This is a genomic window from Micromonospora sp. WMMC264 (assembly GCF_027497275.1).
Classification (GTDB): Bacteria; Actinomycetota; Actinomycetes; order Mycobacteriales; family Micromonosporaceae; genus Micromonospora; species Micromonospora chalcea.
This window is the reverse complement of sequence record NZ_CP114907.1, coordinates 6,065,001-6,122,046: the sequence shown is the minus strand read 5'-3', so window position 1 is coordinate 6,122,046 and position 57,046 is coordinate 6,065,001. Positions and strand designations below refer to the sequence as shown.

The window sequence follows — 57,046 nt, the reverse complement described above, 5'->3', positions numbered from 1 at the left end:
CGCACGGTGGCGGTGACCAGCGCCAACGACGGCAGCTGGCGGGTCGACGTGCCCGGCTGGGGGCGGGACGGGACGGTGGACGTCTCGCTCGCCGCCACCTCCGACGGGCTGTTCCAGTGCGCGCTGCCCTCGGCCGGCTGGACGCAGGCGGCCAGCTGTGTCCGGCTCGGCGACGCCGACGACGCGGTGCCCCGCCGGCTCGACCCCCGGGTGCAGCACCCGTTCACCGACTGGCTGGAGGTGCTGACCGACAGGCGCGCGCCGCTCGCTGTCTCCCCCGCCGCGCCACTGCCCGGCGTCGCCGGCCGGTGCTACTCGGTCGACACGACCTCCGCCTCGCTGAACGCGCCATTGGACGTGGGCATCTACTGCTTCCGGGAGGACGGCACACCGGCGGCGGTCCGGGCCGGCTTCGGCACGCTGACGCTGACCGGCGAGCCCGGCGCCGCGCCGGGCACCGTCGAGCTGGCCGGCGCGGTGACCGACGGCGAGCCGGTGAGCCGGGACGCCCCGAGCCCGGGAGCGCCGTGACGCGTTCCGCTCAGCCGCCACGCGCGGCGCGGAGCAGCGCGGCACCGACCTCGGTGTTGCGGTAGAGCACGTGCCGCCCGGCGCGGGACCGGGTGACGAGACCGGCGGCGTGCAGCGCGGAGAGGTGCTGGGACACGTTCCCGGCGGACAGCCCGGTGAGCCGGGCGAGGTCCGTGGTGGTCGTCGCCGCGTCGAGCAGGTTCAGCAGGGCGGCCCGACCGCCGCCGACCACCCGGGCGAGCGCGTCGCCGGCCGGTTCAGGTCCGCGTTCCCACAGCGTCCCGACCGCCCGAACCGGGTACGCCGCGGCCGGCAACGAGTCCTCCAGCAGGTTCCACAGCACCCGCTGGCGGCTGAACACGCTCGGGTTCAACGCCAGCCCTCGCCCCCGCAGGTCGAAGTCCCGCTCGAACGGGTCGTCGCTGACCACCCGGTCGCCGAGCCACCGCAGGCCAGGGTGGAGCCGCTCGAACAGATTCCCCGTCCCGCCCTCGGCGAGCTGGGCCGCCCGGTACGCGACGTCGGCGTCGAGCACCGCTCGCATCCGCGGCCAGTCCGCGGCGATCGCCTCGTCGTACCAGACCCGCATCGCCTCGACGAGCGGCGGCAACAGCTCGGTCGGGTCGGCGAGCAACGCCCGCCCGAACGGGCGTAGTGGTCCGCTCGGCGTGGTCGCCAGCAGGTCCCGGACCACCACGTCGGGCGGCGTCGCGGCGATCTGGTCGAGCTGGCCGTCCATCTCCACCCCGGGGCGGGCCGCCGGGGTGAGGAAGTCGGGCAGCCAGCGGCGCGGCAGGGTGAGGTGCACCAGCGGAGCGACGCGCTCGGCCACCTCCGGGCGGCGCAGCGTCGCCCGGGCCCGGTCGATCCACTGCAGGTGCACCGGATAGCGGGCCGGATCGGCGAGCGCCCACAGGCTCATGACCGTCTCGTTGGCCGGCGACACACCGAACCGCACGCCCGCGACGTCGGCCAGCGTGAACCGCAACTCGGACATGCGCACCCCCCGATTCGCCTCAGCCTAAAAGGCTCGACCGGCACGTGGGGGGCACGATCTGCTCATCGGTCATGGGGGCCAGAGAGAGCATCCGCACCGCCGTCCGCGACGTCGTACCACCGGCCGGGCTGACCCGCGCCCTGGCCGTGCAGGCGATGGTCTACGCCGTCGGCACCGGCCTGTTCCAGGCGGGCAGCGCCGTGTTCTTCACCCGGGCGCTCGGGCTGAGTCCGGCCCAGGTGGGTCTCGGCCTCTCCCTCGCCGCCGGCGCGTCCCTGCTCGGCACCGTGCCGCTGGGCGGGCTCACCGACCGGTACGGGCCGCAGCGGGTGTGGATCGTCTGCCTGTTGCTGGACGCGGCGCTGTTCGCGGCGTACCCGTTCGTCGGCGGCTTCGCCGGGTTCCTCGCGGTGGTGATCGCGCTGGCCGTGACGGGCGCGGCGACCGGCGTGGCCCGCCAGGTCTACTCGATCAACGTGCTGCGCCCGGAGGAACGGGTCACCGCCATGGCCTACCAGCGCTCCTCGCTGAACGTCGGCTTCGGGATCGGCGCGCTGATCAGCGGCCTGGTGCTGGCCGTCGACACGATCTGGGCGTACCGCCTGATGGTCTGGTTCATCGCCGTGGTCTTCCTGGTGACCGCCGGTTTCGTCCGCCGGCTGCCCCGGCTGCCGGAGGTGACCCGCACGGCCGAGCCGATGAGCCGGCTGGCGGTGCTGCGGGACCGGCCGTTCATGACCGTCGCGCTGCTCTCCGGGCTGCTCACCGCGCACCAGACGCTCTACCTGACGGTGATGCCGCTGTGGATCCTCACCCACACCGACGCGCCGAAGACGATCATCGCCGGGCTGGTGCTGCTCAACACCGTGCTGATCGTGCTGTTCCAGGTACGCGCCAGCCGGGGCGCGGACGACGCGCCGGGCGCGGCCCGGGCGTCCCGTCGGGGCGCGGTTTTGATCGCCCTGTTCTGCCTGGTCCTGCCGATTTCCGGCGCGACCCGGGGAGCGCTCACCGTGGTCGCGCTGGTGGCCGCCGCGACACTGCTCATCCTGGCGGAGCTGATCGAGTCGGCGGGCGCCTGGGGACTCACCGCCACGCTGCCACCCGCCGCCCAGCGCGGCGCGTACGTCGGCGCGTTCGGGCTCGGCTCCCAGTTGCAGTTCCTGATCGCTCCGGCCGGGCTGACCGCGCTCGGCGTGAGCACCGGCGGCTGGGGCTGGTACCCGGCCGCGGCGATCTTCATCCTCGTCGGACTGGCGATCGTGCCCGCGGTGACCCGGGCGGAACGGACACCTCGGCTACCGGACGTGGCGAAGCCCTCCGGCTCCGTGACTCTGGTCCCATAGTCCGGACCAGCCTTCCCACCGCACGTCCCACCACGTAGGGTGACCTTGTCATGTGGCGCGCGTACCTTCTCCTTGGCTGCCGCGACGAGGCCTGACCGGCCGGCACCTCGTCGCGGAGTCGCTACGCGCCGTCCAGCACATCCGATCTTCTTCTCGGCACCGCCGCGCACCGTCGCCCGGCATTCCGCCGACACCTTTCCGATCTGCTGACGCCACATGTTCCAGGGAGCACTCCGAGATGGCTCAACCTGTCACCGCCACCGATCCGTTCGCCAGCCAGCGCCCCAGCCGGATGCCGGTCCACCGCTACGTCCCGTACGACAGGGAGTTCGGCGTCGACCTGCCGGACCGCTCCTGGCCCACCCGCCGCGTCGAGGCCGCGCCCCGCTGGTGCGCAGTCGACCTCCGCGACGGCAACCAGGCGCTGATCGACCCGATGTCGCCCGAGCGCAAGCGGCGGATGTTCCAGCTCCTGGTGCAGATGGGCTACAAGGAGATCGAGGTCGGCTTCCCGTCGGCCAGCCAGACCGACTACGACTTCGTACGGCAGCTGATCGAGCAGGACCTGATCCCGGAGGACGTCACCATCCAGGTGCTGACCCAGTGCCGGGAGCACCTGATCGAGCGGACCTTCGAGTCGCTGCGCGGCGCCCGCCGGGCCATCGTGCACTTCTACAACTCCACCTCGACGCTGCAGCGCCGGGTGGTCTTCGGCCTGGACCGCGACGGCATCACCGACATCGCCACCCAGGGCGCGCGGCTGTGCCAGAAGTACGCGGAGATCCACACCCCCGACACCGACATCCACTACGAGTACTCGCCGGAGTCGTACACGGGCACCGAGCTGGAGTACGCGCTGGAGGTCTGCTCGGCGGTGATCGACGTGATCGACCCGACGCCGGACCGGAAGCTGATCATCAACCTGCCGGCCACGGTCGAGATGGCCATGCCGAACGTCTACGCCGACTCGATCGAGTGGATGCACCGGCGCCTGCCCCGGCGGGACAGCCTGGTGCTGAGCCTGCACCCGCACAACGACCGGGGCACCGGCGTGGCCGCCGCCGAGCTGGGCCTGCTGGCCGGCGCGGACCGGATCGAGGGCTGCCTGTTCGGCAACGGTGAGCGCACCGGCAACGTCGACCTGGTGACGCTGGGCCTGAACATGTTCTCCCAGGGCATCGACCCGATGATCGACTTCTCGAACATCGACGAGATCAAGCGCGCCGTCGAGTACTGCAACCAGCTGCCGGTGCACGAGCGCCACCCGTACGCGGGCGACCTGGTCTACACCGCGTTCTCCGGCTCCCACCAGGACGCGATCAACAAGGGCTTCGCCGCGCTGAACGCCGACGCGGCGGCGGCCGGGGTGCCGGTCGACGACTTCACCTGGGCGGTCCCCTACCTGCCGATCGACCCGAAGGACCTGGGCCGCACCTACGAGGCGGTCATCCGGGTCAACTCGCAGTCCGGCAAGGGCGGCGTCGCGTACATCATGAAGACCGAGCACCAGCTCGACCTGCCGCGCCGCCTCCAGATCGAGTTCTCCGGCGTGGTGCAGCAGGTCACCGACCACGACGGCGGCGAGGTCGAGCCGGGCGCCATGTGGGAGATCTTCGCCCGCAACTACCTGGTCGACCACCAGGTCGACCCGGCCGTGAAGCTGGCCGAGTACACCATCGGCACCGTCGACGGCAAGGTCGAGATCGACGCCCGCGTCGGCTTCGGCGGGGAGACCCGCGCGCTCACCTCCGTCGGTAACGGCCCGATCGACGCGTACGTCAACGCGCTGCAGTCCCTGGGCGTGGCGGTACGGGTGCTCGACTACCACGAGCACGCGCTGTCCTCCGGTGGGGACGCGCAGGCCGCCGCGTACGTGGAGTGCGAGGTGGACGGCCGTACGGTGTGGGGCGTCGGGGTGGACGCGAACATCGTCACCGCCTCGATCAAGGCGGTCACGAGCGCGGTGAACCGCACCCGCGCCTGAGGTGTAAGGAAGGGCCCCTTCTTAACGCATTCTGCATAGGAGGGGGCCCTTCTTAACGCTTCCGCCCGGGGCGGTGGATCAGCACGGCGGCTAGCACCGCGCCGGCGAGCAGCAGCCCCGCGCACCACGCCAACGCCCCCCGGTACGCGCCTGCCAGCGCGCCCTTCTGCTCGTACCCGGTGCCGGACAGCCCGACCAGCAGCGGCAGCGCGGCCACCGCGAGCAGGCCGCCGGCCCGGGAGGCGGCGTTGTTGAAGCCGCTCGCCACCCCGGCGAACCGGTCCGAGACCGCGCCGAGCACCGACGTGGTCAGCGGCGCGACCACGAGCGTGAGCCCGGCGCCGAACAGCGCCACGCCCGGCAGCACGTCCACCCAGTACGACGCACCAGGCCCGACCCGGCGCAGCAGCAGCAGACCCACGGCGGCGATCACCGGGCCGACGGTGAGCGGCAGCCGGGGTCCGATGCGGGCCGACAGCGCGCCCGCGCGCGGCGAGCCGACCAGCAGCAGCACCGTCATCGGCACTGTGGCCAGGCCGGTGAGCAGCGCCGACCAGCCGACCACGTTCTGCAGGTAGACGGCGAGGAAGAAGGTGAACCCGCCGAGCGCGGCGTACACCACGACGGTGAAGACGTTCAGCACGGAGAACAGCCGGCTGGAGAACAGCCCGGTGGGCAGCATCGCGGTGTCGCCGCGCCGCCGCTCGACCAGCACGAACACCACCACGGCGACCACCCCGAGCACTGCCGCGACCAGCACCGCCGGGGAGGCGCCGCGCGCCGGGGCGTCGATCAGCGCGTACGTGACTCCGCCGAGCGCGAGCGCGCCGAGCAGCGCACCGGCCACGTCGAACCGCCGCCCCTCTCCGGTACGAGACGCCGCCTCGTCGCGGCTCTCCGGCACCCAGCGCAGCGCGGCGAACACCACGCCCACGGCCAACGGCAGGTTGACGAAGAAGATCCACCGCCAGGAGAGCGTGTCGATGAGCCAGCCGCCGAGCAGCGGGCCGAGCGCTGTGGACACGCCGGACAGTCCGGACCAGGTGCCGATGGCCCGGCCCCTGTCGTCCGGGTGGAAGCTGGCCTGGAGCACCGACAGCGACCCGGGGGTGAGCAGCGCCCCGCCGGCGCCCTGGAGGAACCGGGCGGCGATGAGCCAGCCGGTGTCCTGGGCGAGCCCGCAGAGCACCGACGCCACCGCGAACCAGACCACGCCGAGCAGGAATATGCGCCGCCGCCCGAACCGGTCCCCGAGCGCGCCGCCGAGCAGCACGAACGCGGCAAGCATGAGCAGGTAGCCGTTCACGGTCCACTGCAGACCGGCGACGGTGGCGTCCAGCTCCGCGCCGAGGCGCGGCAGCGCGACGTTGACGACAGTGCTGTCGAGGAACACCATGCCGGAGGCGAGGATCGCGGCGAGCAGCGTGCCGCGTCCGGCGGCGGAGCCGGTACGCAGCGCGGGAGCGGGTGCGGGTGCGGTCACGTCTCACCACTCTGCCCGCCGCCCATCCTCGACGCCACGAATCGCAGAAACCGTCGCCGGGTACTGTGCGGACTCGCCCGGAGCACGCAAGCTGGAGAGGTGTCGTCTGTGCGTACGAGATCAGGAGCCCGAGCCGGGCTGGCGGCCGCGCTGAGCGCGGTGCTCGCCCTCGGCGTGGCCGGCTGCGAGGTGTCGGTCACCGAGCCGGAGGCGCCGCCGAGCGCCGCCGGGAACGTCAACAAGCAGCTCGGTGAGCTGACAGTGGCCACCGCCGGGTCGATGAAGGGCTACAGCCGTTCCCGCTTCCCGCACTGGCGGGGCACCGGCAAGAACTGCGACGTACGCGACAGCGTGCTGCAGCGCGACGGCGAGGACATCAAGCTGTCCGGCTGCAACGTGGTGGGTGGCCGGTGGGAGAGCGTCTACGACGGGGTGGTGCTGACCGATCCGTCGGGCGTGGACATCGACCACACGGTGCCGCTGGCCGCCGCGTGGCGGTCGGGCGCGGACGAGTGGGACGACTCGAAGCGCGGCGACTTCGCCAACGACCTGACCCGGCCGCAGCTCATCGCGGTTTCGGCGCGGTCCAACCGGGCAAAGGGTGACCAGGATCCGTCCCAGTGGAAGCCGCCGAACCGGTCGTCCTGGTGTCAGTACGCGGCGGACTGGGTGACGGTCAAGCACTACTGGCGGCTGACTGTGACAAGTGCCGAGAAGGCCGCTCTCACCGACATGCTGGAGGGCTGCACATGGGCGAGCAAACCGTGACCGGGCCGGACGCCACACCGGCCCCGGCGGGCACGCCGGAGACAGACGCCGCACCCGCCGGTCCGGCCTCGGCCGGGATGACGGCGGACGGCCGGCAGCCGGAGTCGGCGGACGTCGCCGGGGCGGGCATGACCGCCGACGCGGTGCCGGGGGCGCCGGCCGGGGGCGCGCCGGCCGGACCGGCGGACCGGACCACCGACATCGTCCCCGGTCCGGGCGGGGTCATGACCGACGAGGTGGGCGTGGTGACCGGCGAGCTGACGCTGCGCACCGAGCACGCCGACGGCCGGGTGACGCTGCGGGTGCAGTACAAGGACGCCGACGAGTGGTACGCGGTCACCGGCGGTTCCGCGCCGCTGGCCGACCCGGCGGCGCTGGACGCCGTGCACACGATCGCGGTGGGGCTGCTCAACCGCCCCGAGGGCTGACCGACAGACAAAGGCGCGTCCCCACCCGGCCCGGTGGGGACGCGCCTTTGTCTGATCAGACGTACGAGCCGGGCTCGCTGGGCGCGGAGACCACGCCCGGCTCCTCACCCTCGCCCTCCGGCCGGGTGATCTTCGCGGTCACCTCGTGCGGGCGCAGCTCACCGGCGGCGATCTGCTCGGCCCAGTGGCAGGCCACCCGGCTGGCGCCGATCTGGCGCAGCTCCGGCCGCTCGTCGGCGCAGCGGGTCGGCTGCGCCCACGGGCAGCGGGTGTGGAACCGGCAACCCGACGGCGGGTTGGCCGGCGACGGCAGGTCCCCGGCGAGCAGGATGCGCTCGCGCCGGTCCTCCACGTCCGGGTCCGGCACCGGCACCGCCGACATCAGCGCCCGGGTGTACGGGTGCAGCGGCTCGGTGTAGAGCCGGTCGCTCGGCGCCTCCTCGACCAGCGCGCCCAGGTACATCACGCCGACGATGTCAGAGATGTGCCGCACCACCGCCAGGTCGTGCGCGATGACCAGGTAGGTCAGGCCGAGGCTGTCCTGGAGTTCGTCCAGCAGGTTCACCACCTGCGCCTGGATCGACACGTCGAGCGCGGAGACCGGCTCGTCGGCGACGATCAGCTCCGGGCCGAGGACGAGCGCGCGGGCGATGCCGATGCGCTGACGCTGGCCGCCGGAGAACTCGTGCGGGTAGCGGGACAGCGCCCACTTGGGCAGTCCCACCGCGTCCAGCGTCTCACCGATGATCCGCCGCCGGTCGTTGCGGTCGGTGCCGATGCCGTGGGTCTGGAGGCCCTCGGTGAGGATCGACTCGACGTTCTGCCGGGGGTCCAGGCTGGACATCGGGTCCTGGAAGATCATCTGCATCCGGCGGCGCATCGTCCGCAGCTTGCCGGCCGGCAGCGTGGTCAGCTCGACGCCGTCGAACTGCACCTCGCCGGCGGTCGGCGGGGTGAGCTGCAGCAGCGCCCGGCCGAGCGTGGACTTGCCGCAGCCCGACTCGCCCACCAGCCCGTACGTCTTGCCGCGCGGGATGCTCAGGTCGACCCCGTCGACGGCTTTGACGTGCCCGACGGTCCGGTCGAAGAGCACGCCCCGCCGGATCGGGAAGTGCACCTTCAGGTCGCGGACCTCGACGAGGATGTCGTTGTCGCTCATGGGGTCTCCTCCTCGCGCGGCGCCGGTCCGAAACCGGGCGCCGCGGGCGGGTCGGCCGGCTCGGCCTGGGCCGGCACCGTACCCGGCTCGGCGGTCGTCGGCGCGGTGGCCCGGACCTCCGCCTCCGGGGTCAGGCCGGGGATCGGCACCGGGTTGACGCAGCGGTAGCTGCGCGCGTCGTGGGTGAGCACCAGCTCCGGCGGCTCGCCCACACACTCGTCGACACGGCGGGCGCAGCGCGGGGCGAACGCGCAGCCGTCCGGCCAGGGCAGCACGTCGCGCACCGAGCCGGGGATGGGGTTGAGCCGTTCGCCACGGCCGGCGTCCAGGCGGGGCACCGAAGCGAGCAACCCCTCGGTGTACGGGTGCCGGGGCTGGCGGAAGAGCGGACGGCGGGTGGCCGTCTCCACCACCCGGCCGGCGTAGAGCACGTTGATGGTGTCGCACATGCCGGCCACCACGCCGAGGTCGTGGGTGATCATCACCAGCGCGGTGCCGGAGTCGCGGACCAGGTCCTTCAGCAACTCCAGGATCTGCGCCTGGATGGTGACGTCGAGCGCGGTGGTCGGCTCGTCGGCGATCAGCAGCCGGGGCTGGCAGGCGACCGCCATGGCGATCAGCGCCCGCTGCCGCATGCCGCCGGAGAGCTGGTGCGGGTACTCCTTGAGCCGGCGGCGCGGGTCCGGGATGCCCACCCGGTCGAGCAGCTCGGCGGCCTCCTTGGCGGCCGCCTCGCCCTTCATCCCCCGGTGGCGGGTCAGCACCTCGGTCACCTGCAGCCCGATCGGGATGACCGGGTTCAGCGAGGAGAGCGGATCCTGGAAGATCATCGCCACGTCCCGGCCGCGAATGTCGCGGCGGGACCTGTCGTCGAGCTGGAGCAGGTCGGTGCCGTCGAAGACCGCCTTGCCGCCGACCCGCAGGCCCGGCTGCTTGGGCAGCAGCCCCATGATCGCCAGCGACGTGACGCTCTTGCCGCAGCCGGACTCGCCGACCAGGCCGACCACCTCGCCGGTGTCGACCGAGAAGGACACCCCGTCCACCGCGCGCACGGTGCGCTGCCCACGCCGGGCGAACGTGACGGAGAGGTCGTCCACTTCGAGCAGTGCCATGAGAGAGACCTACTTCCGCAACTTCGGGTCGAGGGCCTCGCGCATCGCCTCGCCGAGCAGGGTGAAGCCGAGCGCGGTGATGATGATGCCGAGCGCCGGGTAGATCGCCAGGCCCGGCCGGATGCCCAGGTACGGCTGCGCGTCGGCGAGCATGACGCCCCACTCCGGGATGGCCGAGTCGGGGTTGCCGAGGCCGAGGAAGGAGAGCGCGGCGGCCTCGATGATCGCGGTCGCCAGCGTCAGCGTGGCCTGGACGATGACCGGGGCGATCGAGTTCGGCACCACGTGGGTGAGGGCGATCTTCGACCGCTTCACGCCGAGCGCCGTCGCCGCCAGCACGTAGTCGCTGTTGGACTGGGCGATCATCGAGCCGCGCAGCAGCCGGGCGAAGATCGGCACGGAGACCACACCGACGGCGATCATCACGGTGGTGAGGCTGGCGCCGAGCAGCGCCGCGATGCTCACCGCGAGCAGCAGGCTCGGCATGGCCAGCAGCATGTCGATGAAGCGCATCAGGGTGCTGTCGATCCAGCGGCCCCAGCGTCCGCCCAGCCCGGCCGCCGCGCCGGCGACGCCGCCGATCAGCGCGCCGACCGCGAGACCGATCAGGGTGGAGACCACGCCGACGAGCAGCGTCTGCCGGGCCCCGACGACCAGCCGGCTGAACTCGTCCCGGCCCTGGTGGTCGAAGCCCAGCCAGTGGTCGGCGGAGGCGCCCGGGATGATGCCCTGGCCGGATTTGACCAGCCCTTCCCGGATGCCGATCGAGTCCGTCGGGCTGTACGGGACGAAGAACGGCCCGATCACCGCGACCAGGACGAAGACGGCCAGGATGACGACGCCGATGATGGCCGCCGGGTTGCGCCGCAGGCGGCGGAACGCCTCCTTCCAGAGGCTCACCCCCTGCTCGTCCTCGCGGGCGGACAGTTCGGCGAGCCGGTCGATCTTCTCGCGCTTCTTGCCTCCGGTGATGGTCATCGCACCCTCACCCTCGGGTCGATCACGCTGTAGGAGAGGTCGACCAGGAGATTCACCAGCACGTACACCACCGCAATGATCATGATGAAGCCCATCAGCACCGGATAGTCGCGCTGGCTGATCGACTCGGCGACGAACGCGCCGATGCCGCTGAAGGCGAACACGGTCTCGGTGAGCACCGCGCCGGAGAGCAGGAGACCGGTCTGCAGACCGATCGAGGTGGCCACCGGCAGCATCGCGTTACGCAGCACGTGCCGGCGACGGACGGTCCGCTCGGTCAGGCCCTTGGCCTCGGCGGTCCGGACGAAGTCCTCGTTGAGCACCTCCAGGACGCTGGCCCGGGTGATCCGGACGATGATCGCGAGCGGGATGCTCGCCAGCGCGATGCCCGGCAGCACGAGGTGCCAGAGCGCGTCGGCGGCGGCGTCCCACTCGCGGGTCATGATCCCGTCGAGGACGAAGAAGTTGGTGACCCGGGTCGCCCCGATGGTCGGGTCCTGCCGGCCACTGGAGGGGAACCAGCCCAGGTTCTCGGCGAAGATCGCCTTGAGCACGTACGCCAGGAAGAAGACCGGGATGCAGATGCCGATGAGCGATCCGCCGACCGAGGCGTGGTCGAGGAACCGGCCGCGGCGGCGGGCGGCGAGGTAGCCGAGCGGGATCCCGATGCCGACCGCGAGGATCATGGCCATGACGGTCAGCTCGACGGTGCCGGGGAACCGCTCCAGGAACTCCGTGGTGACGGCCCGCTTCGTGCCGGTCGACGTGCCCAGGTCGAGCCGGATCATCCGCCGCAGGAAACGGGCGTACTGAACCAGGATCGGCTCGTCGAGACCGAGGTTGCGCCGGATCGCGGCGCGGGACTCGGGCGTGCCCCGTTCACCGAGGATCGCGGTCTCGGGACCGCCGGGAAGTCGGCGGAGCCAGATGAACAGCAAAACGGAGAGCCCGAACAGCGTGGGTATCAGCTGTAGCAGGCGTCTGACGATGAACCGGAACACGGGCGCCTCGGAGGGTGTGCGGAGGGGTGCGGGCGGGCGCTGTGGTCACAGCGCCCGCCCGCGTACGGTGCGTTCAGATCACTTGAACTCTGCGCTCGAGTACCGCTCGTCGGTGAGCGGGCTCGCCTTGACCCCGGTCACGTCCTTGCCGAACACGATCGCCGGCGGGGAGTGCGAGATCGGCACACCCGGCAGGAAGTCCATGATCGTCTTGTTCAGCGCCTTGTACTTCTCCGTCCGGGCCGCCACGTCGGCGGTGGTGTCGGCGTCCTTGAACTGCGCGAAGAGCGCGGGGTTGTTGAAGCCCCACTCGTCCTTCTGGCGGTCGAAGAAGGTGCCGATGAAGTTGTACGCGTCGCCGTAGTCACCGGTCCAGCCGAGGAAGTGCAGGTCGTGCTTGTTGCCGGAGGTGGTGGCGTTCAGGTAGTCCGGGCTCCACTTGAGCGGGATCGCCTGGACGTTGATGCCGACCGCCTTGAGGTCCGCCGAGAGCAGCTCGAAGATGTCCTTCGGGTTCGGCATGTACGGCCGGGTGACCTCGGTCGGGTAGTGGAACCGCAGCGTCAGGTTCGACGCGCCCGCCTCGGCCAGCAGAGCCTTGGCCTTGGCCGGGTCGTAGTCGTACTTGGTGACGTCGCCGTTCCAGCCCTCGACCGTGTCCGGGAAGAAGTTCATCGCGACCTTGGCGCCCGGGGGGAGCTTCGAGTCGACCAGGGCCTGCCGGTTCAGCGCGTGCGCGATGGCCTGCCGGACCTTCAGGTCGGCCAGCTTCGGGTTCCCCTTCTGGTTGATCGCCAGGTAGAGGATGTTGAAGGCGGGCCGGGTGAGGACGTTGAAGCCCTCCTTCTTCAGCGGCTCCACGTCCGCCGGGCCGACGAGGTCGTAGCCCTGGATGTCACCCGAGCGGAGCGCCTGCTTGCGGGCGTTCTCGTCCGAGATCGTCTTGAAGATGATGGTCTTCAGCTTGGCCTTTTCGCCGTGGTAGTCGTCGTTGCGCTCGATGGTGAGCGTCTTGTTCGCGATGTCCCACGCCTTGAACTTGAACGGGCCGGTGCCGGTCGGGTGCTCCATCGCGTACGCCGGGTACTTGATGTCCTCGGCGGTGCCGGTCACGTTGCTGGCGTCGTACTGCTCCATCGCCTTGGGGCTCTGCATCGAGAACGACGGCAGCATCAGCGCGGCCGGGATCTTGCTGGAGACCCGCGTGAACGTGAGGTCCACAGTGGTGGCGTCCTTGGCGGTGCAGGACTTGAAGAGGCTCGGCCCCAGCTCCGGGTCCTCGTTCTTGGCGAACCCGCCCATGACGTCCTGCCAGTACGCGGTCACGTCCGGGCTCTGCATGAGGCCCTTGGCGTTGTACCAGCGGTCGAAGTTGGCGCAGACGGCCTCGGCGTTGAAGTCGGTGCCGTCGTGGAACTTCACGCCCGAGCGGAGCTTGAAGGTCCAGGTGGTGCCCGCCGCGTCCGGCGTCCAGGACTCCGCGAGGCCCGGCGTCACCTTGGTGCCGCCCTCCTCCGGACGGACCAGCGTCTCGAAGACCTGGCGCGCCACGCGCAGCGACTCACCGTCGCTGGCGAAGCTGGGGTCGAGCACCTTCGGGTCTCCGGCGACGCCGAAGACGAGGGTGTCCTTCTTGCTATTTCCTCCGGAGCCGCTCTCACGGTCGCTCTCGGCGCAGCCTGCAACCGCGAGGGCCGCGACCGCGACGGCCGCGATTGCGACCTTCGGCCTGGATGCACGCATGGTGCTTCACCTCGTCCTTGGGGGTACGGACAACGTGGTGACAGGGTCACCGATGTGCGCAGACCTTAGCCCTCGGGTGGACGGCGCGGAAACGGGCGGGGGGCGGGTTGGTATCGAATCGTGTCTGTTCTGGATCGAGGCATTCGATTCGAAGGAGAACACTGCCTAGCGCCGAATTTTCGTCGGTTTGAAGGCCGAATTTATTACGTCGATCCGGTCCCGGACGCACGTTCGTGTCAGATCGGCGCGCGCCGGGTTCCAGCCCGCGAACACGTCCGGCGGGCACCCCGCAGGGCACCCGCCGGTAGCGACGCGGCACAACTCAGACGGCTCGGCGCCCCTCGAACGCGCGGCCCAGCGTGATCTCGTCGGCGTACTCCAGATCGCCGCCGACCGGCAACCCACTCGCCAGCCGGGTCACCGCGATCCCCATCGGCTTGACCATCAGCGCCAGATAGGTGGCGGTCGCCTCGCCCTCGGTGTTCGGGTCGGTGGCCAGGATCAGCTCACGTACCGAACCACTGCCGAGGCGCGTCATCAGCTCACGGATCCGCAGGTTGTCCGGACCGATGCCCTCCAGCGGATTGATCGCGCCACCGAGCACGTGGTAGCGCCCGCGGAACTCCCCGGTCCGCTCGATCGCCACCACGTCCTTGGGCTCCTCGACCACGCAGAGCACCTCGTCGGTACGCCGGGGATCGCGGCAGATCCGGCACTGCTCCGACTCGGCCACGTTGTAGCAGGTCGTGCAGAACCGGACCAGGTCCTTGACCTTGCGCAGCGCGCCGGCCAGCCGGTTCACGTCGGCCGGATCCGCCGACAGCACATGGAACGCGATCCGCTGGGCGCTCTTCGGGCCCACGCCCGGCAGCCGGCCCAGCTCGTCGATCAGATCCTGGATGGCACCCTCGTACATCTGCCGGCTCAGAACCCGGGCAGGCCGAGGCCGCCCATGCCGCCCGCGACCGGGCCCATCTTCTTCTCGGTCAGCTCGCGGGCCGCCTCGGCGGCGTTGTGCACGGCCGCGACCACCAGGTCCTCGAGCGTCTCGACGTCCTCCGGGTCGACCGCCTTCGGGTCGATCTTGATCGCCTTCAGCTCACCGGTGCCGGCGACGGTGGCGGTGACCAGGCCACCGCCGGCGGTGCCGGTCAGCTCCGCCTCGGCCAGCTCGGCCTGGGCCTTGGCGATCTGCTGCTGCATCTTCTGCGCCTGCTTCAGCATCTGCTGCATGTTCGGCTGTCCACCTGGGCGCACGGACCGCTCCTTCTTCCACTCGTCTGCTCGGCCGCGCCCAGCCTAGTCGGGCCACGGCGCAGCTCCTTCTCGGTCGGCGCGCGCTCAGCGCGCGTCCACCTCGTCGATCTTCTCGGCCCCGAACGTCTCACGCAGCAGCTGAACCGCCTGCTCCTCGCTCGACTGCCGGGCCGTCCGCTCGTCGATCACGTCGTCGAGCGGCTCGTCGCCCGGGTCGAACCCCTCGTAGGCCGGCGCCGCGGCGGGCGCCCGCCCACCCCGCACCGGGCCGTCGAAGTCCGGGTCGTAGGGCGGCTCGCCCGCCCACTCGGCGTCGGCCGTCTTCCGCGCCGGCTGCGCCGCGCGCGACCCCTTGCCGGGACCACCGCCCGCAGCAGCCGCCGCCGCTGCGGCACGCGCCGCCGCGATCGCGCTGTTCTTCGGCCCGCCGCCCCCCGGCCTCGCGCCACCGGCCGGCGCCGTCGGGGGTGCGGCAGGCTTGGGTACGGCGACAGGGGCGGTAGCGGTCGCCGTGCCCCCGCCCGGACGTGCCGCCGCCGGCCAGTCCTCCGCGTCGCCGGCGCTCGCGGCCGAGGCGGCAGCGGTCGCCGCGCCACCGGGCCGCACCGGCTCCGGCCAGTCGTCCTCGTCGGCCTGCCCGGCCGCTCCCTGACTGCCGAGGGTTCGGTTGCCCGTGGCACCGGTCGAGCCGGACACCGGCTGTCCCGGGGCGTCGCCGAGACCGGCGGATGCCGGACGACCGGCAGCACCGGAGTCAGGACGGCCCGGTCCGGCGTCCGTCGAGCCAGGACGGCTCGCGTCGGGTGTGGTCGAGTGGGAGAAGTCGCCCGAGCTGCCGGAATCGGAGCGCGCCTGAGCATTGGCCGCCACTCCGGGGGCCGGGCGACCGGGTGGGGTGTCGGACGCCGGAGCCGTCGGAGCGGACGCCGGGCGGCCCGGGACGCTGTCGGACGGTGCGCGGTCGGGCGTGCTGTCGGTCTGCGCTCGTGCCGCGCCGGACGGGCGGGACGGGCCGCCGAGCGATGCGGCGCCGCGCTCGCCCGCCACCTCGCAGCGGATCTGCCAGCGACCGCCGAACTCCTCGTAGAGCGCGTCGGTCAGCACGGCCGCGTGGTCGGCCATCATCTTCGCCAGCACCGTCGACTTCACGGTCAGTACGAGCGTGTCGCCGTCCAGGTCGCGCACCACCGCGTCCCGCATCAGCGCGGCGATCCGCTTGTTGCTCCGGTTCACCTTGCCTACTACCTCGGGCCAGACCCGGCGCACGGCCACCGCGTCGAGCGCCCCCGGATTCGCCGCGCCGGGGCGGGGCGGCTCGGGCGTGGCGGGGTCGGGCATCACCGCAGACGGCGGCACCGGACGTCGGGCGGGGGCCTGGCCGGAAGTCGTCGGGCCGGCAGTTGACCGCTCGGAGGCCGACGCGGAGAACCCGGCGTCCGTGCCGGGGTGAGTTCCGGCAGCCGCTGTCGCCTCGGTCGTCGACGAGCCGGAATCGGCAGCGGCCGGGCCGGCGTCGGCAGCCGCACCGGCCGGGGCGGGACGGGAGCCGGTAGCCCCGACGGCAGAGCCCGGGCGGGAACCGGGCGCGGCGCCGCGGGAACCGGCAGCGGCGGCTGCGGCGGCACGTGCGGCGGCGGCACCGGTCGGGGCACCGGGAGCCGCCGGCGTGCCGGCGGTGTCCGGGTGGACCGCGGCGGCAGCCGCGCCCGGGGCGGGAGCCGCCGGGCGTACCTCAGGGGTCTGGGTGGGATGCGCGGACGGCGACGGCTCGACGCCGCCCAGCGTCAGCCGGCGTTCCATCCGCTCCAGGCGCTGGAGCAGGCCGCCGGACGAGTCGTCCGCGCCGGGCAGCAGCATCCGGGCGCAGATCAGCTCCAGCAGCAGCCGGGGCGCTGTCGTGCCGCGCATCTCGACCAGGCCGTTGTGCACGATGTCCGCGCAGCGGGACAGCGTGGCCGGGCCGAGACGCTGCGCCTGGGCGGCCATCCGCTCGATCTGGTCGGCCGGGCCGTCGATGAGGCCCTTGGCGGCGGCATCCGGCACCTGCTGGAGCACGATCAGGTCGCGGAGGCGTTCCAGCAGGTCGGAGGCGAAGCGGCGCGGGTCGTGGCCGGCCTCGGCGACCCGGTCGACAGTCGCGTACGCGGCGGCGCCGTCACCGGCGGCGAGCGCGTCGCACATCTCGTCGATCAGCGCCGAGTCGGTGACGCCGAGCAGCGCGGCGGCCCGGGCGTAGCCGACACCCTCCGGGCCGGCGCCGGCGATGAGCTGGTCGAGTACGGAGAGGCTGTCCCGGGCGCTGCCGCCACCGGCGCGGACCACCAGCGGGAATACAGCCGGATCGACAGTGACGCCCTCGGCCTCGCAGAGCTGCTCAAGGTAGGGACGGAGCACCTTCGGCGGGATCAGCCGGAACGGGTAGTGGTGGGTCCGCGACTTGATCGTGCCGAGGACCTTCTCCGGTTCGGTGGTGGCGAAGATGAACTTGACGTACTCCGGGGGCTCCTCGACCAGCTTCAGCAACGCGTTGAAGCCGGCCGACGAGACCATGTGCGCCTCGTCGATGACGTAGATCTTGAAGCGGCTGCGGGCCGGCGCGAAGAACGCCTTCTCCCGCAGCTCACGGGCGTCGTCGACACCACCGTGGCTGGCCGCGTCGATCTCGATCACGTCGATCGAGCCGGCACCGTCGGTCGCGAGCGAACGGCAGGACTCGCACTGCCCGCACGGCTCGGGCGTGGGGCCCTGCTCACAGTTGAGCGAGCGGGCCAGGATCCGGGCGCTGGAGGTCTTGCCGCAGCCCCGGGGGCCGGAGAAGAGGTACGCGTGGTTCAGCCGGCCGCTGCGCAGCGCCTGCGACAACGGCTCGGTGACGTGATCCTGGCCGATGATCTCGGCGAACGTCCGCGGCCGGTACTTGCGGTAAAGGGCCAGTGCCACCCGTCCCGCCTCCTCTCGACCGAGCCATTCTGCGCCGGTCGGCCCCGGGTGACCACCCACCACCCCGTGACCCGACCCGCAGCGACGTTACCCGGCCCGGGAGACAGAAAGGCCTCCCGTGCACCCGGCAGAGCTCGCTTATCCTTGCTGCCTTCCGGCCCTGGGGAGGTTCACGAGGTACCGCCGCACGGGAGGTGACGCCAAGCCTACCCGAAGGGTTGTGGATCTTCCGGGAGGGTGGGGTGGCCCGCCGTCGGGAGACCTGTATCCTGGCTCGCGGAGGATTCGCCTAGAGGCCTAGGGCGCACGCTTGGAAAGCGTGTTGGGTTTACACCCTCACGAGTTCGAATCTCGTATCCTCCGCTCGCTTGAGCAGGAAAAACGACAGGGCCGGCCCCCGCGGGACCGGCCCTGAGTCGTCTCTACGCTCGCCCTCGTCTCACTTGCCATGGTCCGGCCCGCCTGGTTGCTCGCGGCCGGCCGCTCGGCCAGACCGCTGGCGGCTGTCATGAATCGCAGAGATCAGCTCTCCCCGTCACTCGCGCGCAGACACAGGCTGATCTTTTGTCGCACTCCTGACGCTACGTAGTATCAGACCTTCACTTCAGTAAGGATGACCCGGATTCCGCAGGCCAGGTGGCCGCCGCCATTGACCTGCTCGCCGAGGAAGGCCCGGCCCTCGGGCGGCCCCTCGTTGACCATGTGAAGGGCTCCGACTACAAGAACATGAAGGAGCTCCGGCCGGGCTCGGCGGGGGATACGGAGATCAGGATCCTGTTCGCCTTCGACCCCCAGCGGGAGGCCATCCTCCTGGTCGCGGGTGACAAGGCTGGCAACTGGAAAGGCTGGTACGAGACCAGCATCCTCGAAGCGGACCAGAAGTTCACCGAGCACCTGCGAGAGCTGAAGGGACAACGCTGATGGCACGTAGCTGGCGGGACGTTCGCTCCCGCGCCGACCTGAACGAGACCACCGTCGAGCAGCACAAGGAGCGGATGCGCGGCGAGGTCCGCGCCGCGCGCCTGCGCGAGATGCGCGAGCGCAGGGGCCTGACCCAGCAGCAGGTCGCTGACCGCATGAAGGTGTCGCAGCCTCGCGTCGCGACGATCGAGAACGACGAGTTGCCGAAGGCCGAGGTCGGCACTGTTGTGCGTTACATCAGGGCCCTCGGCGGCAACGTGGAGATCGTCGCTGACTTCGAGGGCGAGCGGGTCACCCTCAGCTGAGTGGGCAAGAGACAGACACGAAGGGGCACCGCTTGCGGCGCCCCTTCGGCGTTCCATGGCACTCCTCACCCGGTGCCCAACTGGTCCCGCCGCCGCTTCAAGTACGCCGTCTCCGCGCTGTTCCCCGCCAACTCGATCGCCCGGTCGTACGCCTCCCGCGCCTCCCCACCCCGCCCGATCCGCCGCAGCAGCTCGGCCCGCGTCGCGTGGTACGCGTGATACCCGTCCAGCGGCAACCCCTCCACCTCGGCGAGCGCCACCTGCGGCCCGTCCAGTTCGGCGACCGCCACCGCCCGGTTGAGTCGCACGATCGGCGACGGGTCGACGCGTACCAAGTGGTCGTAGAGCGCGGCGACCTGCGACCAGTCGGTGTCTCGCGCGTCGCGGGCGTCGGTGTGGACGGCGTTTATCGCGGCGAGGATCTGGTAGCGGCCCGGCGGCCGTCCGGCGGCGATGCACGCGCGGACCAGGGCGTGGCCCTCGGCGATGAGGTCGCGGTCCCAGGCGCTGCGGTCCTGCTCGGCGAGGACGACGAGTTCGCCGGTCGCGGAGACCCGGGCGGGCCGGCGGGCCTCGGTCAGCAGCATCAGCGCCAAGAGGCCGGTGACCTCGTGGTCGTCGGGCAGCAGCGTACGGACCAGCCGGGTGAGCCGGATCGCCTCGCCGGTCAGGTCGGCGCGGACCGCCTCCTTGCCGGGGTCGGAGGCGAGGTAGCCCTCGTTGAAGACCAGGTAGAGAACGGCGAGCACGCCGGTGACGCGGGCCGGCAGGTCCTCGCGGGACGGCACCCGGTACGGGATCCCGGCCGCTTTGATCTTCGTCTTGGCCCTGGTGATCCGCCGGCTCATGGCGGCTTCCTGAACCAGGTACGCCCGGGCGATCTCCGGCACTGTGAGTCCGCCGACCAGGCGCAGCGTCAGCGCCACCCGCGCTTCCATGGCCAGCGCCGGATGGCAGCAGGTGAAGATCAGGCGGAGCCGGTCGTCGTCGATGACACCGAGCGGTTCCGGCACGTCGGTCAGCATCAGCGCCTCCCGGTGCTTGTCCTCCCGCCGGCTCTCGCGCCGGATCCGGTCGACGGCCCTGCGGTACGCGACTGTGGTGAGCCACGCGCCGGGGTTCGGCGGCACGCCGTCGGCCGTCCAGCGTTCGACGGCGGCGGCGAACGCCTCGGCGGTCATCTCCTCGGCGACGTCGAGGTCGCCGATGCGTCGGGCGAGCGTGGCGACCACCCGGGCCCACTCCTCGCGGTGGACCCGGGTGAGCGCCTCGCCGATGTCTGTCACGCGGTCAGGAACGGCCGCAGCTCGACCCGCCTGTTGCACCGCTGCGACGCCAGCGCGGCGAGCGGGAGCGCCACGTCGAAGTCCGGCGCCTCGACGATCCAGAATCCGCCGACGTACTCCTTCGTCTCCACGTAGGGGCCGTCGGTGAACACCGGGTTCCCGTCCCGCGCGTCCACGACTGTGGCCGTCTCCGGTGCCACGAGGCCACCGGCGAAGACCCAGTGGCCGTCGGCGCGCAACCGCTCGTTGAACTCACCGATCGCGGCCATCTCCGCGTCGGTGGCCGAGCCGGTGGTGTCGTCGAGTACGGAGATCAGGTACTGCGCCATCGGTTCCTCTTTTACTATCGTCGGCCGCCGTCACCCCGGCTACGAACGCCTCCACCCCGATCCGACCACCTCCGCCGAGATCGACCAGGCGATTCTCGTACGCGAACGCCGAGGCCGCTGCCGACGGCGTGAGGACGGCCGACAATCGTCGGTATGGCCGACGAGCGTCCCCTGTACGAGCGAGATCCGGCAGCCTGGCAGGCCCACCTCGCCGAGGGCAACGCGCGGCAGCCCCGGAAGCGGGTGGGAGCCGACGTACTGCTGCGCAACGGTGACGGCGACGTCCTGCTGGTAGATCCGCGCTACAAGCCGGACTGGGACCTGCCGGGCGGCATGGCGGAGGCGAACGAGCCGCCGCACCTGGCCGCCGAGCGGGAGGTGCGCGAGGAGTTGGGTCTCGAACTGCGCATCGGACCGTTGCTGGTGGTGGACTGGGTTGCACCGCACGGCCCGTGGGACGACAGCCTGATGTTCATCTTCGACGGCGGTGCACTGCCTCCCGCCGAGCCGTTGAAACCGGCTGACGGCGAACTGGCCGACGCACGATTCGTTGCGCTCGATGATGCGCAGGGGCTGCTTCGCCCGTACGTTTGGCATCGGCTGCGTCACGCGGTGGCCGCGCTGAGCGACGGACGCCCGAGGTATCTGACCAACGGAACCACCTGAGATCGTCGTACACATGTTCTATCCACAGCCTGTGGACGCCGAGAGGACCGGATGAGTTACCAGCTCAGCGCCGTGGTCGCCGACGTCGAGCTGCTTCGCGAGCAGACCGCCGACCTGGACCACGCGGTGCTCGCCGCCCTCCGTCAGGACTTCGCGCTGCTGCCGGTGACCCCGCAACTGGTGCAGGAGCTGACCGGCGGGCTGCCGGACTTCGCCACCGACGAGCCGCGCGCCGAGCGCCCGTTCCGGCTGGTGCTCTCGCCGCCGCTGGCGGAGGTGCTGGCCCGCTGGTCGACCAGCGGCCCTGTCGCGTACCTGGAGGCGGAGTTCGCGGGCGGGCTGGGCCACCAGTCGGCGGTGGTGTGGCTCGGCGGCGAGGTCAGCTGGGGGCCGCGGTACGACGCCGCGCTCGACCGGCCGCGTACCGAGTGGCCGATCAACACGGCGCTGGCCAGGCTGGGCGCGGAGCCGGGCGCGTGGATCGACCCGTTCGCCGAGCTGGGCCTGCACCTGGAGCGCGACACCGACGGCTGGCTGACGCACGGCCGGCGCGGGCTGTCCGCCGACTACTGGGACGAGCTGGCCGAAGAGTGGGAACTTCGCCAATCCGGCCAGCACCAGCAACCTCATCGCCCCGGTCCCGTTGGTGACTGGGGGATTGCATGAAATTACGACAATTCGGCTTTATTGCCGTACTGCTTGCTGCCGCATCAGTGGCGGGCAGCGGCGTTCATCCACAGTGGCCGGCCCGGCCAGTCGGCGCCGCCCAGGTGGTCAGCCTGGAGGGCCTGCGCGACGCGGAGTTCGGCGCCACCGAGGCGGACCTGACCCGCCGCGGCGTGCTGCGCGCCGACGAGGAGGCCTGCGGGCCCGCACTCGTCGGACACGGGGCGGTCAGCCCGATCTTCGTTGACGACCGGCTCGTCCTGCTCTGGCTGGACGACCCGATGAGCACACCGGAGGGCATCAGCGCCGGCACGCCGATCGGCGAGGTCCGCGCCGCGTACCCCGGCGCCACCGACCTGCCGGCGCCGCCCGGCAGTCACCGCTTCGCCGGGCTGCTCGCCCGCGACGGCGACCGCGCGTACCTGTTCCTGCACGACGGCGTCACCGTCCGCGAGATCATCGCCGGGTACGCGGACTGGGCCCGCCGCCTCTTCGACGAGGGCTACGGCCCCTGCTGACATTCGGCTCGACCACCTGGCTGTAACCGGTGGCCCCCTGGCGGTGTGTATATGTGTGACGGCCAGGGAGAGGGACGATGCGGATGGGCACGAGCGACGACTTCGACGCCTTCTACGCGGCGACCTCGGCCCGGGTCCTGCACCAGGTCTACGCGGTCTGCGGCGATCTCGGCGAGGCACAGGACGTCGTGCAGGAGGCGTACGCCCGCGCCTGGGCGCGCTGGTCGTCGCTGTCCGGCTACGACTCGCCCGAAGCCTGGGTACGAACGGTCGCGTGGCGGCTGGCCGCCAACCGGTGGCGCAGCGTCCGACGCTGGCTCGCCGCACGGGCGAGACTCGGCCCGTCCACAGAAGCGCCCGAGCCGTCACCGGACCGGGTCGCGGTCCTGGCGGCGCTCCGGCAGCTACCGGAGTCGCAGCGGCGGGTGGTGGTCCTGCACTACCTCTCCGACCTGCCGATCAGCGAGATCGCCGAGACCACCGGGATGCCCGCCGGCACCGTCAAGGTCTACCTGTCCCGTGCGCGGACGGCGCTCGCCCCGCTGCTCGATGCCGACGACGAGCGGAAGGACTCCGATGTCAGCACGCATCCGTGAGGCCATCGCGGCGCTGGAGGACGACACCGCCGCTCTGAACCTGGCGCCGCCCGAGCGGGTCCGCGCGCGCGGCGAGCGCCTACGTCGACGACGGACGGCAGGCGGCGTGGCGCTCGTCGCGGTCCTGACAGTCGCGACAGTGTCCGCCGGCGTGGCCGCGACGAACAACGGAGGTACGGACGCCTCGCCCCCTGTTGGCACGGGAGCCACAGTGAACTGCGGCGATCACGTGCTCGGGCTCATGGACCGCGTACCGGAAGCCGCGATCACCTGCTTCCTCGACGCGGTCCAGGCGCACCGCCCCGCCCGCCTCGCCGTGACCTCGTCGACGGACGAAGGCGACCCGATCCCGACCCTCTACGTCGTCGGCATAGACGGCACGGTGGAGGTGACCACCGACTTCCGCCAGGACAGGTTCGGCGGCGGGCAGGGTCTCGTACTGAAGAGGTGCACCGGCCCCGAGGTCACAAGCGGGAGGATCATGTTCCGGCAGTGCTCGTCGCCGGTACCGCGCTGACCACGCCCCGGCAGCGAGAACGCCCGGCCGAGCTGACAGCGGTCAGTACTTCCGCGTCGGCTCCGCCGGCCCGGCACCCGACACGCTCGCGGGCAGTGCCGGTTGCAGGGCCTCCAGCGCCCGGCTGACGCCCAGGCCGGCGAGGATCGCCAGCGCGAAGACGACAGTCGGCAGCCACCGGGGGCCGTCCGCGACGAGGATGATCATCTGCACCAGGCACAGCAGGGTGACCCCCAGCACGGTGCCCGCGAAGCCGCCCCGCCCGCCGGCCACGCTCACGCCGCCGAGCAGGACGGCGCCGGCCACCAACGTCAGCTGGCCGATGTCGGCCGATGGGATTGCGGCACCGATCCGGCCGGCCAGCAGGACTCCGGCCGCGCCCGCGATCAGGCTGGAACCGCCCAGGCCGATGACCGCGCCCAGCAGCCGTGCACCGAACGGCGACAGCGGCTCCCCGGCGACGACCCGGTTGCCGCTCAGCGCCCGCCGCACCGCCGGGATCGACCACACCACCGCGCCGCCGATCGACAGCAGGAGAAACAGCACCAGCCACCCGGCCCCGGCACCGTCGGACCGGATCCAACCTTCGCTCGCGAGCCGCCGCGGACCGCCGCTGCCGGTGGTGGCGAGCAGAATGCCCTGCGTCAGGGCAAGCCCGCCCAGCGACACCGCCCACCCGGGCGCCTGCAGCAGCCCGGCGATCAGGCCCATCCCGAGACCGAAGAACGCCGCGGCGGCGATCGCGGCGACCGCCGCGACGAGGACCGGGGCGCCGGCGTCGAGCACCTCCGCGTACGTCAGGCCGGCGAGTGCCCCGACTGCGACGACCGCGAGGTTGGGCGTGGCGGTGCGCAGCGACAGCGCGAAGGCGGTCGCCAACAGGCCAGCGGAGGCGATGTTGAACACCAGCGGCGACAGCCGCGACCCGTCCTGGGAGTACCACACCACCGCGGCGACGACGGTCAGCGCCAGCAGCACCGCCTCCCAGATCAGGTGCGGCCGGAAGGAGCCACCGGAACGGGACATGACCGGTCCGGCGGGTGCCAACGGTTGTTCAGGCGTGAGAACCACAGCGATTCCTCCCTTGAGCAGACGCTGACACTAACCCGCAGGAGCTCCGGTGTGACCGATACGGCGACTCGACCGGTCCCTAAGAGAGGACGCCGTCGGACACCAGGAGCGAGTTGTGAACCAGAAACTGCGTGTGCTCTTCGAGCGGGCACTCGAGGTGGAACCCGTACCCCCGACCGGGGAACTGGCCCGGGAGGCCATGGCCGGGGGCGCCGCGCTGCGACGCAGACGCCGGCTGGTCACGGGAGGCACGGCGGCCTGTCTCGTCACGATCGCCGCTGTCCTGGTCGCCCTGAACCTGACGCCGACATCGAGGGAACCGGTGCCGCCGGTGGTGGCGGCCGGCGCGCTGATGCCCTCCGCCGACGCCACCTGTGAGCGACAGTGGGGTGACGAGCCGGTCGACGTCCGCGTCTTCCTGCGGCATGACATCACTGATCAGCAGCGGCTCGACCTACACGACGCGCTCCGGTCGGATCCGCTCGTGCGGAGCGTAACGTTCCAGAGCCGGGACGAGGCGTATGCCAGATTCAAGGAGATGTACCGGAACAGCCCGGATCTGGTCCACGCGGTCAAACCGGAGCAGATGCCCGAGTCCTTCCAGGTCACGTTGACGAGGGCGAAGGACTACTCCGAACTCGTGGCGAACTTCCACGACCGGGACGGCGTCGATCAGGTCCTGGGCGGTCCGTGCCCGGCGCGCTCGGACTCCGGGGAGGGTGAGTGACCAGCGGGCAGATCGACGTACGCGCTACGCCGACCGCCGAACGCCCGGCCGGAGCGCTGGCCCGCTGGAGCGCCGCCCGTCGCCGTGAGCGCAGCAACCGGGACGAGGACTTCAGCGCGTTCGTCGCGGCGACCGCGCCCCGGTTGAGACGCACCGCCTACCTCATGTGCCGGGACTGGCACCTCGCCCAGGACCTGACCCAGATCACGTTCACCCGGATGTACGCCTCATGGGCCCGCATCCGGCATGCCGCGAACCTCGACGCGTACAGCCGCCGGGTGCTCATGAACGCCGTCTTCGACCAGCGGAGCCGGCGCAGCGGCACCGAGGTGGTCTGCGCCGATCTCCCCGAGCGGCCGGAACCGACGGCGGCGACGGACCTGCACGTCGCGTTGATGACCGCGCTGGCGACGCTGCCGATCCGGGACCAGGCGATCGTGGTGCTGCGGCACTGGGAGGACCAGAGCGTCGCCACCGTCGCCAAGATCCTGCGCATCTCCGTATCGGCCGTGAAGATGCGGGACGCCCGGGCGTTGAGCCGGATCCGCGCGCTGCTCGGCGAGGACTTCGCCGGGAGCTGACCCGGAACGCGGAACGCCCGGTCGATCCTCGCGGATCGACCGGGCGTTCTCGCTGTTCACGAGCGGTGGCGGCGGGATTTGAACCCGCGGAGGGCGTAAACCCTCACACGCTTTCGAGGCGTGCTCCTTAGGCCACTCGGACACGCCACCGCCGACGAGGGTACAGGACCGCCGGCTTGGACGCCGAACCGGTATCCCTCGGCCCGGCCTGGCAGGATCTTTGCCATGAGTACGCACATCGGCGCTGAGCCGGGAGAGATCGCCGAGCGGGTCCTGATGCCGGGTGACCCGCTGCGGGCCAAGTGGATCGCGGAGACCTACCTGGAGGGGGCCCGCTGCTACACGACGGTGCGCGGCATGCTGGGCTTCACCGGCAAGTGGAACGGCGTTGACGTGTCCGTCCAGGGCTCCGGCATGGGCATGCCGTCCGCCTCGATCTACGCCCACGAGCTGGTAAACGAGTACGGCGTGAAGTCGCTGATCCGGGTCGGCTCCTGCGGCGCGCTGACCGAGGATCTGCAGCTGCGGGACGTGGTGGCGGCGATCGGCTCGTCCACCGACTCGAACATGAACCGGATGCGCTTCGACGGGCTGATCGACTACGCCCCGGTGGCCGACTTCGGGTTGCTGCGTACCTCGGTCGAGGTGGCCGAGCGGCGCGGCATCAGCATGCGGGTGGGGCCGATCCTGGCGGCGGACGCCTTCTACACGGACCGGCCGGACCTGTACGACACGCTCGCCGACTACGGCGTGCTGGCGGTGGAGATGGAGTCGGCGGCGCTCTACACGATCGCGGCGCGCTTCAAGGCCCGCGCGCTGACGATCCTGACCGTCAGCGACCACATCAAGACCGGCGAGAAGACCACGTCGCAGGAGCGTGAGCAGACGTTCGGCCAGATGGTCGAGATCGCGCTGGACACCATCATCGCCTGACCTGATCGACCCTGGGCCGCCCCGTCACCGCAAGGTGGCGGGGCGGTCGCGCGTTACCGGGGTCACAAAAATAAATACGACCGGTCGTGCTTGTTTCCCGATACGCTGCCCGCATGACCTCCGACGGCCGCGTCGCCCGTGGCGACCGCACCCGCACCGCGGTGCTGGACACCGCCGTGGCGCTGGCCACCGAGGTCGGCCTGCACGGCCTCTCCCTGGCCCAGCTCGCCGACCGGCTGGAGGTGAGCAAGTCCGGCCTCTTCGCGCACTGGCGCTCCAAGGAGGCGCTGCAACTCGCCACCGTCGACCGGGCCGTCGCGCAGTGGCAGGAAATGATCGTCGCGCCCGCCCTGGAGGCGCCCCGGGGCGTACGCCGGCTGCGCGCGCTGCACGAGGCCCGGATCGACTTCTACGCCGCCCGGGTGCTGCCCGGCGGCTGCTTCTTCGCCAACACCGAGTTCGAGTACAACGCCCGCCCCGGCCCGGTCCGCGACCGGCTCGCCGAGGCGTTCGCCCGCTGGACCGCGCTGCTGGAACGCCTCGTCCAGGAGGCGGTGGACCTCGGCGAACTCCCCGCCGACCTGGACGTGCCACTGCTCGCGTACGAGATCGACGCGCTGGGGATCAGCGCGGTGATGCGGTCCCGGCTGCTCGACCCGGACGCCACCTACCGGCACGCCCGCCAGGGCCTGCTGACCCGGCTGCGGGCGCTCTGCCCGGATCCGACCCTGCTACCGGAAGGCCAGTCATGAGCCACACCACAGTCGAGCGGCAGGCCGCCGAGTTCGGGCACGTCGCGCACGTGCCGGTGCACTTCGACGACCTCGACGCCATGGGCCTGCTGCACAACGCCCGCTACGCGGTGCTGCTGGAACGCGCGCTCACGCCGTACTGGGCCGAGCGCGGCGTCGCCTTCCGCGGCGACGTGCACGCCGCGCCGGACGTGTTCCACGCGGTCCGCGAGTTCACCATCAGCTACCGCGCGCCGGTCACCGGCGTCGGCACTGTGGCTGTGCACTTCTGGCTGGAGCACTTCGGCACCAGCAGCGCCCGGTACGCCTTCGAGTTCCGCTCGACCGACGGCGCCACCGTGCACGCCACCGGCACCCGGTCGATCGTCCGGCTCGACCCGGCGACGTTGCGCCCGACCGCGTGGACCGAGGTCGCCCAGGGGGTCGCCGCGACGCTGCTGCGCCCGGCGCCGACGAGCGCCTGAGCCGAGCACACCTCAGCGGAAGAACGCGCGCAGCAACGCCGCGCTCTCGCGTTCCAGCACGCCGCCGTACACCTCGGGGCGGTGCGTGACGCGGCGGTCGCGCAGCACGTCCCAGAGCGACCCGACCGCGCCGGTCTTGGGTTCCCACGCGCCGAACACCACTGTCGAGACGCGGGCCAGCGCGATCGCCCCGGCGCACATGGTGCACGGCTCCAGCGTCACGACGAGCGTGCAGTCGTCCAGCCGCCAGCGGCCCAGCCGCTGCGCGGCCCGGCGCAGCGCCAGCACCTCGGCGTGCGCGGTCGGGTCGCCGGTCAGCTCCCGCTCGTTGCGCCCGATCGCCAGTTCGGCGCCGTCGGGGCCGTAGAGCACCGCGCCGACCGGCACGTCGTCGGCGTCGGGGATCGCCTCGTCCGGGCCGGTCACCGCGACCTCCAGGGCCCGGCGCATCCACAGCTCGTGCCGCTGCCGGCGGCCGACCGCGCCCGGTTCGGCGAGCGCCTCGTCCGCGCCGGGACCGACGCGCGCGGCCCGGCCGGGGGTGGGCTGCCCCGGGCGTACGGTCTCCAGCGCCGGATCGGTCGCGTCGGCGGGTTCGGCGGCGCCGGGCGTCCGGGACTCCCCGGGCTCAGACCTCACGCAACTCCTCAACCTCGTCCACGCAGCCGAGCACCTGGCAGATCTCGGCGGTGACGTCGGCCGGCATGGAACCCTCGTGTGCGCAGAGCGCGAGCAGCTTCTGCGCCGGGATGCCCAGGTCGGCCAGCAGGTCCGCGTCACCGACCGGGTCGGCCTCCGGGTCCACAGCGGGCTGCTCGTTGTCGTCGTCCCCGCTGGAGGCGCGCGGCTCGTCGACCTCCTCCAGCCCGGTCACCGACGTCTTCAGGTCGCCGACCAGCAGCGCGCCCAGGCGGGACTCCTCCGCGAACGCCGAGTCGGAGCCGAAGACCCGCAGGTCCTCCCCCTCGTCCAGGCGCAGGACGACCAGGTACGTGTCGTCGGCCTCGACGAACAGCAGCGACAGGTCGGCGTCCGGCTCGACGTCGCGCAGCCGGTCCGCCACCTCCTCGATGTCGGTGACGCCCCGCAGGCTCACCTCGCCCGCGGTCCAGCCGCCGTCGACGCGCGCCACGGCAGCAGCGAAGTACGACACGGTCCCCCCAAATTGGCCTCGGCAGCACGCCGACAGGTCACGCGATGCACGTTAACCGGTCGGGTCGGCGGGCGACCGGTCAACGCCCCGTAAGGGCCGGCCGTTCTGAAGAGAAAGCCGGTCAGCCGACGACGCGCCGACGGGTGGCGATGAGTTGGCGCAGCCGCTCGGTACGCGCGCGCTGTGGTCGCTGGCGCTGCTGCACCGCGCGGGCACCGGCCAACTCGGCAAGGAGTTGCAGGCGACGGCGGCTCCGCTCGGGGTCGAGCCGCGGCGGTGTGGTCCAGGCCATACCGCCGAGGGTGGACCGTCACCGCGCGAACGTCAAGGTGGCCTTCGCTACGCAGCGAAACCGGCACCCATGGTCACCAGAGCGGCCAGTCGCCGGTCTGCGCCCACCGCATCGCGACCAGCGCGGCGGCGATGCTCCAACCACCGGCGGTGACGATCGCGACCCCGGTGGCGACCCCCCGGTCACCGTGGCGGACCAGCACCGCAGCCGCCGCCCAGGCCAGGGCGCCGGCCAGCAGAGTCCACCAGGCGTAACCCGCGATGTTGCGGCCGAGCAGCCCGAACAGCAGCAACCAGGCGAACGCGACGAGCGCGCCGACCGCGACCCCGGCGCCGGTGATCGGGTACGGCTCGCGGTAGCTGGGCCGGATCGGCGCGTTGGACGGGAAGAGTCCCGAGGGGGTACGCGGCGGAGGCGGGAACGCCCCCGGACCGGTCCCCTCGGGTCCGCCCTGCCACCCGTACGTCACCACCGCCCCCTTCCCCGAACGATCCACGTCGGCGTCACGCACAGTGACCGGCGGGTGTGACGCGGTCGCGGCGTTCGTCCCTACGGTAGTGGTCTGTCAGGATGACCGGATGCGCTCGCCATCGATCGGACGCCGGACGCGGCCGGCGTACCCGGTCCTGCTGCTCGTCGCGGCGCTCGCCGCCGGGGGGTGTGGCGCCTCCACCGGGCGCGCCGACAGGTGGCAGGAACCGAGCCCGATCGCGACGGGCGCGCAGCCCGCCGACCCGGCGAGCCCGGCACCGCCGACCGCCTCCCCGCCGTCGCCGGCCCGCACGGACGTGAAGCGGGTCTTCCCCGTCCGCGCCGGCAACGTCGACTACCACCCGACGCACGGCGGCTACCCGGGCACCGACGTGTTCGCCGACTGCGGCGAGCCGGTGGTGGCGGTCACCGACGGCGTGGTGCTGGAGGTGAGCCGGGTCGACCGGTTCGACAAGCGCGGGCCGCAGGGGCCGAACAACGGCGGGCTCTCCGTCTCGCTGCTCGGCGACGACGGGGTGCGCTACTACGGCTCGCACCTGAGCGCGATCGCGGCCGGCATCGACCCGGGCGTACGGGTCCGGGCCGGGCAGCAGCTCGGCAAGGTCGGCCGTACCGGCAACGCCAACAACGTCTGTCACCTGCACTTCGGACTCTCCCCGAAGTGCACGGGAAAGGACGACTGGTGGATCCGCCGGGGCGTGGTCTGGCCGGCGCCCTACCTGAACTCGTGGCGCAAGGACGGCAACCGCTCGCCGGTCGCCGAGGTCACCGCCTGGCAGCGCAAGCACGGCTGCCCGGCGTCGCCGGGCCGGTCCACCACTGGCGGCTGACGGTGCGGGGTCGCGCGGCGGGCGGCGGATGCGCGTAGGTTCCAGGGCATGAGTGCCCGGGATCCCATCGCCGACCTGCGCCGGATCGCGTTCCTGCTGGAACGGGCCAACGAGGCCACCTACCGGGTCCGGGCGTTCCGGTCGGCCGCGAAGACCCTCGGCGCGCTGCCCGCCGCCGAGGTGGCCGAGCGGGCCCGCACCGGCAAGCTGACCGAGCTGTCCGGCGTCGGTGACGTCACCGCCCGCTGCGTGGCCGAGTCGCTGGCCGGGGAGGAACCGGTCTACCTGCGCCGGCTGCTGGCGACCGAGGGCACCGACCTGGACGAGGCGGCGGCGAAGCTGCGGGACGCGCTGCGCGGCGACTGCCACACCCACTCGGACTGGTCCGACGGCGGCTCGCCGATCGAGGAGATGGCGCTCTCGGCGGTCGAGCTGGGCCACGAGTACCTGGTGCTCACCGACCACTCGCCACGGCTGAAGGTGGCCCGGGGCCTGACCGCGGAGCGGCTGCGCAAGCAGCTCGACCACGTCGCCGCCGTCAACGAGGCGCTGCCGAAGGGCTTCCGCCTGCTCACCGGCATCGAGGTGGACATCCTCGCCGACGGCTCGCTGGACCAGGACGAGGACCTGCTGGCCCGCCTGGACGTGGTGGTCGGCTCGGTGCACAGCGGGCTGAACGACGACCGGGCGAAGATGACCCGCCGGATGCTGACCGCGATCGCCAACCCGCACCTGGACATCCTCGGGCACTGCACCGGCCGGATGGTCTCCTCCCGGCCCGCCGGCGTGACCGGGCCGGGCGACAAGGGGCACCGAGCGCGTACCCGCAAGGAGAGCGAGTTCGACGCGGACGCCGTCTTCGCGGCGTGCGCCGAGCACGACGTGGCCGTCGAGATCAACTCCCGGCCGGAACGGCAGGACCCGCCGAAGCGGCTGATCCGGCTCGCGCTGGAGGCCGGGTGCCGGTTCGCCATCGACACCGACGCGCACGCCCCCGGCCAGCTCGACTGGCAGCGGTTCGGCTGCGAGCGGGCCGCGCTGTGCGGGGTGCCGGCGAACCGGGTGGTGAACACCTGGACGGCCGACCGCCTGGTGAAGTGGACAGCCGGCCGTAGCTGAGGGTCAGCCCTGGGCGGCCGGTTCGACAGTGCGGGCCGGCACCACCACGTCCGGGTGCGTGCGGCGCCGCCCGAACAGGCCCTGCGCGACCGCCACGCCGGCCAGCACCACGAGCGCACCCACCGGCTGGTGCCAGGTCATCCGCTCACCCAGCACGACCGCGCCGACGAGCACCGCGAACACCGGAACCAGGTACGTCACTGTGGACGCCGTGCTCGCCCCGGCCAGCCGGATGTTGCGCATGTTGATGACAAAGGCGAGCCCGGTGCCGAGCGCGCCGAGCGCCAGCACGCTCGCGATCACGCGCGGCGAGAGCCCGGCCGGGGACGGCGGCGTCCCGACGAACGGCGCGACCAGCGCGAGCTGCGCGGTCGCCACCAGCAGCTGGGCCGCCGACAGCGACAGCCCGGAGTACGCGCTGCCCGCGACGAACTTCTTCTGGTACGGAATGGCGAGCCCGTAGCAGGCAGCCGCGCCGAAGCACATGAGCTGGCCGACGAAGTGGGCGCCACCGACGCCCTCCCAGACGCCGAGCACCACGAGCACCCCGACGAAGCCCAGCCCCAGCCCGACCGCCCGCCGCACGGTCAGCCGCTCGGTGCGGAACACCAGCACCGCCAGCGGCAGCACGATCAGCGGCGTGGTGGCGTTCCAGATGCCGGCGAGCATCGACTCGACCCGCTGCTCGCCGTAGCCGAACAGCGTGAACGGCACCGCGACGCCGAACGCGGCCACCACGAGCATGTGCCCCCAGACGCGAAGGTCGCGGGGCAGCCGGTCGCGCAGCACGGCGAGCACCACCAGCAGCGTGACCGCGCCGGTGGCCACCCGGTAGAGAGTGAGGTGCACGGGGTGCAGCTCGGCCACGCCGACCTTGATGAACAGAAAACTCGAACCCCAGATGGCGGCAAGCGCGACGAACCCCGGCAGCCAGCTCCGCAGCGGCGCGCGGTCAGGAGTGAAATCGACTGTCACCCCTGACACTCTGCCCCACGGGTACGACGATGTCGTGCGGAATTCGGCTGCGGGGTCACGTAGGGTCCCCTCGTGGGACGAATCGATGACCTCGCCAACCGGTACGTGGCCGAGTGGGCTCCGCTGAGCCCGACCGGGGCCACCTACGTCGGCATCGCCGGCTACGACGACCAGCTCGACGACCTGTCGCCCGACGGCTACGCGGCCCGCGCCGACCTGGCCCGGCGCACGCTCGGCGAACTCGACGTGACCGAGCCGGAGACCGAGGCCGAGCGGACCGCCAAGGAGGCCATGCAGGAGCGCCTCGGCCTGGAGCTGGCCCGGTACGAGGCCGGCGAGACCGGCAGCGAGGTCAACGTCATCTCCAGCGGGCTGCACGAGATCCGGATGGTCTTCGACCTCATGCCGACCGACGGCGAGGAGGCTAAGGCCAACGTGGCGGCCCGGCTCAACCGCTTCGCGTCGGCGCTCGACGGCTACAAGCGCACGCTGCGCGAGGCCGCCGCCGCGGGACGGGTCAGCTCGCAGGTGCAGCTCGTCGAGGTGGCCAAGCAGTGCGACGTCTGGGTCGACCCGGAGGGCGACAACTTCTTCCACGGCATGGTCGAGCGGCTCGACGCCGACGGCGCGCTCGGCGCGGAGCTGCGCAAGGGCGCGGCCGCCGCCACCGCCGCCACCGCCGAGTTCGGGCAGTTCCTGCGCAACGAGCTGGCGCCGGCCGGGCGGGAGAAGCAGGCCGCCGGGCGGGAGCGCTACGAACTGGCCTCGCAGTACTTCCTCGGCGCGAAGGTCGACCTGGACGAGACGTACGCCTGGGGTTTCGCGGAGCTGGCCCGGCTGGAGGCCGACATGCGGACGGTGTCCGCGCGCATCGCCGGGCCCGGCGCCTCGATCGACGACGCGGTACGCGCGCTCGACGCCGACCCGGCGCGGACGGTACGCGGCAAGGAGGCGTTCCGGGACTGGATGCAGGCGCTCGCCGACCAGGCGGTCAGCGACCTGAACGGCACCCACTTCGACATCCCCGAGCAGGTACGCCGGATCGAGTGCTGCCTCGCGCCGACGAGCGACGGTGCCATCTACTACACCGGCCCGAGCGAGGACTTCTCCCGGCCGGGGCGGATGTGGTGGGCGGTGCCGCAGGGCATCACCGACTTCTCCACCTGGCGGGAGGTGACCACCGTCTACCACGAGGGCGTGCCGGGTCACCACCTGCAGGTCGCGCAGACGGCCGTCCGGGCCGACCTGCTCAACCGCTGGCAGCGGCTGTTGTGCTGGGTCTCCGGGCACGGCGAGGGCTGGGCGCTCTACTCCGAGCGGCTGATGGACGAGCTGGGCTACCTCGGCGACCCCGGTGACCGGCTCGGCATGCTCGACGGGCAGGCGCTGCGCGCGGCCCGGGTCATCGTGGACATCGGCATGCACCTGGAGCTGGAGATCCCGAAGGACAACCCGTTCGGCTTCCACCCGGGCGAGCGGTGGACGCCGGAGCTGGGCTGGGAGTTCATGCGGGCGCACTGCCGGGTGCCGGACGAGAACCTGCGTTTCGAGCTGAACCGCTACCTGGGCTGGCCCGGGCAGGCCCCGTCGTACAAGGTGGGCGAGCGGATCTGGTTGCAGGCCCGGGAGGACGCGAAGGCCCGCAAGGGCGCCGACTTCGACCTCAAGGAGTTCCACCGCCAGGCGCTCGACCTGGGCTCGCTGGGGCTGGACCCGCTGCGTAAGGCGCTGGCCCGGCTCTGAGCCGGCTTCCGGGTGCCGGCGGCGCGTTCCGCCGGCACCCGTCCGGTCAGGCGCCGAGCGTCACCTTCAGCGTCGGCCGGCCGGTGAGCGTGTTGCTGGTGACGTACGCCAGGTCGATGACCGGGTCGGTGAACGTCACCGGGATGGGCAGCGTGACCGGCAGGCCGTCCGGGAACGGCAGGTCCGGCGTCAGCGTCAGCTTGATGCCGGCGAGCTTGCCGACGAACCGGGTGCAGTAGAACGCGACGTCGTCGCGGACGGTTAGACGGTCGGTCGCGTACCGCTGGGTGCGACCGCTGGGGCCGTCGGCGACCAGCAGGAAGTCGTCGGTCACGGCTTCCTTCATGCTGAACTTCAGCACCTTGAGCGCGCCCTGCTCGGTCCGCAGGTCGGTGATCCCCTCGAACCGCAGCCCGGTCATGGTCACCTTGGAGCCGGTGAGCTTCGACGGCTGCTTGGCCACCTTCGGCAGGCCCGGGTCGGCGGCGATACGCGGCAGCGGCTTGCCAGGCTCCACCTTGCCGGGCTTCGCCGGTTCCTCCTTGCCCGGCTTGCCCGGTGTCGGGCAGTCGGTCGAGCCGGGACGGGTGGTCGGCTTGCTCGTCGGGGCCGCCGATCCGCTCGCGGTCGGTGTGGGCGAGGGTGTCTCGCTCTTCTTGCTGCCGCCCTTGAACAGGTCACCGATCCCCTCGAAGAAGTCGGTGATGATGTTGCCCTCCCGCGTCGGGCTCGCGCTCGGCGTCGGGGTGGGCGTCGCGGAGGGTGCCTTCGACGGCGTGGCGGGCTTCGTCGGGCAGGCGCTGGCGGCGGGCCTGCTCGGTGCGGCCTGTACCGCGCGCGGCTGCACGGCCAGGCCGGCGGTGGCCAGGCCGAGCACCAGCAGGACGATGCCGAAGGCACGCGGGTCCGCTGAACGGCCCGCCCACTCGGGCGGGCCGCCGTCGGATCCGGCCGCCTGCCCGTTCACCGACTGCCGAGGGACCGGCCGCTCCCCGCCCGGCCGCTCGGCAGTCGGCTGCTCGACGGCCGGCCGTACGGCGGCCGGCACCTCGACGGTCGGCAGTTCCCCGGCCGGCTGCTCGTCAGCGGGTTCCGGGCCGCCCGGCCGGCCGGTGACCGACTGGTCGGCGCCGACCTGCTCGACGCCGACCGGGCCGTCGACGTCGAGCAGGTCGGCGTCCCGCTGGTCCACCCTGGTGTCGCGCTCGTCGTCCGCCTCGGTGTCGCGCTCGTCAGCCGCCAGCTCCGCCGGCCGGGCCGGCACCCAGGCGAAGGCGAGCGCGCTGCCCACGATGCCCAGCAGCAGGCCGAGGAAGAAGCCGCCGAGGTTGAGCCCGATCAGCGAGTAGACGGTCGTGACCGCCGCGACGATCGAGTAGAACAGCCGCTGCGCCGGACTGAGCCAGAGCAGCACGCCGCAGGTCCCGAGGATGGCCGGGATCAGCAACGAGAGCAGGCCGGTGGCGCCGCTGCTGAAGCTCAGGCCGTTGAGGGTCAGCCGGGTGGAGGCGAGCATCTCCACCCCGGCCAGGATGATGAACAGGCCGCCCCAGAACGGCCGGCTCCGCTGCCAGCGGCGGAAGGTCCGCCACGTCCGGGCCGCGGTGCCGAGCCGGGCGTGGGACGGTTCGACGGTTGTCACGTACTCCTCCTGGCGGAGCGGGGGCGGGGACGGTGGGGCGGGCCCGCGGTGGTCGGCCACCGCGGGCCGTGCTCAGCTCAGAAGCACTCCTTGCCCTTGGCGTCGTCACCCACGTTGACCTTGAGCCGCAGCCCGACCAGGTTGAACGTCGAGGACGTGGTGTAGCGGGACACCTGCTTCAGGTCGCGGATGGTGACCCGGTCGGAGTTCTGGCCGAACGAGCCGCGCTGGGCCGTCGGGTTCAGGTCGCTGGCGTCGCGGCCGATCTGGATGTTGGTGAAGGTCGCGTTGCCTTCGAGCGAGTCCATCGCGATCACCAGGTCCTTGGCGCGGGCCGGGTCCTTGCCCTCGCCGGCGTTGATGGTGAGCACCACCGGCAGGCCGGGCAGGTCGGCGCGGACGGACTGGCAGAGGTTGTACAGGTCGGCGCTGCTGATCTCGGCCATCGCGACCGGGCGCGTCGCGCCGGCCTTGCCGTCCTCACCCTTCTCGCGGACGATGCCGCCGTACTGCTTGAAGCCCTCGCCCTCCAGGCGGTCCGCGCCGATCTTGAAGGTCTGCCCGGACACGGTGATGTCGGAGGCGATGGCGCCGGTCGACATGCCGAACAGGATGGCACCGGCGGCTGCCGTGGTGGGCACGATCATGGCGGCGAACCGCTTCCACCGGGTACGACCCTGGTTGTCGAGCCGATTCTGCACGGGTTCCTCCTCGAGCGAATGTGCGCGGCGGCCGGTTGTCGTACCGGTGGCCCGCGCCGGGCCCCGCCCTCTGTTACCGACGGGTAACGATCGAGCCTGATCGTGCACCCGATGCGGCGCAGCTCACAACCCCCTCGTGTACCCGGCGGTAACACGAGTGCGCCACGAAGCTTGCTCGCCATCACCAGGCGTTGACGCTCCGGAGCAGGAAAAGGGCATCAAAGTGCGCAAAGACACCGTCATCGAGCGCCCGATCAACCCACAGTGACGGCACATCGAGGGATTACAATCAAGTAACAAATGTACAGTGCGTCGAGCGCGATGGGCCGTTCGGGGCAGTGTCGTCGGCCGAACATCCGAGCCGGCAGATGACCGGGTCGATCCAGCCGCACCCCCGGATGTCCTAGGGTTTCGGCGTGAATCTCGACGACGTACGGCGCGACTGGACCAAGCTGGGCGCCGAAGATCCGCTGTGGGCCGTCCTCGTCCAGCCCGGTAAGCGCGGCGGGCAGTGGGACGTCGAGGAGTTCCTGGCCACCGGCCGCGCCGACGTCGAGGAGACGACCGGATGGCTGGGCCGGCTCGGCCTGCCCACGCGATGGGACCGCGCGCTGGACTTCGGATGCGGGGCCGGTCGGCTGTCGCAGGCGCTCGCGCCGCACGCCGGCGAGGTCGTCGCCGTCGACATCGCCCCGTCGATGCTGGAGACCGCCCGGCGCCTGGACCGCAGCGCCGGGAACATCCGCTTCGTCCTCAACGACGCGCCGGACCTGAGCCAGTTCCCCGACGGGCACTTCGACCTGGTCTACAGCGCGCTCGTGTTGCAGCACCTGCCGCGCCCGGCGATCGACAGCTACCTCGCCGAGTTCCTGCGCGTCCTGCGCCCCGGCGGGGTCGCCGTCGTGGGCCTGCCGACCGAGCCGGCCCGTACGGCCAAGGGCGTCATCTGGAAGCTCGCGCCGTTCCGCCTGATCAGCTGGGCGCAGCGCCGGCTGCTCAACTACCCCGCGCCGATGAAGATGACAGCGGTGCCGGACGCCGACATGACCCGGCTGGTGGCCGCCAACGGCGGGGAGATCGTCGGGCAGCGGCCCGACCTGCCGTACACCGAGGACTGGATCTGCACCCGGTACGCGGTGCGCCGCCTCTGACCTGCCACCTGCCGCGCACACGAGCAGGCCGGCCGACCCTGGTGGGTCGGCCGGCCTGCTCGTGTGGTGGTGCGAGGGTTGGCGCTCAGGACTCCGCGCGGTCCGCGGCGTGGCGTCCGCCGGCGGGCACGGTCGGGTCGTCGTCGACCGGCTCCGCCGAACGCTGCGACGGCACGTCGTCCACCGGTCCGTCGCCGGCGTCCACCGGCGTCGCGTCGGGCCGGCGGCGAGCCGCGCGGACGATGATGAACAGGCCGAGCAGGAGCAGGAGCAGACCCACGACGCCGAGGACGATCGGCAGCACGGTGGTCAGCAGGTTGATCTGCCCACGCGCGTCCTTGGCCGCCTTGGCCTGCTGCTTCTGGGTGTCCTCGGTGAAGACGAGCGTGGCGTCGATGATCTTGATCTTGTCCGCGCCGGTCTCGTCACGCAGGGTCTGAAGCTGCTTCTCCTGCCCCTTGACGATGACGCCGCTGTCCGGCTCCACCCAGAGGGTGCGGGTGTTGGCGTAGAAGCGGCCGGCCGTCACCGTGGGCTGGGCCGATCCGACCAGGTTGCCCGGCACGTCGATCTCGCTGATCTTGATCGGTTCGGCCGTCATCTCGAACTTGTAGACGGTCAGCCCCTGCAGCTTCTCGGTGCCCACGTACTCGGCGGGGTACGCCTTCCGAGCGGTGTTGTCGAAGTACTGGTACGTCTTCTTCTCCGTACCGAACGGGAAGGTGTAGGTGAGCCCCTCGTGCTTGAAGGGCGCGCCGTTGACCGCCTCGGCACAGCAGGCGACCGACTCCGCCGTACGCCGGTCGAGGGCGACCCGGTCCGTGCTGACCGTGATCTCCTTGCCCGCGTCGTCGATCACCCGGACACCGACGTTGAAGACCGTCCGGTCGGCGTTGCCGGCCTCGACGTCGCCGCGCACCGCGCGGTGGGCGGTCAGGTTGACGCCGCTGCGCTCGGCCAGCGTGCTGAAATCAAGAACGGTCGCGTTCTTCGCCTCTGAAACCGTTACCGAACTCTGGTCAAGGGGCACCTTGACCAGAGCGGGCGCGACGGCCAGCGGCGTCGCCACGGCCCCGACGATCAGGAACGCGCCTGCCGCCACCAAGATGGCACCCGACGTGGGTCGCATGAAACTCCTCCCCTTGTAAAGACTCGACTAGTCGGCTGACAGTACATGACGAGGCCGATTTCGGATATGGTCCGATGCGACCTCTCGCGACGTACTGACTCCGGGGGTGCAGCAGCCACCGGGCTGCGAGATCAAATGGATGTCGAGGGAACTGTGAGCCGACCCGTCAGACCGGACTCGAGCAACGGACAGGCGATCCTGTCCGCAACTAATACCGGCCGTTCGGACGGTTGGTTGCCCGCATTGGAAGGGCTGCGGGCGGTGGCGGTGATCGGCGTGGTCGTCCACCATGTCTCCTTTCTCAGCGGACTGACCAACTCCTTCGCCCACCTCGCAGCTGTGCTGGCCAGGCTGGATGTCGGGGTGGCGATCTTCTTTGCGTTGTCCGGTTTCCTCCTCTATCGGCCATTCGCGCTCGCTGCCATTAACGGACAGTCAGGACCATCCGTTCGGCGATACCTCTGGCACCGCGCGCTGCGCATTCTGCCCGGGTACTGGGCAATGGCGATCGTCGCACTGACTTGGCTCAACATCGACTATCTGAAGTCCGTCTGGGACTGGGCGATCCCCTTTCTTCTGGCACAGATTTACGAGCCATTGCGACTCCCGGTCGGCATGGAGCAGACCTGGAGCCTGGCTACGGAGGCGACTTTCTACCTTGCGCTGCCACTGATAGCGGTGCTCGGCCGCCGAATGGGCGGCCGTACCCCGCTCGGGCGAGCCCGGCGCCAACTGGCGTTCGGTGCCGTACTCGTCCTTGCCGGCCTCATCTGGAATGCGTACGCGCACGGTCCCGACTCGCCTCTACCGGGACTCGCGGTGCTCTGGCTGCCCGCCTTTCTCGACTGGTTCGGCATCGGCATCATGCTGGCCGTGCTCGCCTCGTGGCCCGTCGGCACGACCTCGACCCCGTTCCTCACCGGCCTGACCGGTGACGGGTCTGGGCGGGGCGACGAGGACCTGTGGTCCGCCACGCCGCGCGGCCTGCGCGTGTTCACCTTCGCCCCGGGAACGTCCTGGCTCATCGCCGGCGCGCTGCTCTGGATCGCGAGCACGCCCATCGCCGGCCCGCGCGGGGTCGAACCCGCCAAGCCGGTCGAGTCGGTCACCGAGCACCTGCTGTTCCTGCTCGTCGCCTGGTGCCTGATCGCCCCCCTCGTCGGGCCGGGGTCCGGCGGGGTGCCCCGCGCTCTCCTCAGCCACCGGGCGGTCATGTTCCTCGGCCGGATCTCCTACGGCATCTTCCTCTGGCACCTCCTCGCGCTCGAGGTCTGCTTCCGCCTGCTCGGATTCACCCGGATGAACAGCTCGTTCTGGGTTCTCCTCGCCGTCACCCTGGCCCTCACCGTCCCGGTCGCGACGGCCAGCTACTACCTCATCGAGCGGCCCGCGCGACGGCTGCGGCGGCTCGGTGGCCGCCGCCGGCCCGTGGCCGTCGAGCCCGACCTCCCGCTCCGGGCCGCGACGCCGGCGCCAGCGCTTCAGGGCGCCGGCCCGGCCGGCCTCGGAACTCGCCTCGTACCGGCCGCGGACCCGACGGAACCGCAACACGAGAGCGGCGACCGCCACGAGGAGCAGCCCGGTCGGCAACAGGACCAGTAGCTCCGCCACCCGTTCCGCGCCGACCCGGGGCAGCCACAGACGCTCGGTCCCGTAGACGGTGAGCCCCAGCGCGGCCGGCACCCAGATCCATGCCGGGCCGGGCGTGCGGCGCCGGTGCAGCGCCACCACCGCGGCGGCGCAGCCGAGCCCGACCAGGCCCCCGAGCAGCGCCGGCACCGCCACCGCGAGCAGCGGCGCGGTCGGCATCATCGTCGGCACCACCGGGTACGCGGGTCGATGGCGGCGCGCGGGAATCAGCGCCCCGACCATCAGCAGCACCAACAGGCCCCCGGCGACGAACAGGACGATCCGGTAGTGCTCGCCGGGCGTGAAGACCAGCTCGACGCGGCCGGCGGGACCGGCCGGCACGAACCATCCCTGCTTCCACCCGTCCAGGCGGGCCGCGATCAGCTCCTGCCCGTCGAGCGTCGCCCGCCAGCCGGCGTTGGCGTTCTCCGGAACCATCAGGTAGCTGCCGCCACCCGCACCGATCTCGATCGACCGGCGCTGGTCGTCCCAGTCGACCACGCTCAACGCCCGGCGCGGCGACGCGGCGACGACGGGCCGTTCGGCCGGCGTACCGCTGAAGATCACGCTGTCCACGACGAACCGGTCCGCCGGGGCGGAGACCTCGTTGCCGCCCGCCCGCAGCGTGACCTGCTCCGCGCCCGCCTTCGCGGCCCGGCCCGACGACGTGGCGGGAGCGCAGGCGCGGTAGCGCAGGGGCCGCAGGTCGCGCAGGTCGCGCAGCGTCCCGGTGGCCGTCGTGGGCACCTTCACCCCGTTGACCACGATGGTGGGCCCCGCGCCGCACGGGAGCGTCACCTCACGGTCGAGGCCGCGCGGCTGGTTCAGTTCGGGCACGCCCTGCACGTCCACGCCGCTGAGACCGACCGGCAGCGACTGCGGCTCGAACAGCGCCGTCGACCGGCTGACCCTCGGCACGGTAGAGGTCACTGCAACGGTGAGCCCACGGGTACGCAGAGCCGGGAAGCGGGCGACACCGTCCAGGTCGACAGTCACCTCCCGGATGCCGTCGTCACCGGTGATCCGGACCGTCCTGGGCGGCGCCGCGACGAGGCTCTCCGCGAACCGCAGCCGCACCCAGCTCACCTTGCGCGCGGTGGCCCAGCGCATCTTCACTGTCGGTTGGGGATCGCTCGGATCCGCCCACCAGGCCGTGCCGTCGTCCCCGTCCCCCAGCGACCTCGACGAGGCGACCGGGTCGGCGAACCACGAACTCGACGTCGTGAACGTCTCGCCGCCCGTCATCTCGTCGTACGTCGCGAGCGCGGTGGCGGGCGTGGCCCGGGCCAGGCCGGTGAGCTGGGTGGGGATCGCGTCCGGCAGGTCGAAGCGCCGGGGCACCAGCCCGGTCTCCTCGCCCTGCCGGATCAGGTCGGGAGCGCACAGGTAGTGGTCACCGGCGACCGCGCAGGCGGATCGATCGGTGGCCTTGCGGGCCAGCGCGACCACCTCGGGCGCGACGGCGTCGGCGGGCACCTCCGGCAGTCGCAGGTAGCGCTCGGGCGTCACCCCGGCGACACTCAGCTCCCGGATACCCGCCCGGCGGCCCGGAACGTCGGCGTCCGCGACACTCTCGACTGTCACCCGCAGCCAACTGCTCCGGCCGGCGGGCAGCGGCAACCGCGCCGTCGACCGGCCCGCGCCGGTCACCGGGTGCACCTGGGAACCGCCCTCGGTGCTGACCCGTACCGAGGTGACCGGCGCGCCGATCACCTCGTCGCCCATCACCTGCACCTCCACCGAGTCGGCCTCGATCGGGTCGGCGAAGCGCAGCTCGACCCACTGGCCCACCGGTTTGCGCGCGCCGTCGGACAACCACGCGGTGCCGATGTCGCCGTCGACCGCGGCGAAGGGTGTGGCCGACGGGTCGCGCAGCCCGGCCGGACCGGTGACGTCCGCCGCGCTGGACGACGCCCGGACGTCGGCCACCCCGGCGTACGCCGAGGAGGTGATCGACGACCGCCACGCCGGGTCGAGGATGTCGTGCTCCAGGCGCTCCAACTGGGTCGGGTCCTGCTCGGTCAGGGTCCGCGAGGTGTTGCCCCGGACCAGACCGAAGTCGACCTCCCGGTCCCGGAGGCTGTCGGCGAGCACGGTGCCGCCGTCGCTGACCAGCGGGGGATCGCCGTCGAGGATCACCGGCCGGTTGCCCAGCACACCGGCGTCGCTGAGGTCCAGCAACGTCTCCGGCGCGCCGACCAGGTTGAGCGGCAGCGCGGCGTCGGTCAGCGTGGCCCGGGGCGTCGGCCGGTCCACCTCGTAGATCTCCACCGCCGGGTACGGCTCGTGCAGGCCGTAGTCCCACGCCCCGTTCAGGTCGGGCTTCACCCCGGACGCCGGGCCGAACGCGGCGACCCGGAACAGGCCCGGTGCGCTGTCAAGCGTGCGGTGTACCAGGACCGGCCAGGCGATGCCGCCGACCGGCTGGCGGAGGTCGTTGCGGACGAGCAGGTAGCGCACGCCGAGCCGGCTGAGCACGTCGGCCAGTCCGGGCGAGGCGGTGCCCGAGGCGAGCCGCTCGTCGATGGCGGAGAGCAGCCGCGAGTTGCCAGCCGATCCGCCCGGCACCAGCGCCCGCACCGCCCACGGCGAGTCCAGCAGCGGCTGCACCGGCTCGTCCAGCGGACGTCCCCAGTTGTACTCGGCGAAGTTGGAGCCGGGAACCAGCAGGGTGGTGCCCGGCCCGGCGTGCCGGTCGAGCCACCCGGTCGCCTGCCGCCAGTGCTCGGGCAGCGCGTGGAAGCCGCCGCCCGGAGCGAGTCCCGCCATCCCGGCGCCGCTGGTCACCGCCACGAGCGCGACGGCGGTCGCGCCCAGCGCCACCCGCCGGGGCGCCATGTTCGTGGGGCGCGTGAAGCGGCGGATGAGCGCGATCCGGCCGACCGTGTCCAGCATGTGCGCGGCGGCCAGCGCCAGCGGCAGGCGGATCACGACGTCGAACTTGTGCAGGTTGCGGAGGGCGGCGAGCGGACCGTCGAGCAGTTCACGCATCGGCGACGCGAACGCGGCGCCCCCGGTCGACAGGTTCCCCGCGGTCAGGGCCAGCAGGCCGACCAGCGCGCCGACGAGCAGGAACCGCCGCTCCGGCAGGTCCCGACGGGCGAGCCCGGCCAGGCCGACGCAGGCGATCAGGGCGGTGAGCACGATCATCCACGGGGTGGTGACCAGCGCCCATCCCGCGCGCCACCACGGCACGCCGTCGACGGCCAGGTAACCCACCCAGTGGGTGCTGCCGCGTACCGCCGACGGGAGCGACGTCACGCTGGTCGTGACCGCCGCGCTCTCGGTGTACGGGAGGAACGGGAACCCGTAGCGCTGCAGCAACAGCAGCGGCACCAGCCACCAGAAGGTGGCCGCCACCATCGCCACCGTCCACCACGCCAGCAGGCGAATCCGCCGCCGGCCGGGCGCACGGGTCACCACGTACAGGAACGCCGGCAGCACGGCGCACGCGACGGCCGCGCCGTTCGCGCCGCCCATGCAGACCACAGCGAGCCCGCTGAGCGCCGCGGCCCGCCGCAACGAACCGCCCGCGGCCCCCTTGACCAGTGGCAGCAGGACCCAGGGGGCGACGCAGTACGGCAGCAGTTCCAGCGAGACCGTGCCGACCAGGGACAGCGCCCGGGGGGACAGCGCGAAGATCGCGCCGGCCACCAGACGCGATCCCGGACCGCCGAGGTCGAGGGCGCGCGCCAGGCGCACCACGCCGGTGAGGGCGACGCAGAGCAGGGTCGCCATCCAGAGCCGCTGGACCAGCCAGGCCGGCAGGCCCACCGCCTCACCGAGCAGGAAGAACGGGCCCATCGGGAAGAAGTAGCCGACGGCCTGGTTCTGGAGCGTGCCGAACTGCCAGTCCCCGGTCCACAGGTGAGCCGCGCGGGCGAGGAAACCGCCCGGGTCCAGGGCCATGTCCAGCTTCGTCTCGGGCACGATGAGCCCGGGCTCCTGGGTGACGCAGAGACCGATCAGCGCGAGACAGACCAGTAGCTCGCGCAGGCGCCACACCGCCAGGGACACCGTGGCGCTCGGAATTCCGGGGGTACGGCGAGCGGTCGACCAGGCGGTCAGCACTGCCGTACCGGAACGCCGGTGAGCAGTTCGTCCGCTCCGGCGTTCCGCTCGTCGATGTCGTCGGCTGCGACCCCCGCCTGCAGCAGCGCCTGCCGGACGGCGGCCGGCTCGGCGGCCGGCACCAGGAGCAGCAGGTTCTGCCCGTCGATCGCGACGTGCCGGGTACGCGGCAGGAGCGGCGCCACCCGGGCCAGAAGGCGTTCCGGCTGGTCGGTCCGGACCACCACCGACGTGTTCCCGGCGGCCCAGGGCAGCGGGCGCGGCGTCAGCAGATCCCCGAGGACCGCACGCACCCGCCGGCCGGTGTCGGTCCAGCGGAACGAGTCGCTCCACCGCCGGCACTCCGCGGCCATCCGTTCCGGCTCTCCGGGCGTCGCCAGGGAGTCCAGCGCGCGGTCGAGGCCGGCGGCCAGGTTCTGCGCCGGATCCTCACCCTCGTCGACCAACCATCCGGTACGGCCCGGCCGGACCGCGTCGCGCAGCCCGTCCACGTCGAAGGCGACAGTGGGCAGCCCGGCGGCGGCCGCCTCCACCACCACGAGACCCCAGCCCTCACCCCACGAGGCGGAGACGTGCAACCAGGCGGCGGCCAGCAGGGCGTCCCGCTCGGCGGCGGGCAGGTGGCCGTGCACGGTGACCATGTCGTTCAGCCCGCGCTCGTCGACCAGCCGGCGGACGCTCGCCGCGTCCGGCCCACCGCCGACGATGTCCAGACGCAGGTCGGGCCGTTGCGCCCGGAGCCGGGCCACGGCGTCGACCACCAGGTCCACCCGCTTGTGCCGGGTCACCCGGCCGACGCAGACGACACGTGGCCGGTCGGCGCGGGTCACGCCCGCGGCGGCCGGCCGGGACGCGTCGGCGCCGTTGGGCGCCACGACCACCGGGCCGGTCCAGCGCAGCCGCTCCCGGATCGCCACCGCCGTCGAGGGGGAGACCGCGAGCGTCACCGCGCGGCGGTAGACGCGCCGGGCGACCGGTCCCTCCAGCCAGGCGCCGAAGCGACCCACGACCGGGCCGAAGTACAACCGGAACTGCCGGTCGTGCACGTGGTGGATCACGCAGATCACCGGCACGGCCGCCGGCAGGACCGCCGGACTGAAGAACGGGATGCCGTTCTGGCAGTCCACCACCGCGTCGAACTGCCGGCGGTGGCGCGCCAGCCAGCCCAGCACCCGGGGGTAGATGGTCCACCGGCCGCCGGTACGGACGATCCGGATGCCCTCGCGGACCTCGTCGCCGGGCTGCCCGTTCGGGCGCGCGGTGACGAAGGTGACCTCCGCGCCGGCGGTCACCAGGTCGCGGGCGACCTGCCAGGCGTACACCTCGGCGCCCCCGGCGTCAGGATGCCAGGGGTCCTTCCAGTTGAGCACCACGACCCGGCGGCCCACCACGGTGGCGTCGGTGGTGGGTGCCGCGTCGGTAGAGGGTGTTCCGACACTCACGGCCGCATTCCAACGGCGGCCGTGCCGCCGGTGACGTCCGGCGTGACCGGAAGCGTGACGAGTGGCATCACCGGGGCGACGTCGGCGCCACGGAGCCACCAGTTGATCTTCGCGACGTCCACGAAGCTCTGCCAGCCGTGCCGGACCGGTGAGAAGCGGGAGCCGGGTACGTCCACCCAGCTGACCGGAATCTCCACCAGGCGGGCGCCCGCCCGCTCGGCGCGGCCCAGCACCTCGACGTCGAACGCGAATCCACCGCACCGCAGGGGCGCGAAGACCCGCCGGGCGACGTCGTTGCGGAAGAACTTGAACCCGCACTGCGTCTCGCTGACGCCGCGCACCACCTGCCGGACCGCGCCCCGGAACGCCACCGCGCCCCAGCGTCGCAGCACGCTGTGCCGCTCCTCGACGACCGACTCGGGGTGGGCCCGCGACCCGACCACCGCGTCTGCGCCGTCGTACAGGAGATTGAGCACCTGGGCGAGAGCGGCCGGCGCGGTGGCCAGATCGGCGTCACAGAAGCCTACGTAACGGGCGTCGCTGGCCAGCACACCCCGACGCACCGCAAAGCCCTTGCCCGGTTCGCCGCACCAGAGCAGGCGGACCGGAACCGGGCCGGGCGGCGCGTTCACCACCACGGCGCTGGTCCCGTCGTCGCTGGCGTTGTCCACCACGGTGACCCGGCAGGGCACGCCGAGTTCGGCCAGCGCCGCCCGGAGCAGGACCAGGGTGTCGGGCAGCCGGAGCGCCTCGTTGTACGCGGGCACCACGACGTCGAGTACGACCAGTTCTGACGAGACGTCAGGAGGGGGGACCTCCATGCCGCACCGTCAGCGCTCGCCGTACACGATGATGGGCTGCTCCACGCTCGCTGGCTTGCTGTTGCTGTTGCCGAGGGTGGACGCCCCGATCGAGACGGCCAGGATTCCCAGCACGGCACCCACCGCCGCGGCGACTACCGCGGTGAGGAGGGGATTGAAGGATGCCTTCATCGATGATCCCTTCGGAAAAAGGTACCGAAGAGTAACATGCGTCACTGCCGCTTGACCCGGTGCGAAAGGGCGATCACCAGGGTGGCCCCCAGTACCGAATACCCCAGGACCGGCATTATGCCGATGCGACCGGACGAACCGGAGAAATCGGAATCCGGCAGACGCAACAGCGTCAATGCCCCGTCCCGCCGGACCAGCTCGGCGCTCACGAACCGGCCCTCCACCTGCGCGGCGTCCGGTTGGTCCGTCTGCACGAGCACATACCGCACCCCGAGCCGGCGCAGATCCGGTCCCGGATCACCCGGCGCCGCCAACGCCGCCGCCACCCGGTCCGCCTCCCGGCTCTCCCCACGGATCCGGTCCTGGCCGACCAGCACGTCCTGGTCCCCGACCACCGGCCGGCGGAACGCCCGCGAGGCCGGATCGAGCACCGGCACGTTCCCCGCCCACGGATAGGCCCGGAACGAGGACCAGGGCAGCGACACCAGGGTGCCCCCGGCCGGATCCCGGTTCACCTCGGCGCGCACCGCCGCCCACTCCGCCGGGTACCGCACCGTGTCGAACTGACCACCGAGACCCCACGCCAGACCGGGCATGAGCAGCACCGGAGCGACCACCAGCAGCGGGGCCAGCGCCCGGGCGCCGGTCGTCACGAGCGACTCCACGAGCATCCCGAGACCCACCGCCTGCACCAGTGCCAGCGGAGCGAGCAGCCGGGTGCCGTCCCGGACCGCGCCGGCCAGCGGAACGTGCTCGACCAGCGCGGCCATCCACTGCGCGCCCAGCGGCCACGCCGGCGCCACCGCGACCACAGTGCCCAGCACCGCGCCGGCGAGCAGACCCCACCAGGCCGCCGACGGCCAGCGGCGACGGGTAAGCACGTACCCCCACAGCGCCGCGCCGGCCAGCGCCAGCGCGATCAGGGCGACCGCCCACTGGTCCCGGCCGACCGGCACGGCGTTCCGGCTCCACACGCCGCCCAGAGTCGCGACGCTGGCGAGCACGCCGAGTGGCGTGTCCGCGCGGACCGCGAACGCGGCCACCCCCCGCTCGTCGACGTCGACGGCGCCGCCCCGGCTCACCAGCGCGAGCCACCACGGAGCGGTCAGGCCGGCCAACGTCGCCGCCCCCGACACAAACGCCCGCCACCGGCGCGCCAGAGCCAGCGCCGGGGCACAGGCGAACACCGCCGCCAGCACCATCGCCGGGCCGCCCAGCACCACCGCGGCCCCTCCGGCCACTGCGGAACGCCGCCCCGGGCCGGTGCCCTCGGGCGGCGGCCGGAGCACCCCCAGCACCCAGGCGAACGCCCAGGGCAACGCCGCGAACCCCGCCACCACCGCCCACTGCCCGAGGTGCAGCCGCCCGTACACCCAGGGGTTCCAGACGTACGCGAGCCCGGCGGCGACCCGCGCCAGCGGATGACCGACGGGCGCCAGCCGCGCGGCGCCCACCGCGGCCAGGACGAGACAGCCGGCCAGGAGCACCTTCTGGGCCACGTCGGCCGGGACGACCTGCGACAGCCCGACCGCGAGCAGCTCGCTCGGTACCGCACGCGGCAGTTCGGAGCCGCTGCCCCAGACCACCGCGCCGAACGGCGGGTCCGGCACGAACACCAGGTCGTAACGGAGGACGAAGCCACGGCGCAGCACCGGGCCGAGGATCGCGACGACCACGCCGACACCGAGCGCCGTCTCCGGCCACCAGCGGCGCAGCGCGACGGCGGCCCGCGACAGCGCCGGACCGAAGCTCGGTGACGCTCGACGCACACGGACCCCCATGAACCTGGACGGAAGCGGGCCCGACGTCGCACCCGGGGCTCCGGACAGCACTCTAGGCACAGGGCGAGTACGGACGGTAGCTTGCCTCACGACGTCGACGAGCGAGCCGCGACGACGACGCGAGGTTCGAGGCGAACCCGTTCCACCGGCGACACCGACATGAGGCGCGATGACAGAGACCACGGCAGGGCCCGGCGCAAGCCGCCTGGGAACCGCCGGCGCGGCCGTCGCGGTCGCCGCGATGGCGACGAACGGGCTCGCCTACCTGCTGCCCATGCTCGGCGCCCGGTACCTGCCGGTCGAGGAGCTGAGCGTCCTCGCCACGACGCTGGCCCTCGTCGCGATCGCCGGCGTCGCCGGCGTGGGGCTGCAGATGGCGGTCGCTGTGCACCGGGCCCGCCACCCCGGCGCGCCGACGCACCGGGTCAGCCTCGTCACCACGGCGGTCGCCGGCGGCGCCGTCGTCGTGGCCGCGCCGCTGATGATCACCGGTCTGCGGCTGTCGTCGACCGTCGTGGCGCTGGTCGCCGGCACCACTGTCGCTGTCGTCCTGGCCGCCCGGTGGCTCGGCGAACTGCAGGGTGAGCAACGCTTCGTCCGTCTCGCCTGGGCGATGGGGGTGGTGGCGCTCGGGCGGTACGGCGGCATGATCGTCGCGCTGGTCCTCGACGCCGACGTCGTGGTCACCCTGCTCGCCGGCATGCTCACCGCCTGGCTCGTGCTACCGGCGCTGGCCTGGATCGCCCGCCCCGACCGGCCCGTCGGGAACGACGTCGCCGCCACCATGCGGATCCGGCAGGTGGCGAGCGCCGGCACCGCCGCGCTGGCGATGCTCGCGGTGTCGTACGCCGACCTGATCTTCGCCCGCCAGCTGCTCTCGCCCGCCGACTCCGGGGCGTACGCGGTCGGAACCGTGCTCACCAAGGGCGCGCTCTGGGCCCCCCAGGTGATCGTGGTGCTGGCGCTGCCCCGGCTCGCCGTGGGAGACAACCGGGTCCGTACCGTCGTGCTCGCCATCGTCGCCGGCTGCGGCGTCGTGCTCGTCGCCGCCTCGGCCCTGGCCGGCGGGTTCGCGTTCCGGCTGGTGGGCGGCGAGGACTACACGTCCCTGGGGAGGTACGCCCCGTTCTTCGCCGCCACCGGCGCGCTCTACGCACTGATCTTCGCGGCCGTCAACGCGAAGATTGCGGCGGGCGCGCGCTGGCCGTCCGCGCCGCTCTGGGTCGCCGCGGCCGTCCTGGCCGTGCTCACCACCACCGTCGCGCCCCGCACGTTCCAGGGCATCATGTGGTGCGCGCTCGCCACCGCCGCGGGAACCGCGCTGGTGATGGTGTTCAGCCCTCCGCGAGCCAGTCGCCCAGCAGCCGGTGATCGATCGAGTCCACCCGGCCCAGCGGCCGCCCTGCCGCGACCCGCGCCCGCAGCTCCGCCCGGCTGAACCAGCGCGCCGCCAGCAACTCCACCCCGTCGACCCGGACCTCCTCGGACACGGCGACAGCCCGGAAACCCGCCATCAGCCCGGCGGGAAACGGCCACGCCTGCGACCCCTGGTAGACCACGTCGGTGACGGTGACGCCCGCTTCCTCGGCCAGCTCCCGGCGGACCGCGTCCTCCAGGCTCTCGCCGACCTCGACAAAGCCGGCCAGCGTCGAATAGCTGCCCTCGGCCGCGCCCGCGTGCCGGGCCAGCAGGCACCGCCCGGTCCGGCCGGGCGCCTCGACCAGCACGATCACGGCCGGCTCGATCCGGGGGAACCACAGCCGCCCGCACTCCCCACCGCTACAGGTCCGCATGTGCCCGCCGCCACCGGCCACGGCCCGGGCGCCGCACGCGCCGCAGTACCGCTGCTGCCGGTGCCAGAGCAGCAACCCCCGGGCGTACGCCTGCACCGCCGCTCCGGCCGGGTCGAGCCGGCCCACGAGCGTCCGGACATCGACAGCGCGCGTCGCGGCGGCCAACTCGACGGCGGCCCGCTCGCCGAGCGCGGAGAGATCGGCCGCGAACACCGCGACGTCGTCGTCGAGCCCCAGGAAGACGGTCTCCCCGGCGGCCGACCGGACGCGGGACGCGTGCTCGCCGGTGAGCCGGACCGGACCGGCCGCGTCGACCAGGCAGCGGTCCCGCCACAGCGGCAACACCACGCTCACCGGATCGGCCAGCCGCCCGGCCAGCCACTCCGCGTCACCGCGCAGCGCCGCCGCCCGGTCGAGCCACCCACCGCCGTACGCCAGCACCCGCTCACCGTGCCACGATCCGCGCCCGGGCGCGGCCCCGAATCGGGTGATCGGGCCGACACCGCCGAACCCCCGACACGACGCCGGGCCGGAGACTCCCGGCGCGCCCGGGCGTTGGTTACCGTAGGTGTCTCCCGCGGGGGAAGCGGTCCCCGCGTGTACTTCCGATCGAGGTTGCAGTGACGATGTACGGCGAGAAGATGCCGGCTGCCGACGACCGGCCCACCATCAAGGTGGCGGCGGTGAGCTGGCCCGGCGTCGAGATGGAGCCGGTCGCCACACCGCCCGGAGGCGGCGCGGCCAAGCCCACACGCTCGCGACGGGCCCGGCTGCTGCTGGCCGGGGGGATCGTCGCGGCCGTGCTCGCCGGCGGCGTCGGCCTGGGCGCCTACGCGTACGCCGGTGACGTGCCCCGCGGCACCACGGTGCTCGGCACCGAGTTGGGCGGGCGCAGCCGCGCGGAGGCGGCGGCGGCGCTCCGCGCCGAGCTGGAGCGCCGGGCCGAGGCGTTGAACGCCCCGCTGGCGGTCACCGTCGGTGAGAAGAAGGCCGAGCTCAAGCCGTCCGACGTGGGGCTCGCCATCGACGTGGACGCCACTGTGGCGGCCGCCGCGAAGGCCGACGCGCACGCGGTGAGCCGGCTCGTCGGTTCCCGTACGGTCGAGCCGGTGGTCACCGTCGACCGGCCCAAGCTGGAGGCCGCCCTGCGGAAGGTGATGGGCTCGCAGGGGCGCGAGATGACGATGCCGGCGATCATCTGGACCGGCACCACCCCGAAGCCGGTCTACCCGAAGCCGGCGCTCACCGTCGACACCGACGGCGCCACCGCTGTGGTGAAGGCCGGCTGGCTGGCCGCCGAGCCGGTCACCGTGCCGCTCGTCGAGAAGTGGCCCGCCACCACCCGTGAGGAGGTCGACCGCCTCGTCGCCGAGCTGGCCCGGCCCGCCGTCGCCGCGCCGGTGACGCTCACCACCGACGGCGGTTCGGTCACCATCCCGCCCGCCGCCATCGCCCGGGCACTGCGCTTCTCCGCCGACGACGCCGGCACGCTCACCCCGAAGGTCGACGTCAAGCGGCTCCGCGCCGCGCTCGGCGACCGGCTGACGAAGCTGGAGGTCGAGCCGCAGGACGCCGGGCTGACCATCAGCGGCGGCAAGCCGAAGGTGGTGCCCAGCAAGGCCGGCCGCCAGGTCGACGCCGCCGCGCTCGGCCCGGCCCTGCTCGCGGTGCTGCCCAAGTCCGAGGGCCGTACGGTGTCCGCCGAGCTCAAGCCGGCCGCGCCCGAGCTGACCGAGGCGGAGCTGGCGAAGCTGGGCATCAAGGAGCGGGTGTCGACCTTCACCACCCACTTCACCGGCGGCCTCTCCTCCCCGCGCAGCCAGAACATCGTCCGCGCGGCGAAGGACGTGGACGGCACGCTCGTGAAGCCGGGTGAGACGTTCTCGCTCAACGGGCACACCGGCGAACGCGGCTACGACCAGGGATACAAGGACGCGCCCACGATCGTGAACGGCAAGCTGGTGCCGGGCGTCGGTGGCGGCGTCTCCCAGTTCACCACCACGCTGTTCAACGCCACCTACTACGCCGGGCTGGAGGACGTGGAGCACAAGCCGCACTCGTTCTACTTCAGCCGCTACCCGGCCGTGATCGAGTCGACCATCTACTGGCCGCAGCTCGACTTCAAGTTCCGCAACAACACGCCCCACGGCGTGCTCATCGACACCTCGTACACGTCCAGCTCGATCACCGTCTCGATCTGGAGCACCAAGATCTACGACAGCGTCAAGACGGAGTACGGCCCCCGCCGCAACATCACCCAGCCGAAGACCGTGTACCTGACCCCGGGGCCGTCCTGCATCCCCGCCGCGGGCGCCGTCGGGTTCGCCCAGGACGCCTTCCGGGTCATCAAGAAGGACGGCAAGGTCGTCAAGCGGGAGAAGTTCAGCTGGCGCTACGACGCCGAGCCGCGCTTCATCTGCGCCCCGAAGCCGGGCGACGACTGATCCACGACACACGGAAAGGCCCCGCCGGACGCATCCGGCGGGGCCTTTCCCATGCTTGTCACGGCCGCGCCGCGGCCAGCCCTTCGCGTACGCCGTCGGCGTCCCGGTCGGTGCCATAGACGGGCGTGTCCGGCTGCTGCCGCCAGCTCTCGTCCAGGGTGCCCGCGTCGACCGGGTCGAAGCCCAGATCGTCCACGAGGCCCATCACGATCCGCTTGGCGTCCGCGTCGTCGCCGGCCACCGGCAACGCGATCCGGCCCGCCGTACCCGCCGGCTTGCCCTCGTCCATCAGGTGCGCCGCCTGGATGTTGTTGAAGACCTTCACCACCCGGGCGCCCTTGAGGTGGTCAGCGGTCCAGCGACTGGAGCTGAGGCTGCGGTCGAGCAGCTCGGCGATGTCGCCGTCCCGCTGGGGGTAGTAGTTGTTGGCGTCGACCACCAGCTTGCCGTCGAACAGCGCCGCCGGAAGCTGCGGCACCGCCTTCAGCGGGATCGCGATGACCACCAGCTCGGCGCCCTGCACGGCCTCCTCCACCGACACCGCCCGGGCGCCGGTCTCGGCGGCCAGGTCGGCGAGGCTCTGCGGCCCGCGGGAGTTGGCCACCGCGACGTCGTGGCCGAGTGAACGCAGACGACGGGTGAGGGTGCCCCCGATGTGCCCCGACCCGATGATTCCAATCTCCATGTCCACTCCTGTACCCCGTGCGGTCGGCCCCGATCACGGTCCCGACGTACGCCATGTCACGTTTCGGCCCACCGGCGTGGCCGTTGTCAGAGGTCCCGGCTCGACGGTACGAGACTGACGCGGCCGACGTGGTGATTCCCGTCGGCCGGCCCGAATCCAGGCGGTGTGGTGGCCGGTTCGGCTGTTCGGGGAAGTGGTGGGTGGTCCACCGTTCACGCGCGTCGGCATGAGGACCGGTTTTCGGGGTGGACGCGTTTCAGGGCCACCCCCGTGAGGGGTGGCCCTGAAACGAAAGGTTGTCCGGCGGTGTCCTACTCTCCCACACCCTCCCGAGTGCAGTACCATCGGCGCTGGAGGGCTTAGCTTCCGGGTTCGGAATGTGACCGGGCGTTTCCCCTCCGCCATGACCGCCGTAACTCTATGAACATGTCAACCAACCCAACCTGTGGGTGATCGTTTGTTCAGAGTTGCACAGTGGACGCGTAGCAGCTTGGTAGTCAAGTCCTCGGCCTATTAGTACCGGTCAACTGAACCCGTTACCGGGCTTACATTTCCGGCCTATCAACCCAGTCGTCTAGCTGGGGGCCTTACCCCACAAAGTGGGTGGGATACCTCATCTTGAAGCGAGCTTCCCGCTTAGATGCTTTCAGCGGTTATCCCTTCCGAACGTAGCTAACCAGCCGTGCCCCTGGCGGGACAACTGGCACACCAGAGGTTCGTCCGTCCCGGTCCTCTCGTACTAGGGACAGCCCTTCTCAAGTATCCTACGCGCACGGCGGATAGGGACCGAACTGTCTCACGACGTTCTAAACCCAGCTCGCGTACCGCTTTAATGGGCGAACAGCCCAACCCTTGGGACCTGCTACAGCCCCAGGATGCGACGAGCCGACATCGAGGTGCCAAACCATCCCGTCGATATGGACTCTTGGGGAAGATCAGCCTGTTATCCCCGGGGTACCTTTTATCCGTTGAGCGACACCGCTTCCACATGCCAGTGCCGGATCACTAGTCCCGACTTTCGTCCCTGCTCGACCTGTCAGTCTCACAGTCAAGCTCCCTTGTGCACTTGCACTCAACACCTGATTGCCAACCAGGCTGAGGGAACCTTTGGGCGCCTCCGTTACCCTTTAGGAGGCAACCGCCCCAGTTAAACTACCCACCAGACACTGTCCCTGAACCGGATAACGGTCCGAAGTTAGATACCCAAATCAACCAGAGTGGTATTTCAAGATTGCCTCCACCCATACTGGCGTATAGGCTTCACCGGCTCCCACCTATCCTACACAAGCTAATTCAGATACCAATGTCAAGCTATAGTAAAGGTCCCGGGGTCTTTCCGTCCTGCCGCGCGTAACGAGCATCTTTACTCGTACTGCAATTTCGCCGGGCCTGTGGTTGAGACAGTGGGGAAGTCGTTACGCCATTCGTGCAGGTCGGAACTTACCCGACAAGGAATTTCGCTACCTTAGGATGGTTATAGTTACCACCGCCGTTTACTGGCGCTTAAGTTCTCCGCTTCGCCCTTGCGGGCTAACAGGTCCCCTTAACGTTCCAGCACCGGGCAGGCGTCAGTCCATATACATCGAATTACTTCTTCGCATGGACCTGTGTTTTTAGTAAACAGTCGCTTCCCCCTGCTCTCTGCGGCCATACAACGCTCCACCCGCGCGGGGCTTCACGTCTCCGGCCCCCCTTCTCCCTAAGTTACGGGGGCAATTTGCCGAGTTCCTTAACCACAGTTCGCCCGATCGCCTCGGTATTCTCTACCTGACCACCTGTGTCGGTTTGGGGTACGGGCCGCTAAGAACTCGCTAGAGGCTTTTCTCGGCAGCATAGGATCACTGACTTCACCTGAATCGGCTCGGCATCACGTCTCAGCCCCATGTGTCGCGGATTTGCCTACGACACGGCCTACACGCTTACCCCGGCACAACCACCGGCCGGGCTCAGCTACCTTCCTGCGTCACCCCATCGCTTGACTACTACCCGCCAGGTTCCCACGCTCCCCAACCTCAACCCGAAGGTCTTGGCCGGTTTGGGTGGTTAGCACAACGAGGTTCGTCAGGGTCGCTCTTTCGCGGGTACGGGAATATCAACCCGTTGTCCATCGACTACGCCTCTCGGCCTCGCCTTAGGTCCCGACTCACCCAGGGCGGATTAGCCTGGCCCTGGAACCCTTGGTCATCCGGCGGAAGGGTTTCTCACCCTTCTTTCGCTACTCATGCCTGCATTCTCACTCGTGCCGCGTCCACAACTGGGTCACCCCGCTGCTTCACCCCCGGCACGACGCTCCCCTACCCATCCACACACCTGCACCTGGCATCAAGGCCAGGCGAAGTTAAAATGTGAATGCCACAGCTTCGGCGGTGTGCTTGAGCCCCGCTACATTGTCGGCGCGGAACCACTTGACCAGTGAGCTATTACGCACTCTTTAAAGGGTGGCTGCTTCTAAGCCAACCTCCTGGTTGTCTATGCGACCCCACATCCTTTTCCACTTAGCACACGCTTAGGGGCCTTAGCTGGTGATCTGGGCTGTTTCCCTCTCGACTACGAAGCTTATCCCCCGCAGTCTCACTGCCGCGCTCTCACTTACCGGCATTCGGAGTTTGGCTGATTTCGGTAAGCTTGTGGGCCCCCTAGACCATCCAGTGCTCTACCTCCGGCAAGAAACACGCGACGCTGCACCTAAATGCATTTCGGGGAGAACCAGCTATCACGGAGTTTGATTGGCCTTTCACCCCTAACCACAGGTCATCCCCCAACTTTTCAACGTTGGTGGGTTCGGCCCTCCACGCGGTCTTACCCGCGCTTCAGCCTGCCCATGGCTAGATCACTCCGCTTCGGGTCTAGAGCATGCGACTAAAAACGCCCTATTCAGACTCGCTTTCGCTACGGCTCCCCCACACGGGTTAACCTCGCCACA

49 protein-coding genes, 2 tRNA genes, 2 rRNA genes, 1 other RNA gene and 2 pseudogenes (2 of these 56 only partly in view) are annotated in these 57,046 nt (G+C 71.6%); 24 read left to right on the top strand and 32 right to left on the bottom strand.

Going from position 1 to position 57,046, the window contains the following annotated elements; translation table 11 throughout:
* Positions 1-531 carry the 3' portion of a hypothetical protein gene (locus O7542_RS27285; protein ID WP_281605395.1) on the top strand. It extends 234 nt beyond the left edge of the window, so the window shows 531 of its 765 coding nt (coding positions 235-765); its start codon lies off the left edge, out of view; its stop codon occupies positions 529-531.
* Between the two features lie 10 nt (positions 532-541).
* Here O7542_RS27285 and O7542_RS27280 read toward each other — a convergent pair whose 3' ends face one another.
* Positions 542-1,528, bottom strand: a complete 987-nt coding sequence (locus O7542_RS27280) for a DUF5937 family protein (protein ID WP_281605394.1) — start codon at positions 1,526-1,528, stop codon at positions 542-544.
* Between the two features lie 71 nt (positions 1,529-1,599).
* On the opposite strand from O7542_RS27280, the gene O7542_RS27275 reads away from it, so the two are divergent.
* On the top strand, positions 1,600-2,874 hold the full coding sequence (locus tag O7542_RS27275; protein WP_113973602.1) for an MFS transporter: 1,275 nt from the start codon (positions 1,600-1,602) through the stop codon (positions 2,872-2,874).
* Between the two features lie 238 nt (positions 2,875-3,112).
* Positions 3,113-4,858: a 2-isopropylmalate synthase gene (gene leuA, locus O7542_RS27270; RefSeq protein WP_113973603.1), complete on the top strand. Its 1,746-nt coding sequence runs from the start codon at positions 3,113-3,115 to the stop codon at positions 4,856-4,858.
* A 52-nt stretch (positions 4,859-4,910) separates the two neighbouring features.
* Here the strand turns inward: leuA and O7542_RS27265 are convergent, their stop codons facing one another.
* The gene (locus O7542_RS27265; RefSeq protein ID WP_187693157.1) at positions 4,911-6,341 is read right to left on the bottom strand and encodes an MFS transporter; all 1,431 of its coding nucleotides are present in this window, start codon (positions 6,339-6,341) and stop codon (positions 4,911-4,913) included.
* 108 nt (positions 6,342-6,449) lie between these two features.
* Here O7542_RS27265 and O7542_RS27260 point away from each other — a divergent pair, with 108 nt between their 5' ends.
* The gene (locus O7542_RS27260) at positions 6,450-7,109 is read left to right on the top strand and encodes an HNH endonuclease family protein (RefSeq protein WP_069089554.1); all 660 of its coding nucleotides are present in this window, start codon (positions 6,450-6,452) and stop codon (positions 7,107-7,109) included.
* Positions 7,091-7,537, top strand: coding sequence for a hypothetical protein (locus O7542_RS27255; RefSeq protein WP_069089553.1), 447 nt, complete (start codon positions 7,091-7,093; stop codon positions 7,535-7,537). Before O7542_RS27260 ends, O7542_RS27255 begins: the two co-directional genes overlap by 19 nt.
* Positions 7,538-7,592: 55 nt before the next feature.
* On the opposite strand, the gene O7542_RS27250 is transcribed toward O7542_RS27255, so the two are convergent.
* The 9 genes from O7542_RS27250 to ffs form a co-directional block, all read right to left on the bottom strand.
* Positions 7,593-8,696 (bottom strand): oligopeptide/dipeptide ABC transporter ATP-binding protein, encoded by a 1,104-nt coding sequence (locus O7542_RS27250; RefSeq protein WP_104114937.1) that lies wholly within the window; start codon positions 8,694-8,696, stop codon positions 7,593-7,595.
* Entirely contained in the window at positions 8,693-9,808 is a 1,116-nt protein-coding gene (locus O7542_RS27245) for an ABC transporter ATP-binding protein (RefSeq protein WP_281605393.1), read from the bottom strand. The genes O7542_RS27250 and O7542_RS27245 overlap by 4 nt, the downstream gene beginning before the upstream one ends.
* Positions 9,809-9,817: 9 nt before the next feature.
* Positions 9,818-10,786 (bottom strand): ABC transporter permease, encoded by a 969-nt coding sequence (locus tag O7542_RS27240; RefSeq protein ID WP_069089550.1) that lies wholly within the window; start codon positions 10,784-10,786, stop codon positions 9,818-9,820.
* Positions 10,783-11,787, bottom strand: a complete 1,005-nt coding sequence (locus O7542_RS27235) for an ABC transporter permease (protein ID WP_069089549.1) — start codon at positions 11,785-11,787, stop codon at positions 10,783-10,785. The genes O7542_RS27240 and O7542_RS27235 overlap by 4 nt, the downstream gene beginning before the upstream one ends.
* 78 nt (positions 11,788-11,865) lie before the next feature.
* A complete protein-coding gene (locus O7542_RS27230) occupies positions 11,866-13,530 on the bottom strand; it encodes an ABC transporter substrate-binding protein (RefSeq protein WP_069089883.1) in 1,665 nt (554 codons plus the stop codon).
* 322 nt (positions 13,531-13,852) lie between these two features.
* Positions 13,853-14,446 (bottom strand): recombination mediator RecR, encoded by a 594-nt coding sequence (gene recR / locus O7542_RS27225; RefSeq protein WP_069088852.1) that lies wholly within the window; start codon positions 14,444-14,446, stop codon positions 13,853-13,855.
* Between the two features lie 8 nt (positions 14,447-14,454).
* On the bottom strand, positions 14,455-14,763 hold the full coding sequence (locus O7542_RS27220; protein ID WP_030502117.1) for a YbaB/EbfC family nucleoid-associated protein: 309 nt from the start codon (positions 14,761-14,763) through the stop codon (positions 14,455-14,457).
* A 108-nt stretch (positions 14,764-14,871) separates the two neighbouring features.
* Entirely contained in the window at positions 14,872-17,727 is a 2,856-nt protein-coding gene (locus O7542_RS27215; protein WP_281605392.1) for a DNA polymerase III subunit gamma and tau, read from the bottom strand.
* Positions 17,728-17,834: 107 nt separating this feature from the next.
* An RNA gene (gene ffs, locus O7542_RS27210) (signal recognition particle sRNA small type) lies at positions 17,835-17,924 on the bottom strand.
* 81 nt (positions 17,925-18,005) lie between these two features.
* Between ffs and O7542_RS27205 the strand changes: the two genes are divergently transcribed.
* The 3 genes and pseudogenes from O7542_RS27205 (at position 18,006) to O7542_RS27195 (ending at position 18,953) form a co-directional block, all read left to right on the top strand.
* Positions 18,006-18,090: transfer RNA gene (locus O7542_RS27205), tRNA-Ser, on the top strand.
* Positions 18,091-18,354: 264 nt separating this feature from the next.
* Positions 18,355-18,648, top strand: a pseudogene (locus O7542_RS27200) (type II toxin-antitoxin system RelE/ParE family toxin); the annotation flags it as partial.
* Complete coding sequence (locus O7542_RS27195; RefSeq protein WP_281605391.1) at positions 18,648-18,953, top strand: helix-turn-helix domain-containing protein; 306 nt, start codon at positions 18,648-18,650, stop codon at positions 18,951-18,953. The pseudogene O7542_RS27200 and the gene O7542_RS27195, both read left to right, overlap by 1 nt.
* Before the next feature lie 65 nt (positions 18,954-19,018).
* Here O7542_RS27195 and O7542_RS27190 read toward each other — a convergent pair whose 3' ends face one another.
* Together O7542_RS27190 and O7542_RS27185 are read right to left on the bottom strand one after the other, a co-directional pair.
* On the bottom strand, positions 19,019-20,239 hold the full coding sequence (locus O7542_RS27190; protein ID WP_281605390.1) for an RNA polymerase sigma factor: 1,221 nt from the start codon (positions 20,237-20,239) through the stop codon (positions 19,019-19,021).
* Entirely contained in the window at positions 20,236-20,568 is a 333-nt protein-coding gene (locus tag O7542_RS27185) for a YciI family protein (protein WP_281605389.1), read from the bottom strand. The genes O7542_RS27190 and O7542_RS27185 overlap by 4 nt, the downstream gene beginning before the upstream one ends.
* A gap of 153 nt (positions 20,569-20,721) precedes the next feature.
* Here O7542_RS27185 and O7542_RS27180 point away from each other — a divergent pair, with 153 nt between their 5' ends.
* From O7542_RS27180 to O7542_RS27160, 5 genes are all read left to right on the top strand, one after another.
* Positions 20,722-21,234 (top strand): NUDIX hydrolase, encoded by a 513-nt coding sequence (locus O7542_RS27180; RefSeq protein WP_210870671.1) that lies wholly within the window; start codon positions 20,722-20,724, stop codon positions 21,232-21,234.
* 51 nt (positions 21,235-21,285) lie between these two features.
* Positions 21,286-21,900 carry a hypothetical protein gene (locus O7542_RS27175; protein ID WP_043327831.1) on the top strand — a complete coding sequence of 205 codons (615 nt, stop codon included), beginning with the start codon at positions 21,286-21,288 and terminating at the stop codon, positions 21,898-21,900.
* Positions 21,897-22,418 (top strand): hypothetical protein, encoded by a 522-nt coding sequence (locus O7542_RS27170; protein WP_043327830.1) that lies wholly within the window; start codon positions 21,897-21,899, stop codon positions 22,416-22,418. Before O7542_RS27175 ends, O7542_RS27170 begins: the two co-directional genes overlap by 4 nt.
* A gap of 83 nt (positions 22,419-22,501) precedes the next feature.
* Positions 22,502-23,014 (top strand): SigE family RNA polymerase sigma factor, encoded by a 513-nt coding sequence (locus tag O7542_RS27165; protein ID WP_036343304.1) that lies wholly within the window; start codon positions 22,502-22,504, stop codon positions 23,012-23,014.
* Entirely contained in the window at positions 22,995-23,531 is a 537-nt protein-coding gene (locus O7542_RS27160) for a DUF4362 domain-containing protein (RefSeq protein ID WP_281605387.1), read from the top strand. Before O7542_RS27165 ends, O7542_RS27160 begins: the two co-directional genes overlap by 20 nt.
* A gap of 42 nt (positions 23,532-23,573) precedes the next feature.
* On the opposite strand, the gene O7542_RS27155 is transcribed toward O7542_RS27160, so the two are convergent.
* Entirely contained in the window at positions 23,574-24,557 is a 984-nt protein-coding gene (locus O7542_RS27155) for a hypothetical protein (protein ID WP_281605386.1), read from the bottom strand.
* A gap of 160 nt (positions 24,558-24,717) precedes the next feature.
* On the opposite strand from O7542_RS27155, the gene O7542_RS27150 reads away from it, so the two are divergent.
* On the top strand, positions 24,718-25,329 hold the full coding sequence (locus O7542_RS27150) for a permease-like cell division protein FtsX (protein ID WP_281605385.1): 612 nt from the start codon (positions 24,718-24,720) through the stop codon (positions 25,327-25,329).
* Positions 25,326-25,910 carry a SigE family RNA polymerase sigma factor gene (locus O7542_RS27145; RefSeq protein WP_274476996.1) on the top strand — a complete coding sequence of 195 codons (585 nt, stop codon included), beginning with the start codon at positions 25,326-25,328 and terminating at the stop codon, positions 25,908-25,910. The genes O7542_RS27150 and O7542_RS27145 overlap by 4 nt, the downstream gene beginning before the upstream one ends.
* A gap of 63 nt (positions 25,911-25,973) precedes the next feature.
* Here the strand turns inward: O7542_RS27145 and O7542_RS27140 are convergent.
* A tRNA-Ser gene (locus tag O7542_RS27140) sits at positions 25,974-26,060 on the bottom strand.
* Between the two features lie 75 nt (positions 26,061-26,135).
* Between O7542_RS27140 and deoD the strand changes: the two genes are divergently transcribed.
* From deoD to O7542_RS27125, 3 genes are all read left to right on the top strand, one after another.
* Positions 26,136-26,843, top strand: coding sequence for a purine-nucleoside phosphorylase (gene deoD, locus O7542_RS27135; protein ID WP_043327826.1), 708 nt, complete (start codon positions 26,136-26,138; stop codon positions 26,841-26,843).
* A gap of 113 nt (positions 26,844-26,956) precedes the next feature.
* A complete protein-coding gene (locus tag O7542_RS27130; protein WP_030502134.1) occupies positions 26,957-27,595 on the top strand; it encodes a TetR/AcrR family transcriptional regulator in 639 nt (212 codons plus the stop codon).
* Positions 27,592-28,059, top strand: coding sequence for a thioesterase family protein (locus tag O7542_RS27125; RefSeq protein ID WP_043327825.1), 468 nt, complete (start codon positions 27,592-27,594; stop codon positions 28,057-28,059). Before O7542_RS27130 ends, O7542_RS27125 begins: the two co-directional genes overlap by 4 nt.
* A gap of 12 nt (positions 28,060-28,071) precedes the next feature.
* Here O7542_RS27125 and O7542_RS27120 read toward each other — a convergent pair whose 3' ends face one another.
* The 4 genes from O7542_RS27120 to O7542_RS27105 form a co-directional block, all read right to left on the bottom strand.
* Positions 28,072-28,515, bottom strand: a complete 444-nt coding sequence (locus O7542_RS27120; protein ID WP_338104090.1) for a nucleoside deaminase — start codon at positions 28,513-28,515, stop codon at positions 28,072-28,074.
* Between the two features lie 172 nt (positions 28,516-28,687).
* Entirely contained in the window at positions 28,688-29,212 is a 525-nt protein-coding gene (locus O7542_RS27115) for a tRNA adenosine deaminase-associated protein (RefSeq protein WP_043327823.1), read from the bottom strand.
* A 121-nt stretch (positions 29,213-29,333) separates the two neighbouring features.
* Entirely contained in the window at positions 29,334-29,504 is a 171-nt protein-coding gene (locus O7542_RS27110) for a hypothetical protein (RefSeq protein WP_166457820.1), read from the bottom strand.
* A 73-nt stretch (positions 29,505-29,577) separates the two neighbouring features.
* Positions 29,578-29,874 (bottom strand): hypothetical protein, encoded by a 297-nt coding sequence (locus tag O7542_RS27105; protein WP_281606510.1) that lies wholly within the window; start codon positions 29,872-29,874, stop codon positions 29,578-29,580.
* A gap of 208 nt (positions 29,875-30,082) precedes the next feature.
* Here O7542_RS27105 and O7542_RS27100 point away from each other — a divergent pair, with 208 nt between their 5' ends.
* Both O7542_RS27100 and O7542_RS27095 read left to right on the top strand, forming a co-directional pair.
* On the top strand, positions 30,083-30,826 hold the full coding sequence (locus O7542_RS27100; RefSeq protein WP_069088842.1) for a M23 family metallopeptidase: 744 nt from the start codon (positions 30,083-30,085) through the stop codon (positions 30,824-30,826).
* 48 nt (positions 30,827-30,874) lie between these two features.
* Positions 30,875-31,945 (top strand): PHP domain-containing protein, encoded by a 1,071-nt coding sequence (locus O7542_RS27095; RefSeq protein WP_281605384.1) that lies wholly within the window; start codon positions 30,875-30,877, stop codon positions 31,943-31,945.
* Here O7542_RS27095 and O7542_RS27090 read toward each other — a convergent pair.
* Positions 31,828-32,920 (bottom strand): annotated as a pseudogene (locus O7542_RS27090) (DMT family transporter); the annotation flags it as partial. The gene O7542_RS27095 and the pseudogene O7542_RS27090 overlap by 118 nt on opposite strands.
* Before the next feature lie 72 nt (positions 32,921-32,992).
* Here O7542_RS27090 and O7542_RS27085 point away from each other — a divergent pair.
* The gene (locus O7542_RS27085) at positions 32,993-34,663 is read left to right on the top strand and encodes a DUF885 domain-containing protein (protein WP_043327819.1); all 1,671 of its coding nucleotides are present in this window, start codon (positions 32,993-32,995) and stop codon (positions 34,661-34,663) included.
* Positions 34,664-34,709: 46 nt separating this feature from the next.
* Here O7542_RS27085 and O7542_RS27080 read toward each other — a convergent pair whose 3' ends face one another.
* A complete protein-coding gene (locus O7542_RS27080) occupies positions 34,710-36,305 on the bottom strand; it encodes a DUF6114 domain-containing protein (RefSeq protein ID WP_281605382.1) in 1,596 nt (531 codons plus the stop codon).
* A gap of 77 nt (positions 36,306-36,382) precedes the next feature.
* The gene (locus tag O7542_RS27075) at positions 36,383-37,006 is read right to left on the bottom strand and encodes a DUF6230 family protein (RefSeq protein WP_043327818.1); all 624 of its coding nucleotides are present in this window, start codon (positions 37,004-37,006) and stop codon (positions 36,383-36,385) included.
* Between the two features lie 416 nt (positions 37,007-37,422).
* Between O7542_RS27075 and O7542_RS27070 the strand changes: the two genes are divergently transcribed.
* Positions 37,423-38,157, top strand: coding sequence for a class I SAM-dependent methyltransferase (locus O7542_RS27070; RefSeq protein WP_051611329.1), 735 nt, complete (start codon positions 37,423-37,425; stop codon positions 38,155-38,157).
* Positions 38,158-38,242: 85 nt separating this feature from the next.
* Here the strand turns inward: O7542_RS27070 and O7542_RS27065 are convergent, their stop codons facing one another.
* The 6 genes from O7542_RS27065 to O7542_RS27040 all read right to left on the bottom strand — a co-directional run bounded on the left by O7542_RS27065 (position 38,243) and on the right by O7542_RS27040 (position 49,201).
* Positions 38,243-39,286 (bottom strand): DUF3068 domain-containing protein, encoded by a 1,044-nt coding sequence (locus O7542_RS27065; RefSeq protein WP_083297040.1) that lies wholly within the window; start codon positions 39,284-39,286, stop codon positions 38,243-38,245.
* 804 nt (positions 39,287-40,090) lie between these two features.
* Positions 40,091-44,986 carry an alpha-(1->3)-arabinofuranosyltransferase family protein gene (locus O7542_RS27060; RefSeq protein WP_281605381.1) on the bottom strand — a complete coding sequence of 1,632 codons (4,896 nt, stop codon included), beginning with the start codon at positions 44,984-44,986 and terminating at the stop codon, positions 40,091-40,093.
* Positions 44,980-46,428: a glycosyltransferase family 4 protein gene (locus tag O7542_RS27055; RefSeq protein WP_205799028.1), complete on the bottom strand. Its 1,449-nt coding sequence runs from the start codon at positions 46,426-46,428 to the stop codon at positions 44,980-44,982. The genes O7542_RS27060 and O7542_RS27055 overlap by 7 nt, the downstream gene beginning before the upstream one ends.
* Positions 46,425-47,249, bottom strand: coding sequence for a glycosyltransferase (locus tag O7542_RS27050; protein WP_064446837.1), 825 nt, complete (start codon positions 47,247-47,249; stop codon positions 46,425-46,427). Before O7542_RS27050 ends, O7542_RS27055 begins: the two co-directional genes overlap by 4 nt.
* A 9-nt stretch (positions 47,250-47,258) precedes the next feature.
* Positions 47,259-47,420: a hypothetical protein gene (locus tag O7542_RS27045; RefSeq protein ID WP_157539048.1), complete on the bottom strand. Its 162-nt coding sequence runs from the start codon at positions 47,418-47,420 to the stop codon at positions 47,259-47,261.
* Between the two features lie 41 nt (positions 47,421-47,461).
* Positions 47,462-49,201, bottom strand: a complete 1,740-nt coding sequence (locus O7542_RS27040; RefSeq protein WP_166457826.1) for a hypothetical protein — start codon at positions 49,199-49,201, stop codon at positions 47,462-47,464.
* A 169-nt stretch (positions 49,202-49,370) separates the two neighbouring features.
* On the opposite strand from O7542_RS27040, the gene O7542_RS27035 reads away from it, so the two are divergent.
* Complete coding sequence (locus O7542_RS27035) at positions 49,371-50,639, top strand: polysaccharide biosynthesis protein (protein WP_166457827.1); 1,269 nt, start codon at positions 49,371-49,373, stop codon at positions 50,637-50,639.
* Here O7542_RS27035 and nudC read toward each other — a convergent pair.
* Entirely contained in the window at positions 50,536-51,435 is a 900-nt protein-coding gene (gene nudC / locus O7542_RS27030; RefSeq protein WP_043327813.1) for an NAD(+) diphosphatase, read from the bottom strand. The two genes, O7542_RS27035 and nudC, sit on opposite strands and share 104 nt — an antisense overlap.
* Before the next feature lie 185 nt (positions 51,436-51,620).
* Between nudC and O7542_RS27025 the strand changes: the two genes are divergently transcribed.
* A complete protein-coding gene (locus O7542_RS27025; protein ID WP_205799042.1) occupies positions 51,621-53,438 on the top strand; it encodes a VanW family protein in 1,818 nt (605 codons plus the stop codon).
* A 58-nt stretch (positions 53,439-53,496) separates the two neighbouring features.
* On the opposite strand, the gene O7542_RS27020 is transcribed toward O7542_RS27025, so the two are convergent.
* The 3 genes from O7542_RS27020 to O7542_RS27010 all read right to left on the bottom strand — a co-directional run.
* On the bottom strand, positions 53,497-54,123 hold the full coding sequence (locus tag O7542_RS27020) for an NADPH-dependent F420 reductase (protein WP_069089577.1): 627 nt from the start codon (positions 54,121-54,123) through the stop codon (positions 53,497-53,499).
* Between the two features lie 298 nt (positions 54,124-54,421).
* Positions 54,422-54,538 (bottom strand): 5S ribosomal RNA (gene rrf / locus O7542_RS27015).
* A gap of 78 nt (positions 54,539-54,616) precedes the next feature.
* Positions 54,617-57,046, bottom strand: a 23S ribosomal RNA gene (locus tag O7542_RS27010) (it continues 679 nt past the right edge of the window).

Coding starts and splice junctions, on each gene's coding strand:
- O7542_RS27280 (WP_281605394.1), bottom strand. CDS start 1,528: ATGTCCGAGTTGCGGTTCACGCTGGCCGACGTCGCGGGCGTGCGGTTC.
- O7542_RS27275 (WP_113973602.1), top strand. CDS start 1,600: ATGGGGGCCAGAGAGAGCATCCGCACCGCCGTCCGCGACGTCGTACCA.
- leuA (WP_113973603.1), top strand. CDS start 3,113: ATGGCTCAACCTGTCACCGCCACCGATCCGTTCGCCAGCCAGCGCCCC.
- O7542_RS27255 (WP_069089553.1), top strand. CDS start 7,091: ATGGGCGAGCAAACCGTGACCGGGCCGGACGCCACACCGGCCCCGGCG.
- O7542_RS27250 (WP_104114937.1), bottom strand. CDS start 8,696: ATGAGCGACAACGACATCCTCGTCGAGGTCCGCGACCTGAAGGTGCAC.
- O7542_RS27245 (WP_281605393.1), bottom strand. CDS start 9,808: ATGGCACTGCTCGAAGTGGACGACCTCTCCGTCACGTTCGCCCGGCGT.
- O7542_RS27240 (WP_069089550.1), bottom strand. CDS start 10,786: ATGACCATCACCGGAGGCAAGAAGCGCGAGAAGATCGACCGGCTCGCC.
- O7542_RS27230 (WP_069089883.1), bottom strand. CDS start 13,530: ATGCGTGCATCCAGGCCGAAGGTCGCAATCGCGGCCGTCGCGGTCGCG.
- recR (WP_069088852.1), bottom strand. CDS start 14,446: ATGTACGAGGGTGCCATCCAGGATCTGATCGACGAGCTGGGCCGGCTG.
- O7542_RS27220 (WP_030502117.1), bottom strand. CDS start 14,763: ATGCAGCAGATGCTGAAGCAGGCGCAGAAGATGCAGCAGCAGATCGCC.
- O7542_RS27195 (WP_281605391.1), top strand. CDS start 18,648: ATGGCACGTAGCTGGCGGGACGTTCGCTCCCGCGCCGACCTGAACGAG.
- O7542_RS27185 (WP_281605389.1), bottom strand. CDS start 20,568: ATGGCGCAGTACCTGATCTCCGTACTCGACGACACCACCGGCTCGGCC.
- O7542_RS27180 (WP_210870671.1), top strand. CDS start 20,722: ATGGCCGACGAGCGTCCCCTGTACGAGCGAGATCCGGCAGCCTGGCAG.
- O7542_RS27175 (WP_043327831.1), top strand. CDS start 21,286: ATGAGTTACCAGCTCAGCGCCGTGGTCGCCGACGTCGAGCTGCTTCGC.
- O7542_RS27170 (WP_043327830.1), top strand. CDS start 21,897: ATGAAATTACGACAATTCGGCTTTATTGCCGTACTGCTTGCTGCCGCA.
- O7542_RS27165 (WP_036343304.1), top strand. CDS start 22,502: ATGGGCACGAGCGACGACTTCGACGCCTTCTACGCGGCGACCTCGGCC.
- O7542_RS27160 (WP_281605387.1), top strand. CDS start 22,995: ATGTCAGCACGCATCCGTGAGGCCATCGCGGCGCTGGAGGACGACACC.
- O7542_RS27155 (WP_281605386.1), bottom strand. CDS start 24,557: ATGTCCCGTTCCGGTGGCTCCTTCCGGCCGCACCTGATCTGGGAGGCG.
- deoD (WP_043327826.1), top strand. CDS start 26,136: ATGAGTACGCACATCGGCGCTGAGCCGGGAGAGATCGCCGAGCGGGTC.
- O7542_RS27130 (WP_030502134.1), top strand. CDS start 26,957: ATGACCTCCGACGGCCGCGTCGCCCGTGGCGACCGCACCCGCACCGCG.
- O7542_RS27125 (WP_043327825.1), top strand. CDS start 27,592: ATGAGCCACACCACAGTCGAGCGGCAGGCCGCCGAGTTCGGGCACGTC.
- O7542_RS27110 (WP_166457820.1), bottom strand. CDS start 29,504: ATGGCCTGGACCACACCGCCGCGGCTCGACCCCGAGCGGAGCCGCCGT.
- O7542_RS27100 (WP_069088842.1), top strand. CDS start 30,083: ATGCGCTCGCCATCGATCGGACGCCGGACGCGGCCGGCGTACCCGGTC.
- O7542_RS27095 (WP_281605384.1), top strand. CDS start 30,875: ATGAGTGCCCGGGATCCCATCGCCGACCTGCGCCGGATCGCGTTCCTG.
- O7542_RS27065 (WP_083297040.1), bottom strand. CDS start 39,286: ATGCGACCCACGTCGGGTGCCATCTTGGTGGCGGCAGGCGCGTTCCTG.
- O7542_RS27050 (WP_064446837.1), bottom strand. CDS start 47,249: ATGGAGGTCCCCCCTCCTGACGTCTCGTCAGAACTGGTCGTACTCGAC.
- O7542_RS27045 (WP_157539048.1), bottom strand. CDS start 47,420: ATGAAGGCATCCTTCAATCCCCTCCTCACCGCGGTAGTCGCCGCGGCG.
- O7542_RS27040 (WP_166457826.1), bottom strand. CDS start 49,201: ATGGGGGTCCGTGTGCGTCGAGCGTCACCGAGCTTCGGTCCGGCGCTG.
- O7542_RS27035 (WP_166457827.1), top strand. CDS start 49,371: ATGACAGAGACCACGGCAGGGCCCGGCGCAAGCCGCCTGGGAACCGCC.
- O7542_RS27025 (WP_205799042.1), top strand. CDS start 51,621: ATGTACGGCGAGAAGATGCCGGCTGCCGACGACCGGCCCACCATCAAG.
- O7542_RS27020 (WP_069089577.1), bottom strand. CDS start 54,123: ATGGAGATTGGAATCATCGGGTCGGGGCACATCGGGGGCACCCTCACC.